This is a genomic window from Pseudomonas sp. ANT_H12B, from assembly GCF_008369325.1.
GTDB lineage: Bacteria > Pseudomonadota > Gammaproteobacteria > Pseudomonadales > Pseudomonadaceae > Aquipseudomonas.
The window spans coordinates 1-56,423 of record NZ_VOBI01000010.1 but is presented as its reverse complement, the minus strand read 5'-3'; the positions used below and the strand labels follow the sequence as shown (position 1 = coordinate 56,423).

General features: G+C 58.8%; 54 protein-coding genes (1 of these 54 running past the window's edge). 23 read left to right on the top strand and 31 right to left on the bottom strand.

Annotated features, from left to right (window positions below):
• The 4 genes from FQ185_RS16685 to FQ185_RS16670 all read right to left on the bottom strand — a co-directional run.
• A protein-coding gene (locus FQ185_RS16685) for an NAD(P)/FAD-dependent oxidoreductase (protein ID WP_149418366.1) crosses the window boundary here: on the bottom strand, positions 1–737 show its 5' portion. 562 nt of this gene lie to the left of the window's left edge; only the first 737 of its 1,299 coding nucleotides appear in the window; the start codon lies at positions 735–737; the stop codon falls past the left edge of the window.
• A gap of 60 nt (positions 738–797) precedes the next feature.
• A complete protein-coding gene (locus FQ185_RS16680) occupies positions 798–971 on the bottom strand; it encodes a DUF3094 domain-containing protein (RefSeq protein WP_008028730.1) in 174 nt (57 codons plus the stop codon).
• Positions 972–1,039: 68 nt separating this feature from the next.
• On the bottom strand, positions 1,040–1,567 hold the full coding sequence (locus tag FQ185_RS16675; RefSeq protein WP_149418365.1) for an MOSC domain-containing protein: 528 nt from the start codon (positions 1,565–1,567) through the stop codon (positions 1,040–1,042).
• Positions 1,564–2,190 (bottom strand): DUF1780 domain-containing protein, encoded by a 627-nt coding sequence (locus FQ185_RS16670; protein ID WP_149418364.1) that lies wholly within the window; start codon positions 2,188–2,190, stop codon positions 1,564–1,566. Before FQ185_RS16670 ends, FQ185_RS16675 begins: the two co-directional genes overlap by 4 nt.
• Positions 2,191–2,443: 253 nt before the next feature.
• Between FQ185_RS16670 and FQ185_RS16665 the strand changes: the two genes are divergently transcribed.
• Genes FQ185_RS16665 through FQ185_RS16655 form a run of 3 tightly spaced genes read left to right on the top strand, consistent with a single transcriptional unit; the run spans position 2,444 to position 6,314 of the window.
• Positions 2,444–3,811: an aromatic acid/H+ symport family MFS transporter gene (locus FQ185_RS16665; RefSeq protein WP_149418363.1), complete on the top strand. Its 1,368-nt coding sequence runs from the start codon at positions 2,444–2,446 to the stop codon at positions 3,809–3,811.
• Positions 3,808–5,028, top strand: a complete 1,221-nt coding sequence (locus tag FQ185_RS16660) for a benzoate/H(+) symporter BenE family transporter (RefSeq protein WP_149418362.1) — start codon at positions 3,808–3,810, stop codon at positions 5,026–5,028. Before FQ185_RS16665 ends, FQ185_RS16660 begins: the two co-directional genes overlap by 4 nt.
• 17 nt (positions 5,029–5,045) lie before the next feature.
• Positions 5,046–6,314: an OprD family porin gene (locus FQ185_RS16655; RefSeq protein ID WP_149418361.1), complete on the top strand. Its 1,269-nt coding sequence runs from the start codon at positions 5,046–5,048 to the stop codon at positions 6,312–6,314.
• 8 nt (positions 6,315–6,322) lie between these two features.
• On the opposite strand, the gene FQ185_RS16650 is transcribed toward FQ185_RS16655, so the two are convergent.
• Entirely contained in the window at positions 6,323–6,565 is a 243-nt protein-coding gene (locus tag FQ185_RS16650) for a DUF2790 domain-containing protein (RefSeq protein WP_149418360.1), read from the bottom strand.
• 121 nt (positions 6,566–6,686) lie between these two features.
• Between FQ185_RS16650 and FQ185_RS16645 the strand changes: the two genes are divergently transcribed.
• Positions 6,687–7,619, top strand: coding sequence for a LysR family transcriptional regulator (locus FQ185_RS16645; protein WP_149418359.1), 933 nt, complete (start codon positions 6,687–6,689; stop codon positions 7,617–7,619).
• A gap of 80 nt (positions 7,620–7,699) precedes the next feature.
• On the opposite strand, the gene FQ185_RS16640 is transcribed toward FQ185_RS16645, so the two are convergent.
• A complete protein-coding gene (locus FQ185_RS16640) occupies positions 7,700–9,154 on the bottom strand; it encodes a TrkH family potassium uptake protein (RefSeq protein WP_149418358.1) in 1,455 nt (484 codons plus the stop codon).
• Positions 9,155–9,400: 246 nt separating this feature from the next.
• On the opposite strand from FQ185_RS16640, the gene FQ185_RS16635 reads away from it, so the two are divergent.
• Both FQ185_RS16635 and FQ185_RS16630 read left to right on the top strand, forming a co-directional pair.
• The gene (locus FQ185_RS16635) at positions 9,401–10,090 is read left to right on the top strand and encodes an energy-coupling factor ABC transporter permease (protein WP_149418357.1); all 690 of its coding nucleotides are present in this window, start codon (positions 9,401–9,403) and stop codon (positions 10,088–10,090) included.
• 63 nt (positions 10,091–10,153) lie between these two features.
• Positions 10,154–10,369, top strand: a complete 216-nt coding sequence (locus FQ185_RS16630; RefSeq protein ID WP_149418356.1) for a hypothetical protein — start codon at positions 10,154–10,156, stop codon at positions 10,367–10,369.
• Positions 10,370–10,378: 9 nt separating this feature from the next.
• Here FQ185_RS16630 and yacG read toward each other — a convergent pair whose 3' ends face one another.
• From yacG to pilB, 5 genes are read right to left on the bottom strand one after another with little or no spacing between them, the layout of a single operon-like run.
• Positions 10,379–10,579 carry a DNA gyrase inhibitor YacG gene (gene yacG / locus FQ185_RS16625; RefSeq protein WP_149418355.1) on the bottom strand — a complete coding sequence of 67 codons (201 nt, stop codon included), beginning with the start codon at positions 10,577–10,579 and terminating at the stop codon, positions 10,379–10,381.
• Positions 10,576–11,199 carry a dephospho-CoA kinase gene (gene coaE / locus FQ185_RS16620; RefSeq protein WP_149418354.1) on the bottom strand — a complete coding sequence of 208 codons (624 nt, stop codon included), beginning with the start codon at positions 11,197–11,199 and terminating at the stop codon, positions 10,576–10,578. Before coaE ends, yacG begins: the two co-directional genes overlap by 4 nt.
• Positions 11,196–12,068: an A24 family peptidase gene (locus tag FQ185_RS16615; RefSeq protein ID WP_149418353.1), complete on the bottom strand. Its 873-nt coding sequence runs from the start codon at positions 12,066–12,068 to the stop codon at positions 11,196–11,198. Before FQ185_RS16615 ends, coaE begins: the two co-directional genes overlap by 4 nt.
• 1 nt (position 12,069) lies before the next feature.
• Entirely contained in the window at positions 12,070–13,287 is a 1,218-nt protein-coding gene (locus FQ185_RS16610) for a type II secretion system F family protein (RefSeq protein WP_149418352.1), read from the bottom strand.
• 2 nt (positions 13,288–13,289) lie between these two features.
• Positions 13,290–14,990: a type IV-A pilus assembly ATPase PilB gene (gene pilB / locus FQ185_RS16605; RefSeq protein ID WP_149418351.1), complete on the bottom strand. Its 1,701-nt coding sequence runs from the start codon at positions 14,988–14,990 to the stop codon at positions 13,290–13,292.
• 225 nt (positions 14,991–15,215) lie between these two features.
• On the opposite strand from pilB, the gene FQ185_RS16600 reads away from it, so the two are divergent.
• Together FQ185_RS16600 and FQ185_RS16595 are read left to right on the top strand one after the other, a co-directional pair.
• Positions 15,216–15,632 (top strand): pilin, encoded by a 417-nt coding sequence (locus FQ185_RS16600; protein WP_149418350.1) that lies wholly within the window; start codon positions 15,216–15,218, stop codon positions 15,630–15,632.
• A 315-nt stretch (positions 15,633–15,947) separates the two neighbouring features.
• Complete coding sequence (locus tag FQ185_RS16595) at positions 15,948–16,301, top strand: BON domain-containing protein (protein WP_149418349.1); 354 nt, start codon at positions 15,948–15,950, stop codon at positions 16,299–16,301.
• Positions 16,302–16,570: 269 nt separating this feature from the next.
• On the opposite strand, the gene FQ185_RS16590 is transcribed toward FQ185_RS16595, so the two are convergent.
• From FQ185_RS16590 to dksA, 15 genes are all read right to left on the bottom strand, one after another.
• Positions 16,571–16,867, bottom strand: coding sequence for a DUF2845 domain-containing protein (locus tag FQ185_RS16590; RefSeq protein ID WP_149418348.1), 297 nt, complete (start codon positions 16,865–16,867; stop codon positions 16,571–16,573).
• A complete protein-coding gene (locus FQ185_RS16585; protein WP_149418347.1) occupies positions 16,867–19,818 on the bottom strand; it encodes a DUF748 domain-containing protein in 2,952 nt (983 codons plus the stop codon). Before FQ185_RS16585 ends, FQ185_RS16590 begins: the two co-directional genes overlap by 1 nt.
• Before the next feature lie 93 nt (positions 19,819–19,911).
• Positions 19,912–20,928: a class I SAM-dependent rRNA methyltransferase gene (locus tag FQ185_RS16580; protein WP_149418346.1), complete on the bottom strand. Its 1,017-nt coding sequence runs from the start codon at positions 20,926–20,928 to the stop codon at positions 19,912–19,914.
• Between the two features lie 177 nt (positions 20,929–21,105).
• Positions 21,106–21,978, bottom strand: a complete 873-nt coding sequence (locus FQ185_RS16575) for an oxygenase MpaB family protein (protein ID WP_149418345.1) — start codon at positions 21,976–21,978, stop codon at positions 21,106–21,108.
• A gap of 51 nt (positions 21,979–22,029) precedes the next feature.
• Complete coding sequence (gene acs / locus FQ185_RS16570) at positions 22,030–23,967, bottom strand: acetate--CoA ligase (protein ID WP_149418344.1); 1,938 nt, start codon at positions 23,965–23,967, stop codon at positions 22,030–22,032.
• A gap of 150 nt (positions 23,968–24,117) precedes the next feature.
• Positions 24,118–25,782, bottom strand: a complete 1,665-nt coding sequence (gene pgi / locus FQ185_RS16565) for a glucose-6-phosphate isomerase (RefSeq protein WP_149418343.1) — start codon at positions 25,780–25,782, stop codon at positions 24,118–24,120.
• A gap of 372 nt (positions 25,783–26,154) precedes the next feature.
• The gene (panC, locus tag FQ185_RS16560; RefSeq protein ID WP_149418342.1) at positions 26,155–27,015 is read right to left on the bottom strand and encodes a pantoate--beta-alanine ligase; all 861 of its coding nucleotides are present in this window, start codon (positions 27,013–27,015) and stop codon (positions 26,155–26,157) included.
• A complete protein-coding gene (gene panB, locus FQ185_RS16555; RefSeq protein WP_149418341.1) occupies positions 27,012–27,812 on the bottom strand; it encodes a 3-methyl-2-oxobutanoate hydroxymethyltransferase in 801 nt (266 codons plus the stop codon). Before panB ends, panC begins: the two co-directional genes overlap by 4 nt.
• A gap of 367 nt (positions 27,813–28,179) precedes the next feature.
• On the bottom strand, positions 28,180–28,665 hold the full coding sequence (folK, locus tag FQ185_RS16550; RefSeq protein ID WP_149418340.1) for a 2-amino-4-hydroxy-6-hydroxymethyldihydropteridine diphosphokinase: 486 nt from the start codon (positions 28,663–28,665) through the stop codon (positions 28,180–28,182).
• 3 nt (positions 28,666–28,668) lie between these two features.
• Entirely contained in the window at positions 28,669–30,069 is a 1,401-nt protein-coding gene (locus FQ185_RS16545) for a polynucleotide adenylyltransferase PcnB (protein WP_149418339.1), read from the bottom strand.
• 710 nt (positions 30,070–30,779) lie between these two features.
• A complete protein-coding gene (locus FQ185_RS16540; RefSeq protein WP_149418338.1) occupies positions 30,780–32,216 on the bottom strand; it encodes a sigma-54 dependent transcriptional regulator in 1,437 nt (478 codons plus the stop codon).
• 22 nt (positions 32,217–32,238) lie between these two features.
• Positions 32,239–35,193: a sensor histidine kinase gene (locus FQ185_RS16535; RefSeq protein ID WP_178113547.1), complete on the bottom strand. Its 2,955-nt coding sequence runs from the start codon at positions 35,191–35,193 to the stop codon at positions 32,239–32,241.
• Complete coding sequence (locus tag FQ185_RS16530) at positions 35,177–35,353, bottom strand: hypothetical protein (RefSeq protein WP_003176118.1); 177 nt, start codon at positions 35,351–35,353, stop codon at positions 35,177–35,179. Before FQ185_RS16530 ends, FQ185_RS16535 begins: the two co-directional genes overlap by 17 nt.
• Before the next feature lie 77 nt (positions 35,354–35,430).
• Positions 35,431–36,327, bottom strand: a complete 897-nt coding sequence (gluQRS, locus tag FQ185_RS16525; protein WP_149418337.1) for a tRNA glutamyl-Q(34) synthetase GluQRS — start codon at positions 36,325–36,327, stop codon at positions 35,431–35,433.
• 138 nt (positions 36,328–36,465) lie between these two features.
• Positions 36,466–36,906 (bottom strand): RNA polymerase-binding protein DksA, encoded by a 441-nt coding sequence (dksA, locus tag FQ185_RS16520; RefSeq protein ID WP_007902025.1) that lies wholly within the window; start codon positions 36,904–36,906, stop codon positions 36,466–36,468.
• A 333-nt stretch (positions 36,907–37,239) separates the two neighbouring features.
• Between dksA and FQ185_RS16515 the strand changes: the two genes are divergently transcribed.
• Positions 37,240–38,412, top strand: a complete 1,173-nt coding sequence (locus FQ185_RS16515; RefSeq protein ID WP_149418336.1) for a pyridoxal phosphate-dependent aminotransferase — start codon at positions 37,240–37,242, stop codon at positions 38,410–38,412.
• The gene (gene sfsA / locus FQ185_RS16510) at positions 38,412–39,125 is read left to right on the top strand and encodes a DNA/RNA nuclease SfsA (RefSeq protein ID WP_149418335.1); all 714 of its coding nucleotides are present in this window, start codon (positions 38,412–38,414) and stop codon (positions 39,123–39,125) included. Before FQ185_RS16515 ends, sfsA begins: the two co-directional genes overlap by 1 nt.
• On the opposite strand, the gene FQ185_RS16505 is transcribed toward sfsA, so the two are convergent.
• Positions 39,122–39,439 (bottom strand): Rieske 2Fe-2S domain-containing protein, encoded by a 318-nt coding sequence (locus tag FQ185_RS16505; RefSeq protein WP_149418334.1) that lies wholly within the window; start codon positions 39,437–39,439, stop codon positions 39,122–39,124. The genes sfsA and FQ185_RS16505 overlap by 4 nt on opposite strands.
• A 165-nt stretch (positions 39,440–39,604) precedes the next feature.
• Between FQ185_RS16505 and FQ185_RS16500 the strand changes: the two genes are divergently transcribed.
• Genes FQ185_RS16500 through FQ185_RS16485 form a run of 4 tightly spaced genes read left to right on the top strand, consistent with a single transcriptional unit; the run spans position 39,605 to position 43,163 of the window.
• Complete coding sequence (locus FQ185_RS16500; RefSeq protein WP_149418333.1) at positions 39,605–40,477, top strand: hemin ABC transporter substrate-binding protein; 873 nt, start codon at positions 39,605–39,607, stop codon at positions 40,475–40,477.
• A gap of 50 nt (positions 40,478–40,527) precedes the next feature.
• The gene (locus FQ185_RS16495) at positions 40,528–41,511 is read left to right on the top strand and encodes an iron ABC transporter permease (protein WP_178113551.1); all 984 of its coding nucleotides are present in this window, start codon (positions 40,528–40,530) and stop codon (positions 41,509–41,511) included.
• Positions 41,511–42,278: a heme ABC transporter ATP-binding protein gene (locus tag FQ185_RS16490; protein WP_149418331.1), complete on the top strand. Its 768-nt coding sequence runs from the start codon at positions 41,511–41,513 to the stop codon at positions 42,276–42,278. The genes FQ185_RS16495 and FQ185_RS16490 overlap by 1 nt, the downstream gene beginning before the upstream one ends.
• Before the next feature lie 21 nt (positions 42,279–42,299).
• Positions 42,300–43,163 (top strand): ChaN family lipoprotein, encoded by an 864-nt coding sequence (locus FQ185_RS16485; protein WP_149418330.1) that lies wholly within the window; start codon positions 42,300–42,302, stop codon positions 43,161–43,163.
• A gap of 271 nt (positions 43,164–43,434) precedes the next feature.
• On the opposite strand, the gene FQ185_RS16480 is transcribed toward FQ185_RS16485, so the two are convergent.
• The 3 genes from FQ185_RS16480 to FQ185_RS16470 form a co-directional block, all read right to left on the bottom strand.
• Positions 43,435–43,707, bottom strand: a complete 273-nt coding sequence (locus tag FQ185_RS16480) for a TfoX/Sxy family protein (protein ID WP_007971093.1) — start codon at positions 43,705–43,707, stop codon at positions 43,435–43,437.
• A 245-nt stretch (positions 43,708–43,952) separates the two neighbouring features.
• Complete coding sequence (locus FQ185_RS16475) at positions 43,953–44,297, bottom strand: pentapeptide repeat-containing protein (protein ID WP_149418329.1); 345 nt, start codon at positions 44,295–44,297, stop codon at positions 43,953–43,955.
• 91 nt (positions 44,298–44,388) lie between these two features.
• Positions 44,389–45,945, bottom strand: coding sequence for a bifunctional aminoglycoside phosphotransferase/ATP-binding protein (locus tag FQ185_RS16470; RefSeq protein WP_149418328.1), 1,557 nt, complete (start codon positions 45,943–45,945; stop codon positions 44,389–44,391).
• A 118-nt stretch (positions 45,946–46,063) separates the two neighbouring features.
• Between FQ185_RS16470 and mrcB the strand changes: the two genes are divergently transcribed.
• The 3 genes from mrcB to FQ185_RS16455 are packed head-to-tail and all read left to right on the top strand — an operon-like array spanning position 46,064 to position 49,474.
• Entirely contained in the window at positions 46,064–48,388 is a 2,325-nt protein-coding gene (gene mrcB / locus FQ185_RS16465) for a penicillin-binding protein 1B (RefSeq protein WP_149418327.1), read from the top strand.
• Between the two features lie 16 nt (positions 48,389–48,404).
• A complete protein-coding gene (locus FQ185_RS16460; RefSeq protein WP_149418326.1) occupies positions 48,405–49,139 on the top strand; it encodes a M48 family metallopeptidase in 735 nt (244 codons plus the stop codon).
• Positions 49,139–49,474, top strand: coding sequence for a YqcC family protein (locus FQ185_RS16455; RefSeq protein ID WP_149418325.1), 336 nt, complete (start codon positions 49,139–49,141; stop codon positions 49,472–49,474). The genes FQ185_RS16460 and FQ185_RS16455 overlap by 1 nt, the downstream gene beginning before the upstream one ends.
• 17 nt (positions 49,475–49,491) lie before the next feature.
• Here FQ185_RS16455 and FQ185_RS16450 read toward each other — a convergent pair whose 3' ends face one another.
• Positions 49,492–49,908 carry a DUF4124 domain-containing protein gene (locus FQ185_RS16450; protein WP_149418324.1) on the bottom strand — a complete coding sequence of 139 codons (417 nt, stop codon included), beginning with the start codon at positions 49,906–49,908 and terminating at the stop codon, positions 49,492–49,494.
• 401 nt (positions 49,909–50,309) lie between these two features.
• On the opposite strand from FQ185_RS16450, the gene FQ185_RS16445 reads away from it, so the two are divergent.
• The 6 genes from FQ185_RS16445 to msrQ all read left to right on the top strand — a co-directional run bounded on the left by FQ185_RS16445 (position 50,310) and on the right by msrQ (position 56,292).
• The gene (locus FQ185_RS16445) at positions 50,310–52,034 is read left to right on the top strand and encodes an acetolactate synthase 3 large subunit (protein ID WP_149418323.1); all 1,725 of its coding nucleotides are present in this window, start codon (positions 50,310–50,312) and stop codon (positions 52,032–52,034) included.
• A 2-nt stretch (positions 52,035–52,036) separates the two neighbouring features.
• Complete coding sequence (ilvN, locus tag FQ185_RS16440) at positions 52,037–52,528, top strand: acetolactate synthase small subunit (RefSeq protein ID WP_003176102.1); 492 nt, start codon at positions 52,037–52,039, stop codon at positions 52,526–52,528.
• Between the two features lie 48 nt (positions 52,529–52,576).
• Positions 52,577–53,593: a ketol-acid reductoisomerase gene (gene ilvC, locus FQ185_RS16435; RefSeq protein ID WP_007948647.1), complete on the top strand. Its 1,017-nt coding sequence runs from the start codon at positions 52,577–52,579 to the stop codon at positions 53,591–53,593.
• A gap of 144 nt (positions 53,594–53,737) precedes the next feature.
• Positions 53,738–54,595 carry a CDP-diacylglycerol--serine O-phosphatidyltransferase gene (pssA, locus tag FQ185_RS16430; protein WP_076029747.1) on the top strand — a complete coding sequence of 286 codons (858 nt, stop codon included), beginning with the start codon at positions 53,738–53,740 and terminating at the stop codon, positions 54,593–54,595.
• 63 nt (positions 54,596–54,658) lie between these two features.
• Entirely contained in the window at positions 54,659–55,672 is a 1,014-nt protein-coding gene (msrP, locus tag FQ185_RS16425; protein ID WP_149418322.1) for a protein-methionine-sulfoxide reductase catalytic subunit MsrP, read from the top strand.
• Positions 55,672–56,292: a protein-methionine-sulfoxide reductase heme-binding subunit MsrQ gene (msrQ, locus tag FQ185_RS16420; RefSeq protein ID WP_149418321.1), complete on the top strand. Its 621-nt coding sequence runs from the start codon at positions 55,672–55,674 to the stop codon at positions 56,290–56,292. The genes msrP and msrQ overlap by 1 nt, the downstream gene beginning before the upstream one ends.
• The last annotated feature ends 131 nt before the right edge of the window (positions 56,293–56,423 follow it).

Below are 56,423 nucleotides of genomic sequence, written 5' to 3'. Positions count from 1 at the left end.
GCCGCATTGGTCATCACGTTGACCCCGAGTTTTTCCAGGGTTTTATGCACAGGCCCGCCAATCCGTTCCGGCAGCGCTGGCAGCACCCGAGGCCCGGCTTCGATCAGGGTGATGTGCATGTTCTCCGGTTTGATCCGGTCCAGGCCGTAGGCTGCCAGTTCATGGGCGGCGTTGTGCAGCTCAGCCGCTAACTCGACACCTGTCGCACCGGCGCCGACGATGGCCACGCTGATCTGCTCGATTTTATCGGTTTGCCCGGCATGGGCGCGCAAGTAGTGGTTGAGCAATTGCTGATGGAAGCGCTCAGCCTGTTTGCGGGTATCGAGGAACAGGCAATGCTGCGCCGCGTCCTGAGTCCCGAAGTCGTTGGTGGTGCTGCCGACCGCGATTACCAGCGAGTCGTAACCCACTTCACGGGCCGGAACCAGTTCCAGGCCGGCTTCGTCGTAGGTGGCGGCCAGTTGGATTTTCTTCTGTGCGCGATCAAGCCCGCTCATGCGCCCCAGCTGGAACTCGAAGTGGTTCCATTTCGCCTGGGCAACATAGTTGAGTTCATCTTCGGAAGAATTCAGCGAACCTGCCGCCACTTCGTGCAACAGCGGTTTCCAGATGTGGGTCAGGTTCGCGTCGACCAGCATCACACTGGCCGTGCCGCGTTTGCCCAGAGTCTTACCCAGACGGGTAGCCAACTCCAGACCGCCGGCGCCGCCGCCAACGATGACAATACGATGAGTCATGGGGATATCTCGCAAGGCTAAAAGAAATCGGTGCAATTACCCGAGCGAGCACGAAGCAGCTCATAGCGTCAGGTAACTGATAAATCGGCTCAACAGGCCTAAACCAATGGTCACTGCCAACACCACCACCAGGAGCATCCACGGCCGGAAAGGCCGGCGCTCGACTCGGTGCTGGGACAGGTGCAGGTACTCTTCGACATGCTTCTGGTCGTCGGGGTTCAGGCGGCTGGTCATATTGGGCCTCGTCAGGGGTAGACGTTGCTGAATGAGTGGAAGCTACAAGCGAGCTGCTGTGTAACACGTTAGCCCGCGTTGAACGGAGCATAGCCGCTGTCGGGAACGGGCTCGACGTTCACCGTATCGTCCAGGCGAATGATTCCACTTTGTAACACCCGGGCGGTGATTCCGCCATGTCCGCGCACGGCTTGAAACGTCCCGGGGCCGAGGTTGTTTTGCAGGCGGGCGCAGGGCTGGCACCAGCCCGTTGTTTCGAAAATCGCTTGGCCGATCCGGAAGCGCCGGCCCTTGAGGCTGAATAAATGGATTCCACTGATAACGAGATTGCGCCGCAAATCTTCAGGCCTTACCGGTTGATCGGTCGGGCGGCCCATCAGTGAACTGATCACCGCCAGATGCTCCCACTGAATCAGCGTCACCTGGCGCGCATTCCGCACGCCCGGGCGAGCGCGATCGCCGGTTAACCCGGCCTCGAGACGCGCTTCCACCGCATCGAGTTCGATCATCGGTGCATGGCGCTCGGGCCGCACGCCGATCCAGCGAACGCGACCCTGTTGTGGCACTTCGGCTATCAGCTCCTGCAACGGACTCACAGGCTGATTCCGACGTCGAAGACGATGCTGCGCCCCAGGTTGCTGCGCAGAAAATCCGGTGCGTCGGGATGGGCGAACAGCACCCGGGCGAAGGTCGGGCCGACCAGTGACAACGAACGCCAGCCCTGGCGCAAGTATTCGGTGGGTGGCGGGAAATGGCTGTTGAGGTCCAGCACTTCGCGCTTGAGACTGGCGAAGGCGATGATGTCCAGTTCCCCCAGGTCCATGCCGCGTTCTTTGTAGTTGTGCGCTTTTTTGCGCAAGGTCGGCGCCAGCCGCAGCAAAAACTCGTTGGCCGGAATACGCCGGGGCTTCGCCTCGCGGCGTACCAGCGAACTCAGGGAAAACGCGCTGCGTCGTCGTTGCAGCTCATCGCGCCATTCATCGTTGAGGCGCCGGCCTTCGTCGAGCACGAAGAACACCTCGAAACTGGCATCGCGAAACAGCACGTCCGGCGGTTCGCCAGCGGGGGCGAACTCGTCCGCGCGATAGTGAATGTTCAGACCTTGCAGCAGGCGCTGACAAACCCAACGCTCACGCTCCCATTTGCGGGCATTGGACAGGAACGCGTTGGCTTGCTCGGCCGCGATGGTCAGCAGGCGTAAATAATCTGAGTCATCCATAGGCCCAAGCTTAGCGTCCAAATACGATCACAAAGAAGACAATTTATCGGAGAAGGTCGACAGCGGCCGGATGTTCGTCGCGCCACACCCATAGCAATCCTCACCCAAAGCCCGGTTCAGGGCATTGCACAAAACGGATAGCGATCTGCGCACAGCGGATATTTCCCCGTGCCTGACGACTTTACCCTCGGCTATACGGACGTGAGCCGTGCTACCGATGCGTTTAAAAAAACAACAACAAGAGATAAATGCCATGCGCAAGATCGACGTACATAAGGTTATCGACAACGCACGATTCAACCGCTTTCACTGGATGGTGCTGTTCTGGTGTGCCCTGATCATCATTTTCGACGGTTACGATTTGGTGATCTACGGCGTGGTATTGCCGATGCTGATGAAAGAGTGGGGGCTCAGTCCCCTGCAAGCCGGGGCGCTGGGAAGTTATGCGCTGTTCGGAATGATGTTTGGCGCACTGTTTTTCGGCCCGTTGTCGGACAGGATCGGCCGCAAAAAAGCCATCACGATCTGCGTGATGCTCTTCAGCGGTTTTACCGTGCTCAATGGTTTTGCCCGTAACCCCACTGAGTTTGGCCTCTGCCGGTTCATTGCCGGACTGGGCATCGGCGGGGTGATGCCCAACGTCGTGGCGCTGATGAACGAGTACGCGCCGAAGAAAATCCGCAGCACGCTGGTGGCAATCATGTTCAGCGGCTATTCGGTGGGCGGCATGCTTTCGGCGGGGCTGGGCATCGTGCTGATCCCGAGTTTTGGCTGGCAGTCGGTGTTTTACGTCGCGGTACTGCCATTGCTGTTGTTGCCGTTGATCATGTACTTCCTGCCCGAATCAGTGGGTTTCATGCTGCGTCAGGGGCGCAATGAAGAGGCTCGCAACATCCTGGAACGGGTTGACCCGGCTTACGTCGCGCACGCTAGCGATCAGCTGCAGATGAGCGAAGTGAAGGGCACCGGCACCCCCGTGTTGCAACTGTTCCGTGAAGGTCGCGCGCTACGCACGTTGATGCTGTGGCTGGCGTTTTTCTGCTGCCTGCTGATGGTCTATGCCTTGAGTTCCTGGCTGCCGAAACTGATGGCGAACGCCGGTTACAGCCTGGGATCGAGTCTGTCGTTCCTGCTGGTGCTCAACTTCGGTGCCATTTTCGGCGCGGTCGGCGGCGGTGTACTGGGTGACAAGCTCAACTTGCCGCGAGTGTTGGCAGTGTTCTTCGCCATGGCTGCCGTGTCGATCACCTTGCTGGGTTTCAACAGCCCAATGCCGCTGTTGTACCTGCTGATCGCCATCGCCGGCGCCACCACCATCGGCTCACAGATTCTGTTGTACGCCTGCGCCGCGCAGTTCTACTCCATGACCATTCGCTCCACCGGTTTGGGCTGGGCGTCAGGCATCGGGCGCAACGGTGCCATCGTCGGTCCGCTGCTGGGCGGTGCCTTGTTGGGGATCAGCCTGCCGCTGCAACTGAATTTCATGGCGTTTGCGTTGCCAGGTGCAGTGGCCGCCATCGCCATGACCGTGTTCGCCATCAGCAGTCGACGCAGCGCCAAACAAGCGCAACCGGACTTGCGTCACGGTTCGCCGGACGGGACTTACGGCGAAGTTTCATGAAGACGTTTTGCCGGGACTTTTCCCTGTCAGCGGCCGTCGCCGGATTTATCGCCACGGTCATTTCCTACGCAGGCCCGTTGGTGATCATCTTTCAGGCTGCCGAGACCGCGCATCTGTCACGCGAAGTGCTGTCTTCCTGGGTCTGGGCGATTTCCATTGGCAGCGCCGTGCTCGGCATCGGCTTGAGCCTGCGATATCGCGTCCCGGTGATCATCGCGTGGTCGGCGCCGGGGTCGGCGTTGCTGGTGGCGCTGTTGCCGGGGATCTCCATGCCGGAGGCGGTAGGTGCCTATCTGGTCAGCAGCCTGATTATCTTTCTGGTCGGCGTGTCGGGGGCGTTTGACCGGATCATCAGCAAACTGCCCGCAGCCATTGCGGCCGCGATGCTGGCGGGAATTTTGTTCAGCTTCGGCACCGGGTTGTTCGTCTCGTTGCAGGGCAAGCCGCTGCTGGTGCTGGCGATGTTCGTCACGTACCTGATCTGCAAACGGCTGATGCCGCGTTATGCGGTGTTGATGGTGCTGCTGGTGGGCTGCTCGATGGCTTTTCTCGCCGGTGATTTGCACAGCGAGGCGTTGGTGATCGGGTTGGCCACGCCGGTGTGGATCACGCCCGCGTTCAGCCTGAGCGCGACTTTGAATATCGCCTTGCCGCTGGTGATGGTGGCGCTGACCGGCCAGTTCGTTCCCGGCATGGCGGTACTGCGCGCCAGCGGTTACCCAACGCCGGCCGGCCCGATCATCGCCAGCAGTGCGTTGGGCACGGCGCTGTTGGCACCGTTCGGTTGTCATGGGTTGAATCTGGCAGCCATCACCGCGGCGATTTGTACCGGGCGCGAGGCCCATGAAGACCCCGGCAAACGCTATGTGGCCGGGGTTGTGGGTGGGCTGTGTTACCTGGTGCTGGGGATCTTCGGTGCCACTCTGGTTTCACTGTTTTCGGCGTTCCCCAAAGAGCTGATCGCGGCCCTGGCCGGGCTGGCGCTGTTTGCTGCAATTGCCGGAGCGTTGGCCGGCGCAATGGCCGTGCCGAACGATCGCGAAGCCGCGCTGGTGACCTTCCTGACAACCGCGTCGGGCATGTCGCTGTTTGGTTTGTCCGCCGCATTTTGGGGACTGATTTTCGGCATGGTCACCCACTTGTTGTTAAACGCCCGGCGTTCTGTTTCACGCAGCGAATCTGCTGCGGCTGAAGTACTTCAACCTGTCGATCAATAAAAATAAGAGAAAAAACGATGAAACAGATTCTTCCAACAACCGGTTCGATGTTGTCCCTGGCTGTCGTCTCGAGTTTCTCCGCCGGTGCGATGGCGGCCGAGGGCGGGTTCATCGAAGACACCACGGCCACCTTGCAAGCGCGCAATTATTATTTCAGCCGGGACTTTTCTGACATCGTCGGCGCGAATCAACAGTCGAAGGCCGAGGAGTGGGCACAGGGTTTCATTCTTAACGTCAAATCCGGTTACACCCAGGGCCCTGTCGGTTTCGGTGTGGATGTCATAGGCCTGCTCGGTCTCAAACTCGACAGCAGCCCGGACCGGGTCAATACCGGTTTGTTGCCGGTGCAGGATGATGGGCGTGCGGCGAATGATTACAGCCGACTGGAAGGCGCGTTGAAAATGCGTTACTCCAAAACCGAGCTGAAGGTGGGTGAGCTGCAACCCAACGTGCCGGTGCTGGCGTTCAGTGATATCCGTCTGCTGCCGCCCAGTTATCAGGGGGCAAGTATCAGCTCCAATGAGATCAATGGCCTGACCTTACAAGGTGGCCACTTGAACTCCACCAGCCTGCGCAACGAGGCCGGCGACGAAAAGATGCAAGCCATGCTCGGTCATGTACCGCAGCGGCAGGTCAGCAGCGATGGTTTCAACTTTGCCGGCGCCGATTACGCCTTCAACGATAAACGCAGCTCGGTCAGCGCCTGGTTCGGGCAACTGGAAGATATCTACAACCAGCGCTTTCTCGGCCTCAAGCACAGCGAGCCACTCGGTAACTGGACCCTGGGCGCTAACCTTGGGTATTACAATTCGCGTGAAGACGGCAAAAAACTGCTGGGCAACATCGACAACCAGGCGTTTTTCTCCTTGCTGTCGGCCAAGCGTGGCGGCCACACGTTCTATGTAGGCTATCAGGGCATGTTCGGCGACAGCGCCTTCCCGCGAGTGTTTGCCAACATCAGCCCTCTGGGTAACGAGGTGCCGACCTATGAGTTTGCCTACACCGATGAGCGCTCCTGGCAGGCGCGTTACGACTACGATTTTGCGGCCCTCGGCGTGCCGGGGCTGACCAGCACCGTGCGCTACATCACTGGCAACAATGTCGACACCGGCAAAGGATTCGAGGGCAAGGACCGCGAGCGCGATCTGGACATCGGCTATGTGCTGCAGAGCGGCAGCCTCAAAGGCCTGGGGATTCGTGTGCGCAACGTGATGGCGCGCTCCAACTACCGCAGTGATATCGACGAGAATCGTTTGATCCTCAGCTATACGTGGACGTTGCTATGAAGCAGTGATCACAGATTGCTCATGCAATTACCCATCACTTGATACGTCACGCGATGAGTCTGGCCCTGATGATCGATGTAGACCATGGTGGCTGGCACGACGTTGCAGGCGGTTGCGGTGTCTGTCACTGAAACCACTTCGGCGATGTCCAGCGGTTGTGCCGGGTTGTACGAGGTAGCGGCGGGTTCGTTGCCGGCGGCCATGGCCGAGGTGGCGACAACGGTCAGAAACAGGCTGATCAGGGTTTTCATTTTTCCGTGCTCCGTGTTGATTCCGATACCTGAATTCTAGTCTTTGCCCGCAACCGATAAAGGGGCCAGCGTCTGATGCAGCCTTACATGAAACGTAACAGTGACCGCCCGTGGAGGGCTTATGGATCTGCTCAATAACTTGCGGGTGTTTGTCCGTGTGGTGGACTGCGCAAGTTTTACCGCCGCCGCCGATGCGCTGGACCTGTCGACCGCGCAAGTGTCGCGACTGGTGGCGGATCTGGAGCAGCATGTGCAAGCACGCTTGCTGCAACGCACCACGCGGCGGTTGAGCCTGACCGAGGCCGGTGAACGCTTCCTGGTGCGCAGTCGGCAAATACTCGAAGAAATGGAGGTGGCAACGGCAGAGGCTCGCGGCGCCCATCTCAAACCGAGTGGACGGCTGCGGGTTCACAGCATGAATGGCCTGGGCGTGCTGATCACACCATTGATCGCCCGCTACAGCGAACTTTACCCCGATGTGGTGTTCGAGTTGACCCTGTCGCAGCGTAATCCCGATCCAATGGAGGAAGGGTACGACGTGGTGATTTCGATTGCCCACGAACTGGCTGATTCGCAAATGGTCGCCCAGGCCATCGGGCAGATTTACAGCGTGCCCTGCGCCTCCCCGCACTACCTGCAACGGCGTGGCGTGCCGCGCACACCGCTGGCGTTGAACGATCATCAGTGCCTGCGCATGCTCGACCCGTTGTACAGCGATGAATGGGTGTTCCGGGACGAAGAGGGCGAGCATGCGGTCAGCCCGGCCAGGACCTTTCAATGCAACGTCGCCGAGTCGATGGTCAAGGCGTCGGAATCCGGCATGGGGATCAGCCTGATTCCGTTCTACACCGCGACGCGTCCCTTGAGCGATGGCACCTTGTTGCGCTTGCTGCCCGCCTGGCGCCCGCGTGAACGCAACGTATATGCACTGTACCCGTCGCGGCGTTTTCTCGATGCCAAGGTTCGGACCTGGGTGGACTTTCTCAAAGCCGAATTACCCAAGCTGTTCGCTGAACACGAGGCGGTGATGAACGATCCACGGCATTGGGCCTGAAGTCCCGGTTGCGTCACCTCCATCCAGTTCGGCAGGGCCAGAACGCATTGGCAGGGTGGACAGGAGGAGTCCAGACAGGGCTAGTACTTCCAGAAAACCGGGATGAACAGCACCAGAACAGTGAGGATTTCCAGTCTTCCCAGCAGCATGCCAAAGGTCAACAGCCATTTTGCAGCATCGGGCAGTGTCGAGAAATTGCCTGCCGGGCCAATGATCGAACCAAGGCCTGGCCCCACGTTACAGACGGCGGTGGCCGCGCCACTCAATGCCGTGGTCCAGTCCAGGCCAATGAGCGCCAACCCCATGGCGATGGCCCCGATGGTGATGGTGAAAAAGAATGAAAACGTCAGGAGTGAGCGGGCGATGTCTTCATCGATGGGGTGATTGTTGTACTTCTTCTGGATGACGGCGCGAGGATGAATCAATTGTTTCAGGCTGCCCATGAGCAGGGCGCCAGCCACTTGAAAACGGAAGATTTTAAGACCGCCGGCGGTGGAGCCGGAGCAGCCGCCGACAAAGGTCAGATAAAAAAACAGCAACACGGAGAAGCTGCCCCATAACGTGTAATCCCCTAGTGCCACGCCGGTCGTCGTGACTACCGACGTTACGTTGACCGCCACGATCCGAAACGCTTCCCACCAGCCGTACTCGCTGTTCAAGCACAACCAGGTGCCGAACAGCAGCCAGGTGATGAGCAAAAAGCCAATGAACCCACGTACCTGGTGATCTCTAAGCAAGGCCCGTTTATTCCCGCGCAACAGGCTCACATACAACGTAAAAGGCAGGCTGCCCAGAATCATGATAATCACAGCCACCCAATGAATGGCCGGTTGCGTCCAATTCGCCAGAGAAGAATCGGAGGTGGAAAATCCCCCCGTGGAAATCAACGACATTGCATGGTTGATGGCTTCGAACGGGGTCATGCCTGTTATCCACAGCGCCAGCGTGGAAACAGCGGTCAGCCCGATATACAAACCCAGAATGTATTTGGCGGCGACGTGGGAGCGTGGTGTGACCTTCTCCGACCAGTCGGATGATTCGGTCTGGAACAGGCGCATCCCCCCGACCCGCAATAGCGGCAGGATGGCCACGGCCATGCCGATGAAGCCGATCCCGCCCAGCCAATGCAGCATTGAACGCCAAATCAGCAATCCGGGAGAGGCAGTGTCCAAGCCGGTCAGAATGGTCGATCCGGTAGTGGTGATGCCGGACATCGTTTCAAAAAACGCGTCGGTGTAGCTGATGTCCTGGATCAAGACCATGGGCAATGCGGCGAACGTACAGACGACCACCCAACTGGCGGTCGTCAGCATGTACATATCGCGGGGACGCAACTGAGCGTTTTCAGGGCGCCCCTTGTTAATCAGCAGCAGCCCGGACACCATCGTGATCACAATTGACCACCCAAAGGCTGACATCTCATCGTTGCGTTCATAGATCACCAGCGTGAGCAGCGGTATCGCCATACTCACTGCGAGCGTGATCAGAAAAATACCCAGGATGAAACCGATAAACCGCAAAACCGCAATGGACATAGATAACGCCTGTCTTGTTAGCGCCGCGCAGTATCGACCGGCTTGTCATTCTGTCTCGTAAAGTTTGCGTAACGTTTGTTCTTCCCCTGGATTCTCTGCGCGCCCGGCTGGAAGTGCGATAGGGCCAGTCAGAAACGCCGGTATAGACTCATAGCTATCACGACGGGAGAGAAGCGTGAAATATAGAACAATGTTGCTGCTCAGTCGTTTGCTTGCGTGGGCCTCGGCGTCCAGGAAGGCACGCCCATGATCGGCGCCGAGTTGCTGTCAGCGCAAAGCCTTGCAGTTGGCTGGCTGATTTACGTGCCGGTAGTGATCTGGGCTGTCTGTCGAGCACCGTGGGTCGAACTGTTCAGCGACAGTCGCCGCCAGCATCTGTTGTTCGGCACGGTGTTCGCGCTGTTCTTGCTCTGGCTGGTACGACAGGATTTCGACACTGGCGTGTCCTACCACTTTCTCGGCATGACCGCCGTGACCCTGTTGCTCGACTGGCCGCTGGCGATTGTCGGCGGATTGGTCGCGCAAACGGGACTGGTGCTGCTCGGGCGGCAGGATCTGGCGGCGATGGGGGTCAACGGCGCGCTGCTGATTCTACTGCCGGTGCTGGTCACCGAATGCTGCGCGATCCTGGTGGAGCGAGCGCAACCGCGTAATCCCTTTGTGTATATCTTCGTGTCCGGGTTTTTTGCAGCGGCGCTGTCGGCGTTGCTGTGCCTGCTGCTGGCGCTGTGGTTGCTGTGGTTCAACGAACGTTTCGCCATGCCGTATTGGCTGGAAGATTTTGTCGGTTATCTGTGGCTGCTGATTTTTCCGGAAGCGTTCATCAACGGCATGGTGGTCAGCGCGCTGGTGGTGTTTTGCCCCGAGTGGCTGGAGACGTTCAATCGCACGCGCTACCTTTCGGCACCCTGGAAGGACGACGATCCCAAATCTTGATCCGCATCAAATCCATAAATCGCTGACGCTTCCATGCTCCGCAAAACCTTCAGGAGCATTGAAATGAGTGTCTACGAATGGGCAAGGCAGGAGTTGCGCCAGAGTCTGAATATCGCGCAAGAGGTGGGATTTGATCCGGGTCTGAGCCTGCGCGCCTTGCTCAGTGCGGTGGTGCAACAGAGCAAGGCTGTGCGCAGTGTCGAGGATCTGGCTGACGAGTTGCAGTTTCTCGTCGAGAACCTCGATGACGGTGAGGACTACGGCTTCATGCGGCCCTGATGTTCGGGATCAGTGACGCGGCTCGAAGTCTTCGCTGAACAGGTCGTCCTCGGCATCCGGGCTCACCGGAATCTTGTGCTCTTCCGACGCCCAGGCGCCCAGGTCGATCAGTTTGCAACGGTCCGAACAGAACGGCCGGAATTTATTGTCCGGGGTCCATTCGACAGGGGCGCCGCAGGTTGGACAATCGACGGTTGGGGTTTGGCTCATGACTGGCCTCCACGCAAAGTAAGGTAAAAGTGATGCAGGCGTTCGACCTCGCTGTGCAGCCAGGCGAGGTCGCGGTCGTTGACCACCACATCGTCGGCATGGCTCACGCGATCCTGGCGGCTGGACTGGGCCTTGAGGATCGCATGGACCTGTTGCTCGCTGGTCTGGTCACGCTGCAGGGTGCGTTCGATCTGTAGCTGTTCGGGGGCATCGATCACCAGGACCCGTTGGGTCATGGCGTATTGCCCCGACTCGATCAGCAGTGGCGAAACCAGAATCGCGTAAGGCGATTGTGCCTTGCCCAGGTGATCGGCGATTTGCTTGGCGATCAACGGATGCAAAAGCGCCTCGAGCCAGAGGCGTTCTTCCGGTACCTCGAAGATCAGCTTGCGCAACGCTGCACGATCCAGCTGCCCGTCGGCTTGCAGCACGCCAGGGCCAAAGTGATCGGCGATTTGCGCCAGCGCCGGGCGGCCCGGTTCCACCACCCAGCGCGCGGCATGATCGGCGTCCACCACGTGTACGCCCAGGTCGATGAAGTGCTGGGCAGCTGCGCTTTTGCCGCTGCCGATGCCGCCGGTCAGACCAAGAATCCAGGGTTTTTCCACAGGGATATTCATTTCAAACCGACAAACTGCCAATAGAAGTCGGTTATTTGACCACCCCAGAGCAAGGCAATCCAGCCGGCAATGGCCAGATAGGGGCCGAAGGGGATCGGTGTCGAGGTTTTTGAGTTGCGCAGGCGCAACAAAACCGTGCCGATAATGGCGCCCACCAGGGACGCCATCAGGATGGTCAGCGGCAAGATCTGCCAGCCGCCCCAGGCGCCGAGCATCGCCAATAACTTGAAATCACCTTGGCCAATGCCGTCCTTGCCGGTCATCAGCTTGAACAGCCAGAACACCGACCAGAGCGCCAGGTAGCCGGCAATCGCGCCCCACAGCGCTTCATGGAGGGGCACGAACAGTCCGAAACTGTTGACGATCAGACCCAGCCATATCAGCGGTAGAACCAGTACGTCCGGCAGCAGTTGATGCTCGGCGTCTATCAGGCTCATGGCCAACAGACCCCAGCTCAGGACCAGCGCCAGGCAGGCCGGCCAACCGAAACCGAAATGCCAGGCGATGAACGCTGACAGCAGACCGCAGGCCAGCTCGGTTAACGGATAGCGTTTGCTGATTGGTGTCGCGCAACTCGAGCAGCGCCCACGCAGGAAAAGAAAACTGAGCACTGGAATGTTTTCCCACGCACGGATCCGGTGCCCACAGTGTGGACACTGGGAGTGGGGCAGCATCAGATTGTAGGTCGGCAGCGGCGTTTCGGTCGGCAGGCCCAGAATGTCATGAGCTTGCAGTCGCCACTCACGCTCAAGCATTTTTGGCAGACGCCAGACCAGTACATTGAGGAAGCTGCCGACCAGCAGGCCGACGATCAATGCGATGACGATGAACACCAGCGGGTAGACAGTCAAAATTTCATTCAAGGGCATGTCAGATCGCTGAGCCGAGTTGGAATATGGGCAGGTACATCGCAACGACCAGGCCACCGACGACAACACCGAGTACCACCATGATGAACGGCTCCATCAGACTGGTGAGGTTATCGACCATGTTGTCGACCTCGGCCTCGTAGAAACCCGCGACCTTGTCGAGCATCTCGTCCAGTGTGCCGGACTCTTCGCCAATGGCTGTCATCTGGATCGCCATGTTTGGGAAGATCCCGGAGGTACGCATGGAAAAATTCAGCTGCATGCCGGTGGATACGTCCTGCTTGATGCGCAGCACCGCACGCTTGAACACAATGTTGCCGGTGGCCCCGGCCACTGAATCCAGGGCTTCGACCAAAGGCACCCCGGCAGCGAAGGTGGTCGACAGCGTGCGGGCGTAACGGGCCACGGCGGACTTGTACATCAGCGTGCCGATCAATGGCAGTTTCAGCAGCCAGGCGTCCGTCCGGTCCCGAAAGCCTTGCGACGTTCTGAAGGCGTGGCGCACACCGAAGATTGCCGCAATCAGCGCACCCAGCATCAGCCACCACCAGTTCTGCATGAATTCCGACAGGCCGATGACCATCACGGTGAAGGCTGGCAGTTCGGCGCCAAACCCCTTGAACACCGACTCGAACTGCGGCACCACTTTGACCAGCAGAATCCCGGTCACAATGATTGCGACAAACACCACGGCCAGCGGGTAGGTCATGGCTTTCTTGATTTTGGCCTTGAGGCTTTCGCTCTTTTCCTTGTAGGTCGCCACCCGTTCCAGCAGGGTATCCAGCGCACCCGCCTGCTCGCCGGCGTCCACCAGATTGCAGTACAGCTCATCGAAGTACTGCGGCTTTTTACGCAGGGCGGCGGCGAAGCTGGTACCCGCCGCGACTTCCTGTTTCACCTCGTCCACCAGTTTGCGCATGGCCGGGTTATCGAAGCCTTCGCCGATGATGTCGAACGACTGCAACAGCGGCACACCGGCTTTCATCATGGTCGCCATTTGCCGCGTAAAGAGGGCAATGTCCTGGGCCTTGATGCGCTTGCCCATGTTGAAAATCGAGATGGATTTCTTGCGTACCTTGCCGGGATTGATGCCTTGTTTGCGCAGTTGCGCCTTGATCAGCGCCGGGTTTTGACCGCTCAGTTCGCCGGTTATTTTCGTGCCTTTCCTGTCGGTGCCTTCCCAGGCATACACGCTGATTTTTGCTGCTTTGACCGCCATGTTCAGTCCTTGGTGACCCGGTTGATTTCTTCAAGACTGGTAATGCCTTGCATGGCCTTGATCAGGCCCGAGGTACGCAGGTCGTTGAAACCGTCCTTACGCATCTGGATATCGATTTCCAGCGAGTTGCCTTCGGCCATGATCAGCCGTTGCAAATCCGGTGTGTTCTTCACCACTTCATAAATCCCTACTCGCCCTTTGTATCCGCCGTTGCAGTGATCGCAACCAACCGGTTCATAGATTGTGAACGAGCCAATGCGTTCCTCGGGGAAGCCTTCCTTGAGCAACGCCTCGCGGGGGATCTCGATGGGTTTCTTGCAATGGCTGCACAATTTGCGCGCCAGGCGCTGGGCGATGATCAGACTCACCGAAGTGGCGATGTTGAACCCCTGGATGCCCATGTTTTGCAGGCGGGTCAGGGTCTCGGCGGCGCTGTTGGTGTGCAGGGTCGACAACACAAGGTGCCCGGTCTGGGCGGCCTTGATCGCGATCTCCGCGGTTTCGAGGTCGCGGATCTCGCCGACCATGATCACGTCCGGATCCTGGCGCAGGAACGAACGCAGCGCCTGGGCAAACCCCAACCCCTGCTTGAGATTGACGTTGACCTGGTTGATGCCTTCCATGTTGATCTCCACCGGGTCTTCGGCGGTGGAGATGTTGATGTCCACAGTATTGAGAATATTCAGCCCGGTGTAGAGCGACACGGTCTTGCCCGAGCCGGTGGGCCCGGTCACCAGAATCATTCCCTGCGGCTGCTTGAGCGCGGCCATGTACAGGTCTTTCTGATCGGGTTCGTAGCCGAGGGCGTCGATGCCCATTTGTGCGCTGGACGGGTCGAGGATCCGGATCACCACTTTCTCGCCCCACAGGGTCGGCAGGGTATTGACCCGGAAGTCGATGGATTTGCTCTTGGACAGGCGCATCTTGATTCGCCCGTCCTGGGGCCGGCGGCGCTCGGAGATGTCGAGGCTGGCCATGACTTTCAGCCGCGCGGCGATGCGACCGGACAGATGAATCGGTGGCTTGGCGACTTCACGCAGTATGCCGTCGGTGCGCATCCGCACGCGGTAGGTTTTTTCGTAGGGCTCGAAATGCAGGTCGGAAGAGCCGCTTTTGATCGCATCAAGCAACATCTTATGGACGAAGCGCACCACGGGCGCATCGTCGGCATCTTGTCCGGCGATGGAGTCCTGTTTGTTGTCATCGATCGACTCGATGTCCAACCCATCGAGGTCAACGTCGGCCATGTCTTCCAGGCCGGTGCCCTGGCTGTCGAAGAATTTCTCGATAGCGGTGCTGAGTTTGTCGTCCTCTACCAGGATGGCTTCGGTATTCAACCCGGTGCTGAACTGGATGTCGTTGATGGCCTGGTGATTGGTCGGGTCGGAAACCCCCACGAACAATTTATTGCCGCGTCGCCAGAGGGGCAGGGCGTGGTGCTCACGGATCAGTTTTTCGCTGACCAGCCCTTTGGGTTGGGCTTCTTTGTCCAGGCAGTTGAGGTCCAGCAAGGCCATGCCGAAGTGCTCCGAAGCGATCTCGGCGATCTGGCGGCCATTCACCAGTTTGTTTTGCACCAGGTAGCTGACCAGGGGGATTCGATTGCGTTGGGCTTGCTGATACGCCTGTTGCGCGCTTTTGTCAGTGAGCAGCTCGGCCAGGACCAATTGCTTGGCCAGACCGCTAAGGGCGATGTCATTCATTGGGATACCGGACGCAGACAGTTCATGACTTATAGCCTAGTCAAGCCGAGGAACCAAACCAGCACTGTCGAGGTGACAAAAAGTGTCAGATAGTGCGGATCCTGGGGGTAGGAAAGGGCGCTGCGTCGATCGCGCGTCCCGCCAACAGGGTACGCGGGGCTTGGCACGGGCTGTGCTGCGGCTAGTTCAGATCATGAGATTTCGACTCATGCATGGAGCTTGTCTATGAATACTCAGAAAGGTTTTACGCTTATCGAGCTGCTGATCGTTGTGGCGATCATCGGGATTCTGGCGACGTTTGCCTTGCCGGCTTACTCGAAATATCAGGCGCGGGCCAAGGTCACGGCCGGGCTTGCTGAGATTTCCGCGTTGAAGGTTCCGTTTGAAGATCTTATGAATCAAGGGACCAGTCCGGATCTGGCGAAGATCGGCGGAACCGCAACAACCTCTAACTGCACAACGACAGCTTCTGGCACTGCGGCCGATGGTACGGGCACTATTGCTTGCACCATTCTTAATGCTCCGGGGCCGGTTTTGAATAAAACCATTACCCTTACGCGCACGTTGACTGGCTGGACATGCGCCACCACAGTCGATCAGGAATACGCACCTAAAGGCTGCACCGGCGTCACCCCAGCCTAATCCATTAACTGATGCCAGAACCCCCGCCTCTCACGAGACGGGGGTATTTTTTTGTTCGTCGTACCGGCCAGACCGGGGATAAAGAAAACCCCCGACAATTCATGGCCTTAGGCCCACGTCAAAACCCGCAACTTGCATGTAGATAATTTCCAAGTCATGCAATTTGCATGATTTCAAAAATTATTAAATTTACTAACTACTTGATTTATAAGGATTTATTACCTGTCTCAAAGTTGGCACAGCGTTCGCAATATACCCAGTAACCCTGCTGACAAGACACGCAGCAGACTTTATAGAAAAACAGGAGTTACTCGTATGAAGAAGTTCGCTATCGCTGCCGCTACTGCTACCGCGCTGACCCTGACCATGGCCAACGTTGCATTTGCACAGACCCAGGCTACTCAAGCTCCAATGGTGCTGGCGGCCGGTGAAGTCACCGAAGCCAAAGAAGCTACTTCCGATACCTGGATCACTACCAAAGTCAAAGCAGACCTGGTAACCGAAAAAGGCATTCCTGGTACCGATATCAAAGTCGAAACCAACAAAGGTGTAGTGTCTCTGTCCTCCACCGTTGCGGTAACTGATGCTCAGAAAACTACCGCTGTGGCCATCGCCAAGAAAATCAAAGGCGTCAAAGCGGTCTCCGCTGACGGCCTGAAAGCCGAGTAAGGCAAGACTTCTCGCCTGGACTGGGAGAAGGCGCGGTAGGCGGGCCGAGCAATACGTCTGCCGCAACCTTGAGAGTTCATGCGAAAGGCCACAAGGATGTGGCCATTACAGGCCCCGGCATTCGTGTCGGGGCCTGTTCTATTGTGGGCAACACAAAACAACTGTGGGAGCGAGCTTGCTCGCGAAAGCGCTAGGTCAGGCAACATTTACATCGACTGACACACCCTCCTCGCGAGCAAGCCCGCTCCCATATTTGGTTTGTGGTGAGGTCAGTTACCGCGTTTGCTGGTGATCTGCTTCAGGCGATTACCTTCAAACCGCAGGTATTGATACATCCCGCCGTTGGGCCCGTAGGTCCATTCCTCGACCTGAAACTCTTCCCGTCGGTTGGCGCTGCGCTTGTAGCCCAACAGATCGCGGCTGACCGGTTCGCCGCATTTCTGCAGCACCTCGCTGGACCTGTCCCCGACACTGACCAGTTGGCTGCCACAGCGCAGCGTATCCGCCGCCGAGGCCTGACCGGCGACCATTGCCAGCGTCAGGCTCATCAGCCATCGCGCGCCCATCACTCGGCGTCCAGATGCATCGGTGTGACGACCCGACCATCACTTTCAGCCTCGCCCAGACTGGCGTCGATGAAGTAAACACGGTCATCGGCCATCTGGGCCTTGTCCACCAGGTAATCCTTGATGCTGCTGGCGCGTTCCTGACCGAGTTGGCGCAGCAGCACATCGCTGGAACTCCAGAACTTGATCACGCCTTCACGCATTTTTGCAGTGCGTTCTTCCTTGCCCAGGTCCTTCCATTCGGCGGGTGGCTGGGTTTTCAAACGCGTACGGTAGATGCCTTCCAACAGTGGACCTTTCTCGCTGTCCGGCACTTGCACCAATGAAGCCTGCGCCGGAACCTTGTCACCGCGACGCTGGAGCATCTTGTAGTAGTTGTACTGGTATTCCCGCTCCAGACGTTGCTCGGCGATCAGCGGGCCATCGCTGCTGGCGGCAGCAGTGCCTTCGATTTCCAGACGCAGGGCCGGACGTTCCTTGAGCGCCTGGGACAGTTTGACCAACGAGCTCTCGGCCTCCTTGCTCAGGTCGCTTGAACCCGGGGCGAACGAGACAGTGCCCAAATCTTCCGAACCACCGCCACTGACCAGCCCGCCAATCATTTTGAACGGCGCGGCGGCGGCTTTGACGATCAGATTGCGCAGGGTCTGCCAGACAATCGGCATGATGCTGAACTGCGGGTTGTTCAGGTCGCCCGTCACCGGCAGCTCGATGGAAATCTTGCCGTCGACGTCCTTGAGCAGGGCGATCGCCAGTTTCAGCGGCAGGCTGACGGCGTCCGGGCTGTCGACTTTTTCACCCAGTTGCAGTTGTTCGACCACCACTTTGTTCTCGGCTTTCAGCTGGCCCTTGGTGATCAGGTAATGCAGGTCGAGATTGAGCCGGCCTTTGCGGATGCGGTAACCGGCGAACTTGCCGGAGTAGGGCGTCAGCGTGGTCAGCTCCACACGTTTGAAACTGGTGGCGATGTCGAGGCTGGCCATCGGGTCGAACGGGTTGACCGAGCCCTTGATGGTCACTGGTGCATAACGGTCGACCTTGCCTTTGATATCGACGCTGGCCGGTTTCGCCTGACGGCTGTCGATGGTGCCGATCTGGCCGTTGAGCTGTTGAACGGCGGTGGCGAAGTTCGGGGTCAGGCTGAAGTCGGCAAAGTTCGCCGAACCGTCATTGATCGCGATACCGCCAATGTGGATGCCCAGCGGTTTTTCCTTGCCGGCAGATTTGGCAGCAGCCGTTTTGGCGCCTGAGTCAGGCGGTTGCGGAATCAGCAGATCATCGACGTTCGTGGTGCGGTCATCGTTGATCATGAAGCGCACATAGGGTTGGAACAGGTTGACCTTGGCGATCGACAGGCTGTCGCCGTGCTGATAATTCAGGCCTTCGAGCACTAACTGCTGCCACTTGAGGAAGTCGCGGGTTTTTAGGGTGTCGAGGGTATGCAACTGATCGACCTGAGCGCGGCCGGTGACGCTGAACGCCAGCGGTTCGGTGCTTTTCAGGTTGACGGCCAGATCACTGCCGAGCATGCCGCTGCGCAGTTCCAGGCGAATGAACGGGTTGATGTAGGACTGGGCGACACGCAGGTCGATGTCCTTGGTCTGTACTTTTAGGTTGGCGCTGACCGGGGCCAGATTGACCTCGCCATCTGCCGTGAGCTTGCCTTGCTTGCCCACACCGGTGTCGAGCTTGAGGGTGAAAGGCGAGCCATTGAGGCTGTCGAAATTCTGCAGGTCCAGGTTCAGCGGGCCGACGTCCATCGCCACGGCGGGTTGCGCCTTGCGATCAGCCAGATGCACCTGGTAATTACGCAATTGCACGTCTTTGAGCAACACCTGCCAGGGTTTGCTCGGTGGCGCGGGTTCGGGTTTCGGTGAGTCGGCCGCCGCCGGGGTGCTGGCCGGCTCGGCATTGGCTTTAGTGGTCTCTTTGGAAGGTTGGCTGGCAAACAGTTTTTGCCAGTCCAGTTGCCCATCGGCCTCAAGGGCGGCCCAGGTTTCCAGTTTCTGGCTGCGGATCTTGCCGACCACCACTTGCTGTTTGGCCAGGTCCACGGTGGTTTCGCTGATGTCCAGGCGTTCGAGCTTCGCCAGTGGTCGACCATCCGGTGCCTTGATGGCGAAGGGGGCGACGCTGACGGCGACGTTACTCAGCAGCAGTTCGGTTTCTTTGCTCAGGTTGAGCTTGTAGTCGGTGCTGAGGTTGAGGACGCCGTCTTCGAGATCCAGTGGCACAGCGTCACGCACATAGGGCCAAAAGGCTTTCATCTTGCCATCGGTGACTTTCAACTTACCTTCGGAGGCAATCGGAATCAGGCTGAAGTTGCCGGTCCAGTCGATTTGCCCGCCTGTCGGGCCGGCAGCCACCAAGGTCATGTCGGCGCTGTCTTCGGGCAGGGTGCTGAGGTTCTTCAGCTCGAAGTCGAGTTTGTCGTAGAGAAACTCGATGGGCTCGCTGGGGCGCGCATCCTGGAAGTGCACATAGCCATCGGCCAGTTTGATGCGTTCCACGCGCAGCGGGAACGGTTTGGCGTTCGGGTCGGCCGGGGTCGGCTCGCTCGCGGGTATTTTGAACAGGCCGAGCAGATTGAGTTTGCCGTCCTTGCCGAAGAGGATTTCGGTCTTGGGTTTATCCAGCTCGATATCGGACAGGTGCAGTGCCTTGGTCCAGAGACTGTCGATCTGCAGGTTGGCGTACAGGCGTTCGAAGCCGACCTGTTCCTTGCCTGGCTCGCCGATGATCAGGCCCCACAGGGTGATTTCAAGGCTGAACGGGTTGAGTTCGATCCGGGTAATCGTGGCGGGCGTCGTGGCGTAGTTGGCCAATTGTTGGTTGGCCACCCGCAACGCGATACCCGGCAAAATCAGAAACCCCAGCAGGCTGTAGAGGGCCAGAGCAGTCAACAAAGCGCCAATAGCGCGAAACAATCCTTTGGGCATGTGCGGCTTCATCTGTCTGAATCGGAGTGCGTTGGAGTATGGCACGCGTTTCCGGTTCCGAAGTGATCATGCTTTATAGGATTTATCTGATTTTGCGGACGAATCTCAGAGTTGCAGAATCAGGGTTTTCAGCGGTGGCTGCTGATCCATAGACGGAAAATCGCCGCCCGGTTTCATCACGGTCCACTCACGAACCGGCCGGCCGGCTTTCTCTGCACACCGCAAAACCTGCTCGCGCCAGTCGTCCATGCTGACTTTTGCCAGGTTGTTGCAGCAGATCAGCACGCCATTGTCGGCGGTGGTCAGCAGTGCCGGCTTTAGCAGGCTCTGATAGTCGCGCAGCAAGTCGACGGTGCCGAAAGCACTCTTGGCCCAGGCTGGCGGGTCCAGCAGCACCAGGTCGTACTGACGCTGTTCCAGACGGTGATAGCTAGGCAGTTTCTGCCCGCGGCGCTGGCTGATCGGCAGGCCGGCCAGTTGGCGGATGGCCGGGAAGTAGTCGGACTGGATGAACTGCATGGTCGGCAATTGCGGATTGAGCAGGCCGTTCTCGCGGCCGACGGCCAGGTTGCCTTCAGCGAAATCGAGGTTGCAGACTTCGCTCGCGCCGCCGGCCGCAGCACTCAGGCCGACGCCGCAGGTGTAGGCAAAAAGATTCAGTACACTTTTGTTTTTGCTGTGTTGCTTGACCCAGCCACGGGTGTTGCGCAGGTCGAGGAACAGCAGCGGATCCTGGCCCGCGTGTCGACCGCGAACCCGGTAATTCAGGCCCCATTCGTGGCCGATCTGGTCTTGCAGGGCGGCCTCGTCGGCGCGGTAGACGGTGTCTTCACGGTCGATGCGCGAATTGCCGCGGGAGCGGTCGTTGTAGACCAGCAGGGTGTCGAGGCCCAAGTGTTGATTGATGATTTCGTGCAATTGCAGGAGTGCATCGCGTTCCAGCGATTGGTGGAAGCTTTGCACCAACAGTTGTGGGCCGTAGCGATCGATGGTCAGGCCGCCGGCACCTTCCTGGCTGCCATGAAACAGACGATAGCAATCGGTGCCTTGCTGATGCAGCTCGGCGAGCAGGTCCTGGCGATGATCGAGGGCGGCGCGCAGCGCCTGATTCAAGGAAGACATGCTGGGCGCCTTGCAGGAGGGAATTTGGCGCGGGAGTTTAACAGTTTGGCGGGGGACCGAGGTGCTGCCTTCGCGAGCAGGCTCGCTCCCACACTGGATTTGTGTCGAGCTCAAAATGTGCGATCACCGAAAATCCACTGTGGGAGCGAGCCTGCTCGCGAAGCTTTTAAGCGGTTTTCAGGTCAGCAAGCCCATCCGTCGCTTGGCCCGTTGCACCGAGCCGTTACGCACTGCCCAACGCAACATCGGCGCACTGCGATTGACGCTGGCGCGGATCAGCTTGCGTTGCAGCGGGCTCTGGCGGACACCAAGCATGTCGCTGGCCCAATCCGGCAGCAAGTCGATCCCGGCCTTCATCATCAAACCGCCGAAAGGTCTGGCCAAACGGCTGGGGGAGGGGGCGTTCAACAACAGCCGTAATACCTCGCGACTGCGCTCGTCGCACAACAACTGTGGGCGAATGCGCTCAAGGTAATCAGCAATTTCCTGCCGCGAACGCGGCACGTCACGGGCGCCGAGCTGTTCGGCAACCAGCGCGATTTCCGCGTAGTAGCGGTCCTGATCAGCCAGGGACAGGTTCGGATTGCGGTAACGCAAATGGGCCGCGAGGAAGTTGCTGACTTCGGCCACATGCACCCAGGTCAGCAGGTCGGGATCACTGGCGGCGTAGGGACGTCCATCCGGTGCAGTGCCGGTCACTTGCAGGTGAATGGTGCGCACTTTCTCGATCAGCCAGTCGGCGTCTTTGCGCGAACCAAACGTAGTGCCAGAGATGAACTGGCCGGTGCGGCGCAATCGGCCGAGCATGTCCTCGCGAAAGTTCGAATGGTCCCAGACCCCGGCCAGGGCCAGTGGATGCAGGGCTTGCAGCATCAGGGCGCTGATGCCGCCGATGAGCATGCTGCTGAAATCGCCGTGAACCTGCCAGCTCACAGAGTCGGGCCCGAACAGGCCGGGATCACCCTTGGGATTTTCCAGGTCGAGCTTGCCCAGAGACAGACCGGTCAGGCTCATGACCTGGGTTTCGATGCGGGTGCGGATGAATTCCATGGCGACTCAGTGGCGAAAAAAAAGGCGCGGCCATTTCTGACCGCGTAGGGCTTACTGGTTCAGTCGTTTGTCGATCAACCCCTGGACCACGCTCGGGTCTGCCAGGGTCGAAGTGTCGCCCAGGCTGTCCAGTTCGTTGCAGGCGATCTTGCGCAAAATCCGCCGCATGATCTTGCCTGAACGGGTTTTCGGCAAGGCCGGCGCCCACTGGATCAAATCCGGTTTGGCGAAGCTGCCGATTTCCTTGCTGACGTGCGCCAGCAGTTCTTTCTTCAGTTCGTCATTGGGGTCGGTGCCGTTCATGGGGGTAACGAAGGCGTAGATGCCTTGGCCTTTGACATCGTGGGGGTAACCCACCACTGCGGCCTCGGCAATGCTGTCGTGGAGCACCAGGGCGCTTTCCACCTCGGCGGTGCCGATGCGGTGGCCGGAGACGTTGATCACATCGTCGATTCGCCCGGTGATCCAGTAATCGCCATCCTCGTCGCGCCGCGCGCCGTCACCGGTGAAGTAGTAGCCGGGGTACGGCTTGAAATAGGTGTCGACCATTCGTTGCGGGTCGCCGTAGACACTGCGGATCTGCCCCGGCCAGCTGGATTTGATTGCCAGAATGCCGTTGCCGGCGCCTTTGATTTCCTTGCCGTGTTCATCGAGCAGCACCGGTTGCACGCCGAACATCGGTTGCGTGGCGCAACCGGGTTTGATCCGTTGTGCACTGACCAGAGGGCTGAGCATGATGCCGCCGGTTTCAGTCTGCCACCAGGTATCGACGATGGGGCAACGCTGCTCGCCGACGACGTTGAAGTACCAGTCCCACGCTTCCGGGTTGATCGGCTCACCGACACTGCCGAGTAATCTGAGGCTCTCGCGGGACGTTTCCTTCAACGGTTCGGCGCCTTCACGCATCAGGGCGCGCAGGGCGGTCGGGGCGGTGTAGAAGATGTTCACGTGGTGCTTGTCGATCACCTGCCAGAAGCGCGAGCTGGTCGGGTAACTCGGTACGCCTTCAAAGATCAGCGTGGTCGCCCCGTTGGCCAACGGGCCATAGACGATGTAACTGTGACCGGTGACCCAGCCAACGTCGGCCGTGCACCAGAAGACTTCGCCGTCGCGATAATCGAGCACGTACTTGAAGGTCATCGCCGCTTGCAGCAGGTAGCCGCCGGTGGTGTGCAGCACGCCTTTGGGTTTGCCGGTGCTGCCGGAGGTATAGAGGATGAACAGCGGGTCTTCGGCGTCCATCGGCTCGGGCGGGCAGTCGTCGCTGACGTCGCGCAGTGCCTGGTGATACCAGATGTCCCGGTTTTCGACCCAGTCCACTTTACCTTGGGTTCGCTCCACCACAATGACGGTGCTCACGTTCGGGCAACTTTGCAGCGCCTTGTCGACGTTCTGTTTCAGTGGCACGAATTTCCCGCCGCGCACGCCTTCATCGGCGGTGATCACGGTGCGGCAGTCGGCGTCGAGAATCCGGTCACGTACAGAGTCCGGGGAAAAACCACCAAACACCACCGAATGCACTGCGCCAATTCGTGCGCAGGCGAGCATCGCGTAGGCGGCTTCGGGGATCATTGGCATGTAGATGCAGACGCGATCGCCTTTTTTCACGCCACGGCTTTTGAGCACGTTGGCCAGGCGACAGACGTTGTGATGAAGTTTTTTGTAGGTGATCTGCGCGGACTCGGCAGGGTCGTCGCCTTCCCAGATGATCGCTGTGTCATCGCCGCGTTTTTCCAGGTGACGGTCGATGCAGTTATAACTGACGTTCAACTGTCCGCCAGCAAACCAGCTGGCTTCACCGGTTTTCAGGTTATAGCGCTGGACCGTGTCCCACGGGACGCTCCAGTCGAGAAAGTGTGTGGCTTGTTCAGCCCAGAAGGTGCTGGGGTGTTCGATGGATTGGCGATACAGGCGTTGGTAGTCGTCTTGACTTAACTGTGCAGCCCGGCGGACGGCATCGGCTTTGGGGAACGTGCTGATATCGAACATGACGGTTCCTTATTCTTGTTTTGCGACAAGTAATAAAGATGCGCCGAGTAGCGAAAGGGTTCAAGTCAGGCTCTGAAACGGAGGGGAAACACAAAACAATTGTGGGAGCGAGCTTGCTCGCTCCCACAGGTTTAGTGGTGGTGCATCAAATCAACCGCGGTGACGACCGCGGAAGTAGTTGATCAGGCCTTGAGTGGATGCATCGTCAGCCGGGGTTTCTTCGCTGCCGACCAGGCGGTTGTAAACGCCTTTACCCAGCTCTTTACCCAGCTCCACGCCCCATTGGTCGAAGGCGTTGATGCCCCAGATCACGCTTTGCACGAAGACTTTATGTTCGTACATCGCCACCAGTGCACCGAGACGACGCGGGCTGATGCGCTCAACCACCAGGGTGTTGCTCGGACGGTTGCCCGGGATCACCTTGTGCGGTGCGATTTTGTGCACCTCTTCTTCGCTCATGCCCTTGTCGCGCAACTCGGCTTCGGCCTCGGCAAGGGTCTTGCCCAGCATCAGCGCCTGGCTTTGCGACAGGCAGTTGGCGTACAGCCACTGGTGGTGGTCCGAGACCGGGTTGAAGCTGACGATCGGCACGATGAAGTCGGCCGGGATCAGTTGGGTGCCCTGGTGCAGCAACTGGTGATACGCATGCTGACCGTTGCAACCCACGCCGCCCCAGATCACAGGGCCGGTGTCGGTGGACACCGGAGTGCCGTCCTGGCGCACGCTCTTGCCGTTGGATTCCATGTCCAGCTGTTGCAAGTGCTTGGTGATATTGCGCAGGTAATGGTCGTACGGCAGGATTGCGTGGCTCTGCGCACCCCAGAAATTGCCGTACCAAACGCCGAGCAATGCCAGCAGCACCGGCATGTTCTGATCGAAAGGCGCGCTCTGGAAGTGCTGGTCCATGGTGTAGGCACCGGACAGCAATTCCTTGAAGTTCGACATACCGATGGCCAGGGCAATCGGCAAACCGATGGCCGACCACAGCGAGTAACGCCCGCCGACCCAGTCCCACATCGGGAAGATGTTCTCTTCACGGATACCGAACGCCACCGCCGCTGCATTGTTGCTGGAGACGGCGATGAAGTGACGATACAGCTCGGCTTCCGAACCACCCTGAGCCAGGTACCAGGCGCGAGCGGCCTGAGCGTTCTTCAGGGTTTCGAGGGTGTTGAAGGATTTCGACGAGACGATGAACAGCGTGGTCTCGGCGCGCAGCTTCATGGTCAGCTCATGGAACTCGCTGCCGTCGATGTTCGCCAGGTAATGGCAGCGCACGCCTTTCTGGGCGTAGGACAACAGCGCTTCGGACACCAGCTCAGGGCCGAGGAACGAGCCACCGATGCCGATGTTCACCACGTCAGTGATGGGCTTCTCGGTGTAACCACGCCACAGGCCGTCGTGAATACGCCCAACGAGGTCGGTGATCTGGTTCAGCACTTTGTGCACTTCAGGCATCACGTTGACGCCGTTGACCGACAGCTTGTCGCCCACCGGGCGGCGCAAGGCGGTGTGCAGGGCCGGGCGGCCTTCGGATGAGTTGACGATTTCGCCGTCGAACAGCGACTGGATCGCGCCCTTGAGGTCGACTTCGTTGGCCAGGCCCACCAGCAGATTGCGGGTCTCGGCGTTGATCAGGTTTTTCGAATAGTCGAGAAACAGGCCGCAGCTGCTGAGGGTGAATTGAGTAAAGCGCTGCGGATCGGCATTAAAGGCTTCGCGCATGCTGAAATCCTGCATGGCTTGGCGGTGATCATTCAACTTTTGCCAGGCGGGCAGAGCGGTCACATCGTGAGGAGTGCGGTAATACGCCATCGCTGCGGGTTTCCTTTTTACTTGAACGGCCTTTTGAACACTAAAAATCCCGGAGCGCTGTGGGTGGGCGGTCCGGTCAACTGCGTCGACACGATTTCATGGCGCAGGGCGAATACAGTAAACCCCGCGCAGTGATCTGTCTTGACTTTGTCTGACCTGTTTCCGGTACTTTTTTAACATCGAAGTTAGGAACGGCCCGACAAACGGACGAGAGACAAGATTTCAGCTCGATCAAGCAACCTGGACCGGCGTGGCGTTGCGGGTGTGGCTCAGTTTTGCCTGAGGGCTTTGTGGGCGGCGATACGACCTGAAAGCAGACACAAAACCAGTGTGGGAGCGAGCCTGCTCGCTCCCACAGGGGTTTGCGGTGTTTTAAGCGGGTGCGTCGAGGTTCAGGTGCAGGTTGTCGATCAACCGCGTAGTCCCCAGGAACGCCGCTACCAGAATCACCAGGTCCCGATCTTCGGGAGTCGCCGGACGCAAGGTCAGCGCATGGCGGATTTCCAGGTAGTCGGTGCGCAAACCAGCCGCTTCGAGCTGCTTGATCTGTGCGTCGATCAACGCCGGGTAATCGCGATCACCCTGTTTGATCACGTCGCTGATCTGGTTCAAACCGCGATACACAGCTGGCGCAACGGCCCGCTGTTCTTCGCTGAGGAAACCATTGCGCGACGACAGCGCCAGGCCGTCGGCCGCACGCACTGTTGGCTCGCCGATGATCTGAATCGGCATGTTCAGGTCATGCACCAGGGCGCGGATCACCGCCAGTTGCTGGAAATCTTTCTGGCCGAAGATCGCAAGATCCGGCTGGACCATGTTGAACAGCTTGGTGACCACCGTCGCCACACCTTCGAAATGACCGGGACGGCTGGCACCGCACAGGCCTTCGGAGAGTTGGGGAACGCTGACGCGGGTCTGGCCGGTCATGCCGTCGGGGTACATTTCTTCGACGGTTGGCGCGAACAGCAAGTGGCAACCGGCCTGGAGCAGTTGTTCCTGATCGGCCGCGAGGGTGCGCGGGTATTTGTCGAGGTCTTCGCCGGCGCCGAACTGCAGCGGGTTGACGAAAATGCTCGCGACCACGAAATCCACCCGTTGAGTGGCTTTGGTAATCAGCGCGATATGCCCGCTGTGAAGGTTGCCCATGGTCGGTACGAAGCCGATGCGCTTGCCTTCGCTGCGGGCGCGGGCCACGGCGGCCCGCAGTTCGCGTACGGTTTTTACGGTGTTCATGCAGAGAATCCGTGTTCGATACCTGGGAAAGTCGCCGCTTTGACTTCAGTGACGTACGCACCAAGCGCCGCTTGAATGTTTTGTTGCCCGGCCATGAAGTTCTTTACGAACTTCGGCACACGGCCAGTGATCGACAGGCCGAGCATGTCGTGAAGAACCAGTACCTGGCCATCGGTGGCGCTGCCGGCGCCGATGCCGATCACCGGGATACCCACCGCCTGGGTGATTTCCTGGGCCAGTTCACTCGGTACGCACTCGAGCAACAGCATGGCTGCACCCGCCTGTTCCAGGGCGATGGCATCGGCGCGCATCTGCCGTGCCTGGTTCTCGCTTCGGCCCTGGACTTTGTAACCGCCCAGAATATTCACCGATTGTGGCGTCAGCCCCATGTGCGCGCACACCGGGATACCGCGTTCGGCCAGCAGACGGATCGAGTCCGCCAGCCACAGCGCGCCTTCAACCTTGACCATGTGGGCACCGGCCTGCATCAACAGTGCGCTATTGGTCATGGCTTGTTCGGTGGTGGCGTAGGCCATGAAGGGCAGATCGGCGAGGATCAACGCGTCGGTGTTGCCGCGTTTGACGGACGCCACGTGGTAAGCCATTTCAGCAGTGGTGACCGGCAGGGTGCTGTCGTGACCTTGCAAAACCATGCCGAGGGAGTCGCCCACCAACAGCACTTCGACGCCAGCCTCATTGCAGGCGTGGGCGAAGGTCGCGTCATAGCAGGTCAGCATGGTGATTTTTTCACCTTTTTGCTTGAGACCTTGCAGAGTGGTCAGGGTGATGGCTGGCATGAAAAGTTCCTCATTCAGGCGCTGTGGAAACTACTGCGAGTAACGCGCGTGATTCTTCGTTAAATACAGGCGCACGGTCTGTTGTCGTGCTTTTAAGGCCTGAATTGCGCCCTTCAATGCCGTGTTGGCGGCAGCGGGACGCCTATAGTCGTGAGGAGAACTCGGGAAGTCAATTGCATGTGTTACCGCGTTGTTACGTCGCGGGTGTTACCGGGGTAACTGATGCGATTCAGCAGACGCAGATCTTATGCCCGACACAAAATACCTGTGGGAGCGAGCCTGCTCGCGATAGCGGTGTGTCATTCAGCATTGATGCCGACTGATCCACCGCTTTCGCGAGCAGGCTCGCTCCCACAGGGGATTTTTGTCAATTTTGAGGGAGGCGTTCCAGGCCGACGAACGGGCAGGCAGTGAGCAAATCACTCAGGCTGCGACCATCGGCCAGACGCAAATCCGCAGGCGCCAGTTCGGCCAGAGGATAGAGCACGAAAGCTCGTTCCTGCAGGTGGTAGTGAGGCACCTTGAGGCGAGGTTCGTCGATCAGCCGATCACCAAACAGCACGATGTCGAGATCCAGCGTACGCGGGCCCCAACGTTCAAGGCGTTCGCGGCCCTGTCCGTTCTCTATGGCTTGCAGTGCATCAAGCAACTCCAGCGGCGGGAGCGTGCTGTCGAGGGCGGCAACCGCGTTGGTGTAACGCGGCTGGCCGGGCAGCAGCGAGTCGCTCTGATAAAACCCGGAAACACCGATCAGTTCGGTCTGCGGCAACTGCGCCAGCGCATCGACGGCGCTGCGCAATTGTTCGGCGGGGTCAGCCAGATTGCTGCCCATGCCGATGTAGATGCGTTCCATGAATTACTCGCCCGTGGTGCTCGGTGCGCCGGCTGCGCGTTTGCGCTTGGCTCCGCCACTGCGGCGACGTTTGCGTGGAGCACCGGTGCCGTCATCCTTGCCGCTGAGGTCGCGGATCATGTCGCGGCGCTCACTGTCGTTGGCGTCCTGATAGTCCGTCCACCATTCGCCCAGGCCATCGGTTTGCTCACCGGCGCTTTCACGTAGCAGCAGGAAGTCGTAACCGGCGCGGAACCGTGGGTTGTCCAGCAACAGGTCGGCACGTTTGCCACTGCGTCGTGGCAAGCGCTCCTGCATGTCCCAGATTTCGCGGATCGGCATGGTGAAGCGTTTCGGAATCGCGATGCGCTGGCACTGTTCGGCAATCAGCTCGTGCGCCGCTTCCTGCATCGCCGGAATCGGCGGCATGCCACGTTCTTGCAAACGAAGTACGCGGGCCGGCAGGGCAGGCCAGAGCAGGGCAGCAAACAGGAACGCCGGGGTCACCGGTTTGTTCTGCTTGATCCGCAGGTCGGTGTTGATCAGGGCTTCGCTGATCAGCGTGTGGGTGTACGTCGGGTTGTATTCCAGCGCCTCGGCACTGGCCGGGAACAGCGGATCGAACAACTGCAGGTCGACGAGCATCTCGAAGGTGTCCGCGGCATGGCCGGAGAGGAACAGCTTGAGGACTTCTTCGAACAGGCGAGCCGACGGGATCTCGCGCAGCATCGGTGCCAGGTCGCGGATTGGCGCGGCGCTGTGTTTCTCGATACCGAAATTCAGCTTGGCGGCAAAACGTACGGCCCGCAGCATCCGCACCGGGTCTTCCTGGTAGCGTTGCTTTGGATCGCCGATCAGGCGGATCAGGTGATTGCGAATGTCGTGTACGCCGTTGGCGTAGTCGAGGATGCGCTCGCTGACCGGATCGTAATACAGGGCGTTGATGGTGAAGTCGCGACGTTGCGCGTCTTCTTCCAGCGTGCCGTAGACGTTATCGCGCAGGATGCGCCCGCTTTCGTTACGGGAAGACTGGTTGCTGTCTTCCTCTTCATCGTTTTGCGGGTGATTGGCGCGGAAGGTCGCGACTTCAATGATTTCGCGGCCAAAGTGGATGTGCACCAGTTTGAAGCGACGACCGATGATCCGCGCGTTGCGGAACTCGGCACGAACCTGTTCGGGGGTTGCACTGGTGGCAACGTCGAAATCCTTCGGCGTGATGCCGAGGAGCATGTCACGCACACAGCCACCAACCAGGTAAGCCTGGTAACCGGCGTTCTGCAGGCGTTCGACGATGTTCACCGCGTAACGACTGAATTGCGCCTTTTGCAGCGAATGTTGGCCGCTATTGAGCACTTCAGGCGTGCTGCGGATGTGTTGCGTATGACGCTTGGGAGAACGGAATGACTGGAACAACTTCTTCAGCATGGGATGCACTGTTTGAAGGAATGTTCGGCCATAACGAAGAATGACCGCATGATGGGCGGGGATTCTAGCATTTAGTCAGGGGATGGTGTAGGAAGCTGCGCAAGCGCTTGAAGGGGCTGTCGATTGGCGCGTCTAAACGCCAGAAACTACAAGGGGAGCCGAAGCTCCCCAAGAAAGTAGTTGCATGCTCTATTTTTATTTTTGATTCGGGCTTTTTGTTTTTGTTAAGTGCCCTCGCCATGAAGTTTTTCCTTCATGACCCTCCCAATCGGGAGCCAAGAGCAAACGGATTGCTTTGGTCGCTGTGTTGCAGTGATCTTGCGATCCAACCAGTTCAGGCTCTGTCTTAGGACAGTTTTTGTTGTTCTCGGCCTGGTCGTGGGGCAAGCCCCAAATACAACGCCTCTCCAAAAGAATCAGTTAGCTGCGCCTCTCGCCGTCTTGTTTTTATTGTGCGTGAGTCGATACGTCTTATTTTTATTGTCTTGTGCATTGCTTGTTATTGTTCTTGTACTAAACATATAGCAGGGTGCGTGCCAACTTTTGCGAGGCCCAGCAAAACAAGGGGTTAGGCCGGAAGGTGAGGTTTTCAGAGGCCAAAAAAAACCGGGGCTTCGTTACCGTAAGCCCCGGCTTCTGTTACGTGAAAAAGCTGAGGTAACAGTTTTTTCACAAAGTCACGTGTTACCCGCCCATCAGACAGGCACGGTTCAGCTCTCGCTGGCCACTCCGGTCTTGCGTCGCGGAATGCCCAGGCGCTGACGGCGTTCCCACAGGCATTTGCGGCTGACACCGAGTTTGCGCGCCAACTCGGTTTCGGTCATGTGGTCCTGATGCTCGAGAACGAAGTGCTGGAAGTAGTCTTCCAGCGACAAGTCTTCGGTCGGCTCATGGCTGTTGTTACCGGCGGCGCTGCCCTGTTGTGGGGGCAGGCCGATGAAATCGTCATCGTCCAGATCGCTCAGTTCGATGTCGATCCCCAACAGCTCGGCAGAAATCTCCGGGCTCTCGCACAGGATGACCGCGCGCTCGACGGCGTTTTCCAGCTCACGGACGTTACCCGGCCAGGTGTAATGACGAATCGCTTGCTCGGCATCCGGGGCGAATTTCAGATCGGTGCGGTTGACCCGCGCGCTCTGCCGCGCCAGGAAGGCATTGGCGATTTCATTGACGTCCGCACCGCGCTCGCGCAAGGCCGGCAGTTTCAGGGCGATCACGTGGAGGCGGTAATACAAGTCTTCACGGAACTGGCCGATCTTCGCCAGGCTCTTGAGGTCCCGGTGAGTCGCGGCGATCAGGCGTACATCGACTTTCTGCGACTGTACCGAACCCACCCGACGAATTTCGCCTTCCTGCAATACACGCAGCAGGCGAGCCTGGGCTTCCAGTGGCAGTTCGCCGATTTCATCGAGGAACAACGTACCGCCGTCCGCCGCTTCTACCAGACCGGCACGCCCGGCGCTGGCGCCAGTGAACGCGCCTTTTTCGTGGCCGAACAGTTCGGACTCGATCAGGCTTTCCGGAATGGCGGCGCAGTTCACCGAAATCATCGGCGCCTTGGCGCGTTTGGACAGGTTATGCAGGGCGCGCGCCACCAGTTCTTTACCGGTGCCGGACTCACCCTGGATCAGGACATTGGAATCGGTCGGCGCGACTTTGCGGATCTTGCTGTACAGATCCTGCATCGGCGGGCAGGAGCCGATGATGCCGATTTCGCCGTTGCTGTTATCGACACCCGGTTTCGCGGCGCCATTGGTAGCTTTGCCGGCGACCGGTTCACCGCTGGCTTGCACCGATTGCCGGTCACGCAGGATGCGCGCAACGGCCTGGAGCATTTCGTCGTGATCGAAAGGCTTGGCGATGTAATCCACCGCGCCCATCTTCATCGAGTCAACGGCCGAACGCAGGCTGGCGTAGCTGGTCATGATCAGCACTGGAGTGCCCTGGCCGAGTTTGATCAACTCGGTGCCAGGCGCGCCAGGCAGACGCAGGTCGCTGACGATCAGGTCGAACGTGGGAATAGTGAAGCGTTCTTGTGCTTCCTGCACTGAACCGGCTTCGCTCACCTGGTACTGGTTACGTTCCAGCAGGCGGCGCAAGGCGGAGCGGATAATTGTTTCGTCTTCGACGATCAAAATGTGCGGCATTGATTCGATACTCTCGACGGTCTCAGTTCACAGCGGACGTCGCTTCGACATGACGCGGCAAGGTCACCCGGATACGGGTGCCGCGTTGGCTTTGTACATCAGCCGGGCTGTCGATGGTGATTTGTCCATAATGCTCTTCAACGATGGAATAGACCAGTGCAAGGCCCAGACCGGTGCCTTCGCCAGGATCCTTGGTGGTGAAGAAAGGTTCGAACAATCTATCCATGATGTTCTTCGGAATTCCGCTGCCTTCGTCTTCGACGATCAAATCGACCGTGTGTTCGCCGGCTTCGCTTTTGACCCGCACCGCGCTGCCGGGAGGCGAGGCGTCACGGGCGTTTGAGAGCAGGTTGATCAGTACTTGGGCGAGCCGCTGCGGATCGCCTTCAACCCAGTGATCGGGGTCGCACAGGTTGTAGAACTGCACTTCGAAATTGCGTCGGTTCAGGGCCAGCAAACCGATGGCATCCTGGGCCACTTCGGCCAGACAGACGGGCTCGTCGTTGTGCTGATGACTGCCGGCATGGGCAAAGCTCATCAGCGACTGAACGATGCGTGACACACGTTTGGTCTGCTCAAGAATCTGCCCACTGATCTCCTTCAACTCACCATCGTCTTCGCGCTCTTCGCGCAGGTTCTGCGCCAGGCAGGCGATGCCGGTGATCGGGTTGCCGATTTCATGGGCCACGCCGGCGGCGAGTCGACCGATGCTGGCCAGGCGCTCGGAGTGCACCAGTTTGTCTTCGAGCATTTGGGTTTCGGTCAGGTCTTCGACCAGCAGTACCAAGCCACTGTTGCCCGGTGCGAGCGGTTCGTCGATCGCCGCTTTGTGCAGGTTCAGCCAGCGGGTCTGACCATCGAGGGCCAGGTGCTGTTTGTGCAAATGCTCGTCCGGTAGATTAATGAAGCCTTGCAGCAGCTCTTTCCACGGATCGGCGATGGTGCTCAGGCGCGAACCGACCACACGCTGCGCGGCAATTCCGGTCAGCTCTTCCATGGCCTTGTTCCACATGAGGATTTCCTGGTCCTTGGCCAGCGAGCAGACGCCCATCGGCAATTCCTGCAAGGTCTGGCGGTGATAGCGACGCAGGGCATCGAGTTCGGCGGCAAGGCCGGTCAGGCGCGAGTGGTAATCCTCGAGGCGACTTTCGATGAAGTGGATGTCTTCAGTGACGTAGTTTTCGCCGCCGGCCTTATATGGCAGGAATGTCTCGACCATGTCCTGAGCCACACTCGGCCCCATCAGACCGGAGAGGTTGGCTTCGATACGGTCGCGCAAACGGCGCAAGGCGTATGGCCGGCGTTCATCGAAAGGCAGGTAGAGGTCGCGCAGGGCCTGTTCGACTTCTTTCTGCGCAGCCTTGGCACCCAATGGTTTTGCGAGCTGCGTGGCGAATTCCTGGGGCGAAGCGGCGTGCAGCTCGCGGCGTTGCGGACGACGCACGTTGTCCACGGCGCAGGCTTCGGCGGCACTGGCCTCTTCGCTGCTGGCATTGGTGAACAGCGAGATCAGGGTGAACATCAGCACGTTGGCGGCCAGAGAGGCAATCGCCGCCATGTGCCAACTGGTGTCGTCCAGCACGTAGATCATGTTCAGCAGCGGAATGTAGAAGCCTTGCAGATTGCCCACCAACGGCAACAGCATGGTCACCAGCCACACCAGAATCCCCGCGAGCAAACCGGCGATGAAGCCGCGGTGGTTGGCGGTCGGCCAATACAGCACCGACAGCACGCCCGGCAGGAATTGCAATGTAGCCACAAACGCCACGATGCCGAGGTTGGCCAAGTCTTGTTCCGCGCCCAGCAGCAGATAGAAACCGTAACCGGCCATGATGATCGCGACGATCAGCGCCCGACGCGTCCACTTCAACCAGCGGTAGATGTTGCCTTCGGCCGGCGGCTGATAGAGCGGCAGCACCAAATGGTTCAGCGCCATCCCGGACAACGCCAGCGTGGTCACGATGATCAGTCCGCTGGCCGCCGACAATCCGCCAACATAGGCCAATAGCGCCAGGGCCTTGCTGTTGGCAGCGATGCCGATGCCCAGTGTGAAGTATTCCGGGTTGGTGGTAGCGCCCAGCTTCAGGCCGGCCCAGAGAATCAGCGGGACAGCCAGGCTCATCAACAGCAGGAACAGCGGCAAGCCCCAGCTCGCACTGACCAGCGAGCGCGGGTTGAGGTTTTCGGTAAACGTCATGTGGTACATGTGCGGCATCACGATCGCCGAAGCGAAGAACACCAGCAGCAGCGTGCGCCATGGGCCTTCCTGCAAAGGTGTGTGCAGGGCGGCGAGGGCGGTCTGGTTTTGCAGCAGCCACAGTTCCAGCTGTTGCGGGCCGTCGAACACACCATAAAGGGCATACAGGCCGACGCCGCCGATGGCGATCAATTTGATCACCGACTCGAAGGCAATCGCGAATACCAGTCCTTCATGTTTCTCGCGAGTAGCGATGTGGCGCGAGCCAAAGAAAATCGTGAACAGCGTAATCAGTGCGCAGAAGCTCAGGGCCACGCGATGTTGCACCGGCTCGCGGGTGAGGATGCCGATGGAGTCGGCCACCGCCTGAATCTGCAACGCCAGCAGCGGCAGCACGCCGATCAGCATGAAGATCGTGGTCAGTGCGCCGGCCCACGTGCTGCGAAAGCGGAAGGCGAACAGATCGGCCAGGGACGATAGCTGATAGGTGCGGGTGATCTTCAGGATCGGGTACAGCAACACCGGTGCCAGCAAAAACGCCCCGGAGACGCCTAGATAGCTGGACAAAAAGCCGTAGCCGTACTGATAAGCCAGGCCCACCGTGCCGTAAAACGCCCACGCACTGGCGTAAACGCCCAGCGACAGGGTGTACGTCAGCGGGTGGCGAATGATCGCCCGGGGGATCATGCCCCGTTCGCTGACCCAGGCTACGCCGAACAGCACCGCCAGGTAGGCGGCGCTGATCAGGATCATCTGGGTCAGGCTAAAGCTCATCGGCATCTTTTTGGCTCTGCAGGATGAAGGTCACGACGATCAGAATCAGCCAGAGCAGATAAGGGCGATACCAAGCGCCAGTGGCGTCGATCCACCAATCCATGATGGCCGGGGAGAACAGATAAATCCCCACTACCAGAAGCAGGACCAAGCGATAGATGTACATCCCGGCCTCTCTTTTTTATGCGCGTGCCCGAAAACGTGCGGCGATGGTAACGGATGGGCGCGCCACTGCAAGTACGATCACTGTAGTTGCGCTTCGGGCAGGTTGAGTGTGCGCGGGATCAACAGGGCATCCCAGTGGGCGATGCCCCAGTTCAACACTTCCCGTGGTGTGGCGTAAGCCAGTTCGGCGCCCGGATTCTGCCCCAGTGCGCGCAACGCACGCAGCAACAAAGGTGTTGCCTGATCTTCGGCCAGCGGCGGCGAGCGATAGGACTTGCCGAGTTTGTTGCCGTCGGGCTGGGTAATCAGCGGGATATGCAGATAACGCGGCTGCGGCAGGCCGAGCAACTCTTGCAGGTAGAGCTGACGTGGGGTGGAGTCGAGCAGGTCGGCGCCACGCACGATGTCGGTGATACCTTGCCAGGCGTCATCGAGTACTACGGCCAACTGATAGGCGTAGAGCCCATCACGGCGGCGGATGACGAAATCGCCGACCTCCCGGCCCAGATGCTGGCGGAATTCGCCTTGAACCCGGTCGATGAAGTGGTATTCCAGTTCCGGTACGCGCAGGCGAATCGCGGCGTCTTCGGTGCCATGCCCGGCATTGCGGCACAGGCCCGGATAAATCCCGTGATACGGCTCCAATTGTTTGCGCGAACAGGTGCAAGCGTAGGCCAGGCCGTGATTGAACAGGCGATTGAGCACTTCGGCGTAAGCCTCGTGCCGGTCGCTCTGTCGGACCATTTCGCCATCCCACTCGAAACCGTAGCTTTCCAGGGCATTAAGGATCGCCGTTTGAGCACCGGATTCTTCCCGTGGCGGATCGAGATCTTCCATGCGCATCAGCCAGCGACCACCCACCGAGCGTGCGTCGAGGTACGAGGCCAGCGCTGCGACCAGCGAACCGAAATGCAGATGTCCACTGGGCGTGGGGGCAAAGCGCCCGATGTAGGTGGGGGAAACGATGGCGGTCATGGCTTGATATTACGTTGTTGGCGCCTGATAAGCGCACGGCTTGCTCGCGATGGCGATCTCAAAGTCTCGGCAGGTATCAGCAAATATCAGAAACAAAAACGGAGCGTTCGCACGCTCCGTTGTTCGTTCAAGTCGAAATTACTTGCCGACTTGCTTTTCCTTGATTTCCGCCAGGGTCTTGCAGTCAACGCACATATCGGCGGTAGGGCGGGCTTCCAGTCGCTTGACGCCAATTTCGACGCCGCAGGACTCGCACCAGCCATATTCTTCGTCTTCGATCAATTGCAGCGTCTTGTCGATCTTTTTGATCAACTTGCGTTCGCGGTCGCGGGCACGCAGCTCGAGGCTGAATTCTTCTTCCTGGCTGGCACGGTCTGCCGGGTCAGGGAAGTTGGCCGCTTCGTCTTTCATGTGATCAACCGTACGGTCGACTTCCTGCATCAAGTCCTGTTTCCACTTGTTCAGGATCTTGGTGAAGTGAGCGCGCATGGGCTTGCCCATGTACTCCTCGCCCTTTACTTCTTTGTAGGGTTCGAAGCCGCTGATCGACTGGTTTTGCTGCTTTGCTTGGGTGGGCATGAAATGGACCGCCTCTACTCTTGTAATCCATTGCGCAGGATTGCTCCATCACCGACACCTGCCGGCCCTGCGGCTGCAAGCGGGCGAACTTACCAGATCAAATCGGACCGCGCTACTCCCGGATGTCGAGGTAGTGGCTCGCAGTGCTTGCAAATTATTGCAAAGCCTTGTCTGGTGGCGTTGGAGGCCTGATCAAATATTGATTTTAGTCAAACCTGGGGCACACGCTCGAGTCGTTTACGAGCAGGGTTATATCGCCTCTGACCGCTTTAGGTTCTCGCTCGTTCCTGCGCTTGGGTAGAATCGATTCTTTTCCCCGTTGAAGGAAGGCTAATGGCCCAGCCCTACAGTGCGCGCAGTCGCGCGATCGAACCGTTCCATGTCATGGCGCTGCTGGCGCGGGCCAATGAATTGCAAGCCGCTGGCCACGACGTGATCCACCTGGAAATCGGCGAGCCGGACTTCACCACCGCCGAGCCGATCATTCAGGCCGGTCAGGCTGCACTGACGGCGGGGAAGACCCGTTACACCGCCGCGCGCGGCATTCCCGAGTTGCGTGAGGCCATTTCAGGCTTTTATCAGCAGCGCTACGGGTTGAGCATCGATCCGCAACGCATCCTCATCACTCCAGGCGGTTCCGGTGCGCTGCTGCTGGCCAGCGCCTTGCTGGTAGACCCGGGCAAACACTGGCTGCTGGCGGACCCGGGCTACCCGTGCAACCGGCATTTCCTGCGGCTGGTCGAAGGCGCGGCGCAGCTTGTTCCTGTCGGTCCGGACGTGCGCTATCAGTTGACCCCGGACCTGGTGGCCCGTTACTGGGATCACGACAGCGTCGGCGCCCTCGTGGCATCGCCGGCCAACCCGACCGGGACAATCCTGACCCGTGATGAGCTGGCGGGCCTGTCTGCCGCCATCAAGGAGCGTCACGGCCATCTGGTGGTGGACGAGATCTATCACGGGCTGACTTACGGTACCGATGCCGCGAGCGTGCTGGAGGTTGATGACAGCGCCTTTGTTCTGAATAGTTTTTCCAAGTATTTCGGCATGACCGGTTGGCGCCTCGGTTGGCTGGTGGCGCCGGAAGCGGCAGTCGGTGAGCTGGAAAAACTCGCCCAAAACCTCTACATCAGCGCCCCGAGCATGGCCCAGCACGCCGCATTGGCCTGCTTCCAACCCGAGACCCTGCGCATTCTCGAAGAGCGTCGCGCCGAATTTGGCCGTCGTCGGGATTTCTTGTTGCCAGCCTTGCGCGAACTCGGTTTCGGCATCGCCGTGGAACCGGAAGGGGCGTTCTATTTGTACGCCGATATCAGCCAGTTCGGCGGCGATGCCTTCGCGTTCTGTCGGCATTTTCTAGAAACCGAACACGTTGCGATCACGCCGGGTCTGGACTTTGGGCGTTATCAGGCCGGGCATCACGTACGGTTTGCCTACACCCAAAGCCTGCCGCGATTGCAGGAAGCGGTGGAACGTATCGCTCGCGGATTGAAGAGCTGGCAAGGCTGATGCGCTTTCATCCTGCGCTTGAAGAAGGTCGCCTGATTCGTCGTTACAAGCGTTTTCTCGCCGATATCGAAACCGTTAGCGGCGAGTTACTGACCATTCACTGTCCGAACACCGGCTCGATGCTCAATTGTCAGGTCGAGGGCGGGCAGGTCTGGTTCAGTCGCTCCAATGACCCCAAGCGTAAGTTACCCGGCACTTGGGAAATCGGCGAAACCCCGCAGGGTCGCTTGTTTTGTGTGAATACCGGACGCGCCAACGGTTTGATCGAAGAGGCACTGCGGGCCGGAGTCATCACCGAACTGAACGGTTTTACCGAGCTGAAACGCGAAGTAGCCTACGGACAGGAAAGCAGTCGCATCGATTTCCGTCTCGACTACCCGAGCGGGCCGGCCTATGTAGAAGTCAAAAGCGTCACCTTGGGCTTCGACGGCTCAATGGTCGCGGCATTTCCCGATGCGGTGACCCAGCGCGGAGCCAAGCATCTGCGCGAATTGGCCCATTTGGCCCGGGACGGGATTCGCGCGGTGCAGCTGTATTGCGTAAATCTCACTGGCATCGACGCCGTGCGTCCTGCAAAAGAAATCGATTCGGCCTACGCCGACGCCTTGCGTGAAGCGGTGGCGTGCGGAGTCGAAGTGTTGGCTTATGGCGTGCGGTTGAGCCACGAAGAAATGGTGGTCGATCGGCGTCTGGAGGTGTTGCTCCAAGGTTAGAGGGTGATCCAGATCCCTTGCTCGTCTTCGCGGCAGGGGACGCAGGTCAGGGATTGTCCGGCGCAAGGACCGGCGACGCATTCGCCGTCCTCGATCAGAAACAGGGCGCCGTGGGTCGCGCACTGGATCAGACTGTTGCTGGGGTCGAGAAACTGGTCCGGCTTCCATTCCAGCCCGACACCACGGTGCGGACAGCGATTGATGTAGACGTAGACCTGACCGCCCCGGCGCACGGCAAATAGCTTCTGGCCGTCAATGTCGAAACCCCGGCTGCTGGCATCGGCCAGCTCAACGCCAGCACAAAGAAACTTCATGTCTATCCTCAAGTTCCGCGGCTCGTGACTGGATATGTCCGAGCTTGACGTTCAAATGCAAACAATTATCAAATGGCTGCCTTGCCCTTCGCTTCAGATGCCAGGCGACAAGGATACGTGGCCTGTCATTTCAATGCCCGGGAAAACCCTTAAAGGAAGCTGTTTATGCGCCTGAGTACCCGCGTTGCTGCGCTCTGTGTCGGACTCCTCATCAGCCACCACGCCGCAGCGGCCGAGTTGCCACAACGTTGGGTCAGTGCCGGTGGAGCGCTGACGGAGTGGGTCATCGCGCTGGGCGGAGCGTCAAAACTGGTCGGTGTCGATACCACCAGTCAGTATCCTGACTCCCTCAAGACGCTGCCAAGAATCGGGTATCAGCGGCAACTGTCGGGGGAGGGAATCATGAGCTTACGCCCGCAGATTTTGATCGGCACCGAAGAAATGGGACCGCCGCCGGTGCTGTCGCAGATTCGCAGTGCCGGCGTGCAAATCGAACTGTTTTCGGCTAGGCCGGATCTGATGACCTTGCAGGACAACTTGAAGCATCTGGGCTTGTTGCTCGGCGCTGAAGACCGGTCGGCGCGGTTGTTCGAGAGTTATCAACAGATGCTTGATCATGAACGGGTTCGGGTCACTCAGGCACAACTGACGCAAAAATCGCCGGGCGTGCTGTTGTTGCTTGGCCACGCGGGCGGCAAACCGCTCATCGCCGGCAAGGACACCGCCGCTGATTGGTTGCTGCAACAGGCCGGTGGGCACAATCTGGCCACGCATACCGGCTATAAACCGTTTTCTGTCGAATCCCTGATCAGTCTGGATCCTGAGGTGCTGGTGTTTGCCGATCGTGCACTGACCGGTGATGCGGCACGTGCGGCGTTGTTCAAGGAGAACCCGATCCTGTCCTCGACACGCGCGGCCAAGGACGGGCGAGTCATGGAGCTTGATCCGACGTTGTTGGTCGGGGGGTTGGGGCCGCGGCTACCCGCTGCGTTGAAAAAACTGTCTGACGCCTTTTACCCCGGTTCGGCCGGCCAATGACCATCCTGGTTAAACCCCGTGCTTTGTTCATTGGTCTGATCCTGCTGTGTGTGTTGGCCATCTGGCTGTCGTTGGCGCTTGGGCCGGTGAGCTTGCCGTTGTTCGACACCTTGCGTGCAGCCCTGCGGCTAGTGGGTGTACCGATCGCGCCTGACGGGCTGGAGCAGGCCGAGCTGATCCTCGGGCAGATTCGTTTGCCGCGAACCTTGTTGGGTTTGGCCGTGGGAGGGGTGTTGGCACTGTCCGGCGTAGCAATGCAGGGGTTGTTTCGTAATCCCCTGGCGGATCCCGGGCTGGTGGGCGTGTCCAGCGGCGCGGCGTTGGGTGCGGCGATCGCGATTGTCGGTGGTTCTGTTTTCGGCGGCCTGCCTGAAGCCTTCGGGCCGTATTTGTTATCGCTGTGCGCATTTCTCGGCGGGCTCGGTGTGACGGCGTTGGTGTATCGACTGGGCCGGCGTAATGGGCAGACCAACGTCGCAACCATGCTGTTGGCTGGTATCGCCTTGACTGCGCTGGCCGGCTCCGCAGTGGGCCTGTTCACCTATATGGCGGATGACGCGACGCTGCGCACGCTGACGTTCTGGAACCTGGGCAGCCTCAATGGCGCCAGCTATTCGCGGCTCTGGCCGTTGCTGCTGATCACTGTTGGCGTGGCGCTGTGGTTGCCGCGTCGGGCCACGGCCTTGAATGCGTTGTTGCTTGGGGAGTCGGAGGCCGGTCACTTGGGCATCAATGTCGAAGCCCTCAAGCGTGAACTGGTGTTCTGCACGGCACTGGGTGTCGGCGCGGCAGTGGCAGCTGCAGGGATGATCGGGTTTGTCGGTCTGGTGGTGCCGCATCTGGTGCGCCTGTTGGCCGGTCCTGATCATCGGGTGTTGTTGCCGGCTTCGGTGCTGGCGGGTGCCAGTCTGTTGTTGTTCGCCGATCTGGTGGCGCGATTGGCCCTGGCGCCGGCCGAGTTGCCCATCGGGATCGTCACGGCTTTCATCGGTGCGCCGTTCTTTCTGTATTTACTGCTCAGAGGGCGTGCCTGATGTTGCGAACGCAAAATCTGCAAATCCGTCGAGGCCGAAAGATTGTCCTGACCGACATCACGCTTGAGCTCAAACCGGGCGAAGTTCTCGGCGTGCTGGGACCTAATGGTGCCGGTAAAAGCACTTTGCTCGGCGCCTTGTGCGGCGAATTGCAGGCCGATCAAGGGAGTGTCTGGCTCGACGAGCGCCCATTGAGTCATTGGGCCGGAGCGCTACGAGCACAGCGTTTGGCGGTATTGCCGCAGGTGTCGACCCTGGATTTTGCCTTTCGTGTCGAAGAAGTGGTCGGCATGGGCCGCTTGCCGCATCAGAGCGGCCGGGTCCGGGATGATGAAATCGTCTCTGCCGCATTGCACGCTGCCGATGCCGGACATTTGAGTGGCCGCAGCTATCTGGCGTTGTCTGGCGGCGAACGTCAGCGGGTACATCTGGCGCGGGTGCTGGCGCAACTGTGGCCGGGTAAAGCGGGGCAAACGCTGTTGCTCGACGAACCGACTTCGATGCTTGACCCGCTGCACCAACACACCACCTTGCAAGCGGTGCGCGAATTTGCGAATCGCGGCGCAGCGGTGTTGGTGATCTTGCATGATCTGAACCTGGCGGCGCGCTATTGTGATCGCCTGTTACTGCTCGAAGGCGGGCGCCCCGTGGCGCTCGATACCCCCGAACAGGTGTTGCGCCCGGAACCGCTCAAGGCGGTGTTCGGGCTCGAAGTGTTGGTGCAGCAGCACCCGGAGCGTGGGCATCCGCTGATCATCGCCCGCTGAGTTTTCTATAGGGATGAGCGTATGCGTGGGATTTTCCTTCTGGCCTTGCTGTTGCTGAGTGCCTGCCAGCATGTTGCGGCGCCGCCCCCGATCACCGGCGAGATTCGGGACTTGCGCAGCGGTCAGACCCTGACGGCGCAGGAGCTGATTGTGCGATTGGCCAAACCCTCGCGGCTGATCGTGGGTGAGCAGCATGACAATCACGATCACCATGAACTGCAACTGTGGTTGTTGCAGTCGCTGGGGGAGCGTCGGCCTCAAGGCAGCCTGCTACTGGAAATGCTCACGCCGGATCAACAAGTGCGCGTCGACGACGTTCGCAAGGCCTCGACGCCACCCGCGGATTTGCCCGGTGCATTGGCCTGGCAGTCTGGCTGGGACTGGAACCTGTACGGGCCGATCATGCGTTTCGCCCTGGCCGAACCGTCCCCGTTGCTGGCGGCCAATCTGGACACGCTTGAAGTCCGTACGTTCTACGCTAATCCGCCGACATTGAGCGGTACTCGCACCAATGCAGCTTCAGTCAAGGACGAGTTGCTGGAGCAAATCAATGACTCTCACTGTGGTCTGCTGCCCACATCGCAAATGCCGGCGATGCTGGCAGTCCAGCAGCAACGAGACCGGCGGATGGCCGAGCGGTTGCTGGCGGCACCGACCCCTTCATTGCTGTTTGCCGGTGGTTACCACGCACGCAAGGATGTCGGGGTACCGATCCATGTGCTCGATCTTGGAGAGCCCGGCGCGCCAATGGTGTTGATGTTGGCGCAGCAGGGCGGCGAGGTCACGGCAGCGATGGCCGATTACGTCTGGTATACGCCTGCCACACCTGCACCGGATTACTGCGCGCAGATGCGCAAACAGTTCGGCAAACAGGCAGATGGATAAACAGACCGACGACTTTTCCACAGGCAAAAAAAGACCCGGCAAGAGCCGGGTCAAATAACCGTGATTAGCCTGATGAGGAGATATCTGAGAGTCCGAACCAAGGGCTTTCAAAATATCGACCAGTCTCGCGACCAGTTGTGATAATCATAGCGATTCTCATTACCAAGTCAACCGCTGATTTCTCATTTATTTGAAATACGTCGTTTGCTTGGTCGAAACCCTTGTACTCATTGGGCTTCAGCCTGTATTGGCACAGAGCCCCTGTGCCCGTTCAATTCTTGTGGCGTGACGAGATAGCTTCCAGCTGTTTATTCAAGGCTTCCTTGCGCTCGGCGGGAATGTCGTTCCAGTGCACATCCATCAGGGCACCTTCGATCGCATACAACAACACCTTGGACGCTCGAAACCCGCGCGTGCGCACGGCCCGATATGCATCCACCGCCCCCAGGCGACGCAAGTCCGAGGCACTGTGGATGCCCACGGCATGCAGCCACTGCGCTGACGTCTTGCCAAGATTCTTCAGGTGTTGCAGTTCATCATTCATCAAGCCTCCTTGCGACGGCCGAACGGTGCGTGGACGAGCTTCTCAGGAGTGTAGCCATCAGTAGGAAAAGCGTGATTGTTTGGTCGGTTTCGACGCAAATGCTTCTAAGAGGCCAGACCCCGAAGCTGCGTAAAAGTCCGCAAGCACGGTAGGAAGAGAGGGCAGTGGAATCAGGTTTTCAGGCAGAATTTGCCCAGAGTCCAGCGCAAGGCGGGGGCGCCGAACTTGTCAGTCAAAGGTCGCTTTTAGCGGGTGCGATAACGCAGGCGTGTACCGAAATTCATCGACATCAGGATCTCGTCAGCACTCAGCTCTGGCGGAAAGTAGGCGCCGGAGATCTGCGCGTGAGCCAGGCTTGCGCCTTCCAGGGATGAGTTGCGAAAGTCGATGCCGCGCAAATCGGCTGAGCGGAAATAGGCATTGGTAAAGTCGACGCCGTCGGCATTCAACTCACGCAGGTCCAAACCGCGGAAATCGCCACCGACCATGTCGATAGGTCCGTCTTTGGGGCGCTCGTTGTTGAAACCTGTGATGTCGTCTTTGTGCAGCAAGGCAAAAAGCGGGGTGTCGAGAAGTTTGGGCTGGCTCATGTCACATCACCTGTTGGTTTTATGACGCCAGTATAGTGCCACTATTTGGTAGCCGTGAAGCCGGCGAAGGCTTCACGGCTGAAATAGTTTCTTACAGACCCGGCAGGCGCTGACGAATCTGTGCAACGACTGTGTCGAGGGTTCCGCTTTCGTTGGTCTGAACGCGTTTGCTGCAAAGAATTTCTGCTGGCGTCAAGGCCTCACGAGTGGCTTGCTGGGTTTCGATAACGGCCAGGTTGGCATCGGACGGGTCCTTCTTGTCTGCCTGTCGCAGGGCCAGCCAGCTTTCGATCACCGCTTGCGGTGCATTGCAATCGAGTATCAGGAACGGCGCGCCGGTGGCTTCGGCGATTTTCGCCGCGCCGTCACGCTGGTCGCGTTTGAGGTAAGTCGCGTCGACCACCACCGGGAAACCAGCATGCAGTATCACGCCGGCAATTTCGTGCAGGCGGGTGTATGTGGCGGCGCTGGCGTCTGCGCTATAGATGCCGGCCTGAGGATCGTTTGGCACGGTTTGTTCGCCGAACAGACGTTTGCGTTCCACATCGGAACGCAGGCGAATCGCGCCCAACGCTTCCACCAGGCGCATGGCGACGCGGCTCTTGCCGACGGCGGAAACACCGTGGGTGATTGCCATGAAGCGCGAAGGAATGGTGCTGTAGCTTTCCGCCAGGTTGGCGTAATTGCGGTACTGGCGCAGGGTGGTGGCGCGTTGTACCGGGTCGGCCGCGGCCGGCATGCTGAACAGGCTGACCTTGGCGCGAACCAGTGCGCGATAGGCTTTATAGAAGTTCAGCAACTCAAGGCCCTGGTAATCGCCGGTCAGTTCCAGGTACTGGCTGATGAAGCGGCGCGCCAGGCTTTTCAGGCCGCGGTCTTCAAGGTCCATGGCCAGGAAACCGGTGTCGGCATAAACGTCGGTAAAGCGGAACGGTTCGTTGAACTCGATGCAGTCGAAGATCACGACCTTGCCGTCGATCACGGTGGCGTTGCCCAGGTGAATGTCGCCGTGGCATTCGCGGATGAAGCCATCGGCCTTGCGCTGGGTGAATAGCGGCTTGAGGCGTTCGAAGCTGCTTTCGGCCCAGGCTTGCAGAGCGTCGAGTTGCAGCAGGTCAGCCTTGTCGTTGAGGAACGGGCGGATCTGTTCGAAGTTCTGGCGTACCGGCGCCATCACGCTGTCGGGGGTGCCGGCTTCATGTTCGGCAGGTACTTTTGGCGCGGAGAGGTGAAACTGAGCGATTTGTGCGGCCATCTCGTCGATGTGCGCAGTGGTCAATTCGCCGTTGGCTTGTAGGGTGCTGAGTAACCCGCCCTGTGGGAATTGACGCATTTTCAGCGCGTAATCGATGACCGGACCATCGCCAGCCAGTTGTGGGGCTTCGGCGCTGCCGGTGATCGGTAACACTTCGAGATACAAATCCTGGGTCAGGCGCTGGTTCAAACGCAGCTCTTCGCCGCAGAAATGTTCGCGAGCGTCGAGGTTGGTGAAGTCCAGGAAGCCGAAGTTCACAGGTTTCTTCACTTTATAAGCAAAGGGACCGGTGAGGATCACCCAGGAGATATGGGTTTCGATGACCTGGAACCCGTCTACGGGATGCGGGTAGAGGGCCGGGTTTTGCAGGGCGGCGATCAGGGACTGGCTCACAGGCGATCCTTCAGAGACTGGGGAAAATTCACGGCCGCCATTATGGCCGCAAGTCCGCCTGACGCAAACCTCGGAGGGCTCCTGTTGAGTATGAATAAAGTGCGTATAATCCGCCGCCATGACTCGTACTCGATCCTCCCGTACCCCAAAAAAACCACCTTCCAGGGGCCTGCGCCCCTGGCTGGGCTGGGCCCTTAAACTTAGTCTGGTCGGCCTTGTGGTGCTCGCCGGGTTCGCGGTTTACCTCGACGCTATCGTCCAGGAGAAGTTCTCCGGCAAGCGCTGGACCATCCCGGCGAAGGTGTATGCGCGCCCGCTCGAGCTGTTTACCGGCCAGAAGTTGAGCAAGGAAGACTTCCTCACCGAGCTCGACGCCTTGGGCTACCGACGCGAAGCCGTGAGCAATGGCCCCGGCGCGGCGGCGGTCAGTGGCAACACCGTCGACTTGAATACCCGTGGCTTCCAGTTCTATGAAGGCCTGGAGAAACCCCAGCCTGTGCGCGTGCGGTTCTCCGGCGACTACGTGGCCCAACTTTCGGCGACCAACGGTTCGAAGCTTTCTGTGGTGCGCCTTGAGCCGCTGCTGATCGGCGGGATTTACCCGAAAAACCTCGAAGATCGCATTCTGATCAAAATCGATCAGGTCCCGCCCTATCTGCTGGAAACCCTGGTGGCCGTGGAAGACCGGGATTTCTATAGCCATTGGGGGGTGTCGCCCAAGTCGATTGCCCGCGCCGTCTACGTCAACACCTCTGGCGGCAAGATGACCCAGGGCGGCAGTACGCTGACGCAACAGTTGGTCAAGAATTTCTACCTGACCAGCGAACGCAGCCTGACCCGTAAACTCACCGAAGCCATGATGGCGATGTTGCTTGAGCTGCATTACGACAAGCGAGAGATTCTTGAGGCTTACCTCAATGAAGTGTTCGTCGGTCAGGATGGCCAGCGCGCAGTGCATGGCTTCGGCTTGGCAAGCCAGTTTTTCTTCGGGCAACCGTTGTCCGAGCTGAAACTGCATCAAGTCGCAATGCTGGTGGGCATGGTCAAGGGACCGTCCTATTACAACCCGCGTCGCAACCCTGAACGGGCGCTTGAGCGGCGCAATCTCGTGCTCGATGTACTTGAGCAACAAGGCGTTGCCACCGCCGAGCAGATCGCTGCCGCGAAGAAAATGCCACTGGGTGTGACGACTCGCGGCAAGCTGGCGGATAGCTCGTTCCCAGGCTTTCTCGACCTGGTTAAACGTCAGCTGCGCGAAGACTATCGCGACGAAGACTTGACCGAAGAAGGTCTGCGGATCTTCACCAGTTTCGACCCGATCCTGCAGATGAAAGCCGAGGCGTCGGTCAACGACACCTTCAAGCGACTGTCCGGGCGCAAGGGTTCCGATGAGGTTGAAGCGGCCATGGTCGTGACCAACCCGGAAACCGGCGAAGTCCAGGCCATGATCGGTAGCCGTCAGGCGAGTTTTGCCGGCTTCAACCGGGCGCTGGATGCTGTACGACCGATCGGTTCGTTGATCAAGCCGGCGGTTTATCTGACAGCCCTTGAGAAGCCGAGCCAGTACACATTGACCAGTTGGCTGTCGGACGATTCCTTCTCGGTCAAAGGCGCGGACGGTCAGGTCTGGAAACCGCAGAACTATGACCGCCGTTCCCATGGCACGGTTTTCCTCTATCAGGGCCTGGCGCATTCCTACAACCTGTCGACCGCGCGTCTCGGGTTGGCGGTGGGCGTACCGAATGTCCTGAAAACCCTGGCGCGTTTGGGTGTCAGTCGAGAATTTCCGGCATTCCCGTCGATGTTGCTGGGCGCTGGCGGTCTGACGCCTATCGAAGTGGCGACCATGTACCAGACACTCGCCAACGGCGGTTTTAATACGCCGATGCGCGGGATCCGTAGTGTATTGACCGCCGAAGGTGAACCGCTCAAGCGTTATCCGTTCCAGATTCAGCAGCGTTTCGATCCGGCCTCTATTTACCTGATTCAGAGCGCGATGCAGCGGGTCATGCGTGAAGGTACCGGTAGTTCGGTTTACAACGTGTTGCCGAAAACCCTGACCCTGGCCGGCAAGACCGGCACCAGTAACGATTCGCGGGACAGCTGGTTCGCCGGTTTCAGTCAGGACTTGCTGGCGGTGGTCTGGCTGGGTCGCGATGATAACGGCAAGACACCGTTCACCGGTGCCACTGGCGCGTTGCAGGTCTGGACCAGTTTCATGCGCAAGGCCGATCCGTTGCCGCTGGACATGCCGCAGCCAGACAACATTGTTCAGGCCTGGGTTGATTCGCGCACGGGACAAGGCTCTGATGCCAGCTGCCCAGGCGCCGTGCAGATGCCGTATATTCGCGGCAGCGAACCGCCTCCCGGCGCCGCTTGCGGTGGCGAAAGCCCTGTTTCCGGCGAAACGGTGATGGATTGGGTCAAGGGCTGGATGAATTAAGCAAAGAGGGTTTCAAGTGAACAAGTGGTTGATTCCAGCGGTTACCGCCGTGGCTTTGCTCAGCGGTTGCTCCTCCGTACAACGCGGGTCGATTCCGGTTGTGGATTCCGGTAGCGCCGTATCGAACAGTGAACGGGTTTCGGCGAATGGCGGTTACCGTCAGACGACGACTAAACGTCCTGTGCAAGCCCAGACTCAGGCGATTCCGCAAGGCGATACCGGCGTGGTTGTGATGGTGCCAGGTGGCGGCGCAGTGGCGTCTGCCCCCATCAGCACTACGCCGATCACGCCAGGCCCGATTACCCCGGGGCCGATCTATACTTCGCCGGTACAGTCGGCGCCGGTCAATCAGGGCAGCTACAGCATGCCGTCGACGCCGAGCGGGATTCCCTCGGCCAATTCCGGTGGACTGTCTGCCGACGAGCAACTGGACGGCCCGGTATTGGCGCTGTTGACCACCGCTCAGCAGCAACAGGCTGGCGGCGACCTCAACGGTGCTTCCTCCAGCCTCGAGCGCGCCCAACGCGTCGCGCCGCGTGAACCACAAGTGCTCTATCGTCTGGCTCAAGTCCGCATGGCTCAAGGCGATGCACCACAGGCCGAGCAGTTCGCTCGTCGTGGTCTGACTTTCGCCAACGGTCGTCCGGCACTTCAGGCCAGCCTGTGGGAATTGATCGCCCAAGCCCGTGAGAAGCAGGGTGATTCCGCTGGCGCAGCATTGGCCCGTCAGAAGGCCAAGGTATCGCTGTGATGGACGCACGTTTTCCGAAGATTGCCGAGCAGTTGTTGCTGATCGAACGAGAGCTGCGCATTCAAGGTTGGTGGGACGAAGTCTCGCCCTCCGCTGAAGCACTTTCCAGCGTCGAGCCATTCTCGGTTGATACGCTGGATTTTGAGCAGTGGCTGCAATGGATCTTCCTGCCGCGCATGAAAGCGATCCTCGAACAGGACCTGCCATTGCCCAACGCATCGGGGATTCAGGAGATGGCCGAAATGGTCTTCGCTGCCCGCAATGTCCAAGGCAAGGATCGGCAATTGCAGGTTTTGCTCAAAGAGTTCGATCTGCTGATTACCGCCTCCCGCTGAATCGGAACTGCCAGTGCCTACTGGCAGTTATTCGCAATCTGTTTCTGTGCCTCGCCAATGCGTTCCTGACGTTGCTGGTCGGTCAGGCGGCGCATCTCACCTTCAACTTCCTCTCGCAGTCGCGGATTATTCTGCAATTGAGCCAGGTTCGTTCGCGCCTGTTCGCAGAACACCTTTAGCTGGGTTTGCTGCTCGGCGACCTGTTTTTTTACTTTCTTGTCGATAGCTTGTTGATCGCCAATGGCACTGCTGCGTGGCGGCGGGGGCTGGTTGCCGGCAGGCGGGGAAGGCGTGATCACGGTGGTGGCTTCCCGACCTTGCGGCGGATGGGCGTCGAAGTGGGTAACGCCCTGGGCGTCGACCCATTTGTAGATCTGGCCTGCCATGCATAAAGGGCTGATCAGCAGACTGACCATGAAGAAGATCGTTCGCATGCCATTTCCTTGTCATGGGTTGCGCAATTGAAGCTAACACAGTTGCTGTTTAGCGGTTTTTTCTTGCTTTCTCATGTGCTTAGTTCAATAAAGCACATAGACGACTTGACTTGGAGAGGACGAAACAGAAGAATCCAAAGTCCGCTGTAGAGGGACTGCCAGAAGCAGGCCCGCTCAGCAGATCATGAGGCGCACATCCGCGCCGACCTGTTACACCCGCAACGCGTTACCTCGCGCTGGGTGGGAAAGACCCGCAACACTTGGGACGATCCCAATACTTGCTCAGTCAGTGCTGACGTAGTCGGCGACCACCGTCGCTCATGCTCTGCTGAGAAGTAAACCTATTAAGACCCGTCCCCTTTTTTTGCGGACGGTATTCTGGCGTTTTAGAGGTGAACAACGTGGAGCTTTTATCTGGCGGTGAGATGCTCGTCCGCTTTTTGCGTGACGAAGGCGTCAAATATATCTACGGGTACCCGGGTGGTGCTCTTCTTCATGTCTACGATGCCCTGTTCAAAGAACCGGAAGTGACCCACATTCTGGTTCGTCACGAGCAGGCTGCGACCCATATGGCTGACGGCTATGCCCGTGCCACCGGTAAAGCCGGTGTGGTACTGGTGACCTCCGGCCCGGGCGCAACCAACGCCATCACCGGTATTGCCACGGCCTACATGGACTCCATTCCGATGGTGGTCATTTCCGGCCAGGTGCCTAGCACCATGGTGGGCACCGATGCGTTCCAGGAAACCGACATGATCGGTATCTCCCGGCCAATCGTGAAGCACAGCTTCATGATCAAGCACGCCTCGGAAATCCCGGAAATCATGAAGAAAGCGTTCTACCTGGCGCAATCCGGTCGTCCTGGTCCGGTCGTTGTCGATATCCCGAAAGACATGACCAACCCGGCCGAGAAGTTCGAATACATCTTCCCGAAAAAAGCCAAGCTGCGTTCCTACAGCCCGGCCGTTCGCGGTCACTCCGGGCAAATCCGCAAGGCAGCAGAAATGCTCCTGGCGGCCAAGCGTCCTGTGATGTACGCAGGCGGCGGTGTGATTCTCGGTGGTGGCTCCGCGCCGCTGACCGAGCTGGCGAAGATGCTCAACCTGCCCGTGACCAATACCCTGATGGGGCTGGGTGCCTATCCTGGCACCGACCGTCAGTTTATCGGCATGCTCGGCATGCACGGCAGCTACACCGCTAACCTGGCGATGCACCATGCCGACGTGATCCTTGCAGTCGGCGCTCGTTTCGACGACCGCGTGATCAACGGCCCGGCCAAGTTCTGCCCGAATGCCAAGATCATTCATATCGACATCGACCCGGCTTCGATCTCCAAGACCATCAAGGCCGACGTACCTATCGTTGGCCCGGTCGAGAGTGTCCTGACCGAGATGGTCGCGATCCTCAAGGAAATCGGCGAGACCCCGAACAAGGAGTCCGTTGCCAGTTGGTGGAAGCAAGTTGATGAGTGGCGCGGTGATCGCGGCCTGTTCCCTTATGACAAGGGCGACGGCAGCGTCATCAAGCCGCAGACCGTGATCGAAACCCTGTGCGAAGTCACCAAGGGCGATGCCTTTGTAGCCTCCGACGTGGGCCAGCACCAAATGTTTGCGGCGCAGTACTACACGTTCAACAAGCCGAACCGCTGGATCAACTCCGGTGGCTTGGGCACCATGGGCTTCGGTTTTCCGGCGGCCATGGGCATCAAGCTGAGCTTCCCGGATGATGACGTCGCCTGCGTAACAGGCGAGGGCAGCATCCAGATGAACATTCAGGAACTGTCGACCTGCCTGCAATACGGTTTGCCGGTAAAAATCGTCATCCTGAACAACGGTGTTCTGGGTATGGTTCGCCAGTGGCAAGACATGAGCTATGGCAGCCGTCACTCGCACTCCTACATGGAATCGCTGCCTGATTTCGTCAAGCTGGCAGAGGCCTATGGTCACGTCGGCATGCGCATCACCGACTCGAAAGATTTGAAGACGAAGATGGAGGAAGCGTTTGCCATGAAAGATCGTCTGGTGATCATCGATGTTTCGGTCGACACCAGCGAGCACGTCTACCCGATGCAGATCAAAGACGGCTCCATGCGCGATATGTGGCTGAGCAAGACGGAGCGTACATAATCATGCGGCACATTATTTCCTTGCTTCTGGAAAACGAACCTGGCGCTCTGTCTCGTGTAGTCGGCCTGTTCTCGCAGCGCAACTACAACATCGAAAGCCTCACCGTGGCCCCAACCGAAGACCCGACTCTGTCGCGTCTGACGCTGACCACAGTCGGCCACGATGAAGTTATCGAACAGATCACCAAGAACCTGAACAAACTGATCGAAGTGGTCAAGCTGGTCGACCTGTCGGAAAGTGCTCACATCGAGCGCGAACTGATGCTGGTCAAGGTCAAGGCTACCGGCGCCCAGCGCGCCGAGATCAAACGCACTACCGATATTTATCGTGGGCAGATCGTCGATGTCAGCGCTAGCGTGTATACCGTTCAACTGACCGGTACCAGCGACAAGCTCGACAGCTTCATTCAGTCCATTGGCACCGCCTCGATTCTGGAAACCGTCCGCAGCGGCGTAACCGGTATTGCCCGCGGCGACAAAGTACTCAGCATCTAAACCAAATTAGCGAATGGCCTGAACGGCCTGGATATATAGGGGAATTTTATGAAAGTTTATTACGAAAAAGACTGCGACCTGTCGATCATCCAGGGCAAGAAAGTTGCCATCATCGGTTACGGTTCCCAAGGCCACGCTCAAGCGTGCAACCTGAAAGACTCCGGCGTTGACGTTACTGTTGGTCTGCGCAAAGGTTCGGCGACTGTTGCCAAGGCCGAAGCTCACGGCCTGAAAGTGACCGACGTTGCTTCCGCTGTTGCGGCTGCCGACCTGGTCATGATCCTGACCCCGGACGAGTTCCAGTCTGCCCTGTACAAAAACGAAATCGAGCCGAACATCAAGAAAGGCGCCACTCTGGCGTTCTCCCACGGCTTCGCGATCCACTACAACCAGGTTGTTCCGCGCGCTGACCTCGACGTGATCATGATCGCGCCGAAAGCACCGGGTCACACCGTGCGTTCCGAGTTCGTCAAAGGCGGTGGTATCCCTGACCTGATCGCTATCTATCAGGATGCTTCCGGCAACGCCAAAAACGTTGCGCTGTCCTACGCCGCTGGCGTTGGTGGCGGTCGTACCGGCATCATCGAAACCACCTTCAAGGACGAGACCGAAACCGACCTGTTCGGCGAGCAAGCTGTTCTGTGCGGCGGTACCGTTGAGCTGGTTAAAGCCGGTTTCGAAACTCTGGTTGAAGCTGGCTACGCGCCGGAAATGGCCTACTTCGAATGCCTGCACGAACTGAAGCTGATCGTTGACCTCATGTACGAAGGCGGTATCGCCAACATGAACTACTCGATCTCCAACAACGCTGAATACGGCGAGTACGTGACCGGTCCGGAAGTGATCAACGCCGAATCTCGTCAGGCCATGCGCAACGCCCTGAAACGTATTCAGGACGGCGAATACGCCAAGATGTTCATCAGCGAAGGCGCTACCGGCTATCCTTCGATGACCGCCAAGCGTCGTAACAACGCCGCTCACGGTATCGAAATCATCGGCGAGCAACTGCGCTCCATGATGCCGTGGATCGGTGCCAACAAGATCGTCGACAAAGCTAAAAACTAAGTCGCACACTTGTACGAAAAACGCGGCCTAGGCCGCGTTTTTTCGTTTGGGTGGCTGGTTCTGGTATAAAGCTGCATCGTTTGCGGCCGAACCGTCGTCCCAGACACCTGTCCAAACTTTCCACCCTGTTGCAAGGTAATGTCCATGAGCGAACGTCCCGAAGAGCCAAACCAGGCTTCTGACGCCGAAAGCCTGCTGCCCATCGATGAACACATCGAGGAAGGGCATGACGCTGAAGGTCGTAAAGTCCGGCATCGTGGTATCTATCTTCTGCCGAATCTGTTTACCACTGCGAATCTGTTCGCAGGGTTTTACTCCATCATCAATTCGATGAGCGCCCAGAGCGCCTTGAGTGCCGGTGATTCGATTGGTGCAAGCAAGTATTTTGCTTTTGCAGCGATCGCGATTTTTGTCGCCATGGTGCTCGACGGCCTCGATGGTCGCGTTGCCCGTATGACCAATACCCAGAGTGCTTTTGGTGCCGAGTACGACTCGTTGTCGGACATGGTCGCCTTTGGTGTCGCGCCGGCATTGCTGGCGTTCGGTTGGGCGTTGGGCGACATGGGTAAGGTCGGCTGGATGGTTGCCTTCATTTATGTAGCCGGTGCAGCGCTGCGTCTGGCGCGTTTCAATACCCAGGTCGGTACCGCGGACAAGCGCTACTTCATCGGTCTCGCCAGCCCGGCTGCCGCAGGCGTGGTCGCGGGTATTGTCTGGGCATTCAGTGATTACGGCATCCAGGGTTCCAAGATGTCTTTCCTGGTGGCGCTGATGGTTGCGGCTGCCGGGATGCTGATGGTCAGCAACATCAAGTACAACAGCTTCAAGGAGCTGGACTTGAAAGGTCGTGTGCCTTTCGTGGCCATTCTCGCCGTGGTGTTGGTATTTGCCGTTGTTTTCAGCGATCCGCCGCGCATTCTGCTGCTGGTGTTCCTCGCTTATGCGGCTTCCGGCCCGGTGCAATACTTGTTGCGCCTTCGTCGGCACAAAAAAGCCGAGTGATGTAATTTCCCTCATACTCCGCAGTCTATGGGTGCATCTGTCCTCCAATGCTGCGGAGTTGTCATGCTGATCAAAGTCCCTAAAGCGTCTGACTGCCATGAGTCGGACGTCACGCCTGAATCCTTCTATCTATCTCGTCGCAATGTTCTCGGTGCCGCCGTTGCCGGTTTGGCCGTGAGCAGCCTGCCGAGTTGGGCCTCTGCCGACGATGCTGCGCGTTATCCAGATGTCGAGCCTGGCACGGCGCCTTCCTGGCTTACCGAAAAACTGCCTGCTACCAAATGGGGAGCGGTCAACGTCAAGGATGAGGCAATCACGCCATTCAAGGACGCGACCCATTACAACAACTTCTATGAGTTCGGCACCGATAAAGGTGATCCTGCCGCCAACGCCGGCGCGCTGAAAACCGAACCTTGGAGTGTGGTGGTGGATGGGGAGGTGGGCAGGCCGGGACGGTACGCACTGGAAGACTTCATGAAGCCTTATCAGTTGGAGGAGCGTATTTACCGTCTTCGCTGTGTAGAGGCTTGGTCGATGGTCATTCCATGGATCGGATTTCCCATCTCGGCCTTGCTCAAGGAAGTTGAGCCGACGTCCAATGCCAAATTCATTCGCTTCGAAACCCTGGAAGATCCCAAGAGCATGCCAGGGCAACGTTCCGGTTTTGCCTTGATCGATTGGCCATATGTAGAAGGGCTGCGCCTGGATGAGGCGATGAATCCGTTGGCGATTCTTGCCGTGGGTATGTACGGGCGGGAGTTGCCTAATCAGAACGGCGCGCCTCTGCGTTTGGTGGTGCCGTGGAAATACGGTTTCAAGAGCATCAAATCCATCGTGCGGATCAGCTTGGTGAGTGAGCAGCCGAAAACCACCTGGCAGAGTATTGCTGCAGATGAGTACGGCTTCTATGCGAACGTGAATCCTGCAGTCGATCATCCGCGCTGGACGCAGGCTCGGGAGCGGCGTCTGCCGAGTGGATTGTTCAAACCCAATGTGCGGGATACGCAGATGTTCAATGGCTACTCGGATGAAGTCGCCTCCTTATATGCAGGGCTCGATTTGCGGAAGAACTACTGATGCGATTTCCGTTTTGGCGAATTGGCGTCTTTATAGCTGCTGCGGTCTGGCCGCTGCTTTGGTTGTATCAGGCCTGGGAGGATGTGCTGGGGCCTGATCCGGGCAAGGTGCTGGTTGACCGGTTGGGGCTGGGGACGCTTGTTCTGCTGCTCGTTACGTTAAGCATGACACCTGTTCAGAAGCTTACCGGTTGGGCAGGGTGGGTTGCTGTCCGGCGGCAACTGGGGTTGTGGTGCTTCGCTTATGTGGTTTTGCATTTGAGTGGGTATACGGCGTTCATCCTCGGCTTTGATTGGTCGCAGTTGGGTGTCGAGTTGCGCAAACGGCCGTACATTATTGTCGGGACGCTTGGGTTTCTGTGTTTATTGGCCTTGGCGCTGACCTCAAATCGCTATAGTCAGCGGCGTTTGGGTTCTAGCTGGAAGAAATTACATCGTCTTGCCTATGTGGTTCTCGGGCTTGGATTGCTGCATATGTTGTGGATCGTGCGCGCTGATCTTAAGGAGTGGGCGGTTTACGCCTCTATAGGTGCATTGCTATTAGTGTTGCGACTACCCCCTGTAACCCGCCGAATCCCACGATTAATAGCCAAAAAGACACCTTCTGCACGAAAAGCGTAATTAAGGGTTGACGGCAGATTCTGGAAGTCTATAATTCGCCCCACTTCCGGCGCAGTCGAAACGGAAAACTCCTTGGTAAACAAAGAGTTACGCAGTTTTCGGCAGTGAGTTGCTTCAGGTCATCGAAGCCC

Excerpts from the sequence above, each read along its gene's own strand:
- FQ185_RS16600 (WP_149418350.1), top strand. The coding sequence starts at position 15,216 with ATGAATACTCAGAAAGGTTTTACGCTTATCGAGCTGCTGATCGTTGTG.
- msrP (WP_149418322.1), top strand. The coding sequence starts at position 54,659 with ATGCTGATCAAAGTCCCTAAAGCGTCTGACTGCCATGAGTCGGACGTC.
- FQ185_RS16640 (WP_149418358.1), bottom strand. The coding sequence starts at position 9,154 with ATGTCCATTGCGGTTTTGCGGTTTATCGGTTTCATCCTGGGTATTTTT.
- FQ185_RS16595 (WP_149418349.1), top strand. The coding sequence starts at position 15,948 with ATGAAGAAGTTCGCTATCGCTGCCGCTACTGCTACCGCGCTGACCCTG.
- yacG (WP_149418355.1), bottom strand. The coding sequence starts at position 10,579 with ATGAGCCAAACCCCAACCGTCGATTGTCCAACCTGCGGCGCCCCTGTC.
- panB (WP_149418341.1), bottom strand. The coding sequence starts at position 27,812 with ATGCCAGCCATCACCCTGACCACTCTGCAAGGTCTCAAGCAAAAAGGT.
- FQ185_RS16635 (WP_149418357.1), top strand. The coding sequence starts at position 9,401 with ATGATCGGCGCCGAGTTGCTGTCAGCGCAAAGCCTTGCAGTTGGCTGG.
- FQ185_RS16645 (WP_149418359.1), top strand. The coding sequence starts at position 6,687 with ATGGATCTGCTCAATAACTTGCGGGTGTTTGTCCGTGTGGTGGACTGC.
- FQ185_RS16670 (WP_149418364.1), bottom strand. The coding sequence starts at position 2,190 with ATGGATGACTCAGATTATTTACGCCTGCTGACCATCGCGGCCGAGCAA.
- FQ185_RS16455 (WP_149418325.1), top strand. The coding sequence starts at position 49,139 with ATGGACGCACGTTTTCCGAAGATTGCCGAGCAGTTGTTGCTGATCGAA.
- FQ185_RS16580 (WP_149418346.1), bottom strand. The coding sequence starts at position 20,928 with ATGTCTTCCTTGAATCAGGCGCTGCGCGCCGCCCTCGATCATCGCCAG.
- FQ185_RS16500 (WP_149418333.1), top strand. The coding sequence starts at position 39,605 with ATGCGCCTGAGTACCCGCGTTGCTGCGCTCTGTGTCGGACTCCTCATC.
- FQ185_RS16485 (WP_149418330.1), top strand. The coding sequence starts at position 42,300 with ATGCGTGGGATTTTCCTTCTGGCCTTGCTGTTGCTGAGTGCCTGCCAG.
- panC (WP_149418342.1), bottom strand. The coding sequence starts at position 27,015 with ATGAACACCGTAAAAACCGTACGCGAACTGCGGGCCGCCGTGGCCCGC.
- pssA (WP_076029747.1), top strand. The coding sequence starts at position 53,738 with ATGAGCGAACGTCCCGAAGAGCCAAACCAGGCTTCTGACGCCGAAAGC.
- dksA (WP_007902025.1), bottom strand. The coding sequence starts at position 36,906 with ATGCCCACCCAAGCAAAGCAGCAAAACCAGTCGATCAGCGGCTTCGAA.
- FQ185_RS16475 (WP_149418329.1), bottom strand. The coding sequence starts at position 44,297 with ATGAGCCAGCCCAAACTTCTCGACACCCCGCTTTTTGCCTTGCTGCAC.
- pilB (WP_149418351.1), bottom strand. The coding sequence starts at position 14,990 with ATGAATGACATCGCCCTTAGCGGTCTGGCCAAGCAATTGGTCCTGGCC.
- FQ185_RS16575 (WP_149418345.1), bottom strand. The coding sequence starts at position 21,978 with ATGGAATTCATCCGCACCCGCATCGAAACCCAGGTCATGAGCCTGACC.
- FQ185_RS16630 (WP_149418356.1), top strand. The coding sequence starts at position 10,154 with ATGAGTGTCTACGAATGGGCAAGGCAGGAGTTGCGCCAGAGTCTGAAT.
- pgi (WP_149418343.1), bottom strand. The coding sequence starts at position 25,782 with ATGGCGTATTACCGCACTCCTCACGATGTGACCGCTCTGCCCGCCTGG.
- sfsA (WP_149418335.1), top strand. The coding sequence starts at position 38,412 with ATGCGCTTTCATCCTGCGCTTGAAGAAGGTCGCCTGATTCGTCGTTAC.
- FQ185_RS16660 (WP_149418362.1), top strand. The coding sequence starts at position 3,808 with ATGAAGACGTTTTGCCGGGACTTTTCCCTGTCAGCGGCCGTCGCCGGA.
- FQ185_RS16610 (WP_149418352.1), bottom strand. The coding sequence starts at position 13,287 with ATGGCGGTCAAAGCAGCAAAAATCAGCGTGTATGCCTGGGAAGGCACC.
- FQ185_RS16490 (WP_149418331.1), top strand. The coding sequence starts at position 41,511 with ATGTTGCGAACGCAAAATCTGCAAATCCGTCGAGGCCGAAAGATTGTC.
- acs (WP_149418344.1), bottom strand. The coding sequence starts at position 23,967 with ATGTTCGATATCAGCACGTTCCCCAAAGCCGATGCCGTCCGCCGGGCT.
- mrcB (WP_149418327.1), top strand. The coding sequence starts at position 46,064 with ATGACTCGTACTCGATCCTCCCGTACCCCAAAAAAACCACCTTCCAGG.
- FQ185_RS16665 (WP_149418363.1), top strand. The coding sequence starts at position 2,444 with ATGCGCAAGATCGACGTACATAAGGTTATCGACAACGCACGATTCAAC.
- FQ185_RS16535 (WP_178113547.1), bottom strand. The coding sequence starts at position 35,193 with ATGCCGATGAGCTTTAGCCTGACCCAGATGATCCTGATCAGCGCCGCC.
- folK (WP_149418340.1), bottom strand. The coding sequence starts at position 28,665 with ATGGAACGCATCTACATCGGCATGGGCAGCAATCTGGCTGACCCCGCC.
- FQ185_RS16530 (WP_003176118.1), bottom strand. The coding sequence starts at position 35,353 with ATGTACATCTATCGCTTGGTCCTGCTTCTGGTAGTGGGGATTTATCTG.
- FQ185_RS16515 (WP_149418336.1), top strand. The coding sequence starts at position 37,240 with ATGGCCCAGCCCTACAGTGCGCGCAGTCGCGCGATCGAACCGTTCCAT.
- msrQ (WP_149418321.1), top strand. The coding sequence starts at position 55,672 with ATGCGATTTCCGTTTTGGCGAATTGGCGTCTTTATAGCTGCTGCGGTC.
- ilvN (WP_003176102.1), top strand. The coding sequence starts at position 52,037 with ATGCGGCACATTATTTCCTTGCTTCTGGAAAACGAACCTGGCGCTCTG.
- FQ185_RS16505 (WP_149418334.1), bottom strand. The coding sequence starts at position 39,439 with ATGAAGTTTCTTTGTGCTGGCGTTGAGCTGGCCGATGCCAGCAGCCGG.
- FQ185_RS16585 (WP_149418347.1), bottom strand. The coding sequence starts at position 19,818 with ATGAAGCCGCACATGCCCAAAGGATTGTTTCGCGCTATTGGCGCTTTG.
- ilvC (WP_007948647.1), top strand. The coding sequence starts at position 52,577 with ATGAAAGTTTATTACGAAAAAGACTGCGACCTGTCGATCATCCAGGGC.
- FQ185_RS16480 (WP_007971093.1), bottom strand. The coding sequence starts at position 43,707 with ATGAATGATGAACTGCAACACCTGAAGAATCTTGGCAAGACGTCAGCG.
- FQ185_RS16655 (WP_149418361.1), top strand. The coding sequence starts at position 5,046 with ATGAAACAGATTCTTCCAACAACCGGTTCGATGTTGTCCCTGGCTGTC.
- coaE (WP_149418354.1), bottom strand. The coding sequence starts at position 11,199 with ATGAATATCCCTGTGGAAAAACCCTGGATTCTTGGTCTGACCGGCGGC.
- gluQRS (WP_149418337.1), bottom strand. The coding sequence starts at position 36,327 with ATGACCGCCATCGTTTCCCCCACCTACATCGGGCGCTTTGCCCCCACG.
- FQ185_RS16680 (WP_008028730.1), bottom strand. The coding sequence starts at position 971 with ATGACCAGCCGCCTGAACCCCGACGACCAGAAGCATGTCGAAGAGTAC.
- FQ185_RS16540 (WP_149418338.1), bottom strand. The coding sequence starts at position 32,216 with ATGCCGCACATTTTGATCGTCGAAGACGAAACAATTATCCGCTCCGCC.
- FQ185_RS16450 (WP_149418324.1), bottom strand. The coding sequence starts at position 49,908 with ATGCGAACGATCTTCTTCATGGTCAGTCTGCTGATCAGCCCTTTATGC.
- FQ185_RS16615 (WP_149418353.1), bottom strand. The coding sequence starts at position 12,068 with ATGCCCTTGAATGAAATTTTGACTGTCTACCCGCTGGTGTTCATCGTC.
- FQ185_RS16650 (WP_149418360.1), bottom strand. The coding sequence starts at position 6,565 with ATGAAAACCCTGATCAGCCTGTTTCTGACCGTTGTCGCCACCTCGGCC.
- FQ185_RS16545 (WP_149418339.1), bottom strand. The coding sequence starts at position 30,069 with ATGCTGAAGAAGTTGTTCCAGTCATTCCGTTCTCCCAAGCGTCATACG.
- FQ185_RS16590 (WP_149418348.1), bottom strand. The coding sequence starts at position 16,867 with ATGGGCGCGCGATGGCTGATGAGCCTGACGCTGGCAATGGTCGCCGGT.